General features: G+C 46.0%; 51 protein-coding genes. 32 read left to right on the top strand and 19 right to left on the bottom strand.

Annotated features, from left to right (window positions below; genetic code table 11):
• Window positions 1-409: 409 nt before the first annotated feature.
• The 6 genes from QT992_RS00255 to QT992_RS00230 all read left to right on the top strand — a co-directional run bounded on the left by QT992_RS00255 (window position 410) and on the right by QT992_RS00230 (window position 9165).
• Complete coding sequence (locus tag QT992_RS00255) at window positions 410-3607, top strand: endonuclease/exonuclease/phosphatase family protein (protein WP_333336339.1); 3198 nt, start codon at window positions 410-412, stop codon at window positions 3605-3607.
• 730 nt (window positions 3608-4337) lie between these two features.
• Complete coding sequence (locus tag QT992_RS00250; protein ID WP_333336336.1) at window positions 4338-4700, top strand: cupin domain-containing protein; 363 nt, start codon at window positions 4338-4340, stop codon at window positions 4698-4700.
• Window positions 4701-5261: 561 nt separating this feature from the next.
• On the top strand, window positions 5262-6137 hold the full coding sequence (locus QT992_RS00245; RefSeq protein WP_333376287.1) for a ChaN family lipoprotein: 876 nt from the start codon (window positions 5262-5264) through the stop codon (window positions 6135-6137).
• Window positions 6138-6189: 52 nt separating this feature from the next.
• Window positions 6190-7443: an AAA family ATPase gene (locus QT992_RS00240; RefSeq protein WP_333376286.1), complete on the top strand. Its 1254-nt coding sequence runs from the start codon at window positions 6190-6192 to the stop codon at window positions 7441-7443.
• The gene (locus QT992_RS00235; RefSeq protein WP_333314529.1) at window positions 7440-8090 is read left to right on the top strand and encodes a retron system putative HNH endonuclease; all 651 of its coding nucleotides are present in this window, start codon (window positions 7440-7442) and stop codon (window positions 8088-8090) included. The genes QT992_RS00240 and QT992_RS00235 overlap by 4 nt, the downstream gene beginning before the upstream one ends.
• A 493-nt stretch (window positions 8091-8583) precedes the next feature.
• Window positions 8584-9165 carry an NAD(P)H-dependent oxidoreductase gene (locus QT992_RS00230; RefSeq protein ID WP_333336330.1) on the top strand — a complete coding sequence of 194 codons (582 nt, stop codon included), beginning with the start codon at window positions 8584-8586 and terminating at the stop codon, window positions 9163-9165.
• A 77-nt stretch (window positions 9166-9242) separates the two neighbouring features.
• On the opposite strand, the gene QT992_RS00225 is transcribed toward QT992_RS00230, so the two are convergent.
• A complete protein-coding gene (locus QT992_RS00225; protein ID WP_333336327.1) occupies window positions 9243-9866 on the bottom strand; it encodes a hypothetical protein in 624 nt (207 codons plus the stop codon).
• Between the two features lie 90 nt (window positions 9867-9956).
• On the opposite strand from QT992_RS00225, the gene QT992_RS00220 reads away from it, so the two are divergent.
• Window positions 9957-10427 carry a helix-turn-helix domain-containing protein gene (locus QT992_RS00220; RefSeq protein WP_333314522.1) on the top strand — a complete coding sequence of 157 codons (471 nt, stop codon included), beginning with the start codon at window positions 9957-9959 and terminating at the stop codon, window positions 10425-10427.
• Between the two features lie 3 nt (window positions 10428-10430).
• A complete protein-coding gene (locus QT992_RS00215) occupies window positions 10431-11000 on the top strand; it encodes a PIN domain-containing protein (RefSeq protein WP_333314520.1) in 570 nt (189 codons plus the stop codon).
• Window positions 11001-11515: 515 nt separating this feature from the next.
• Here the strand turns inward: QT992_RS00215 and QT992_RS00210 are convergent.
• Together QT992_RS00210 and QT992_RS00205 are read right to left on the bottom strand one after the other, a co-directional pair.
• The gene (locus QT992_RS00210) at window positions 11516-12346 is read right to left on the bottom strand and encodes an inositol monophosphatase family protein (RefSeq protein ID WP_333336323.1); all 831 of its coding nucleotides are present in this window, start codon (window positions 12344-12346) and stop codon (window positions 11516-11518) included.
• A 75-nt stretch (window positions 12347-12421) separates the two neighbouring features.
• Window positions 12422-13855 (bottom strand): BCD family MFS transporter, encoded by a 1434-nt coding sequence (locus QT992_RS00205; RefSeq protein WP_333336320.1) that lies wholly within the window; start codon window positions 13853-13855, stop codon window positions 12422-12424.
• Window positions 13856-14005: 150 nt separating this feature from the next.
• Here QT992_RS00205 and QT992_RS00200 point away from each other — a divergent pair, with 150 nt between their 5' ends.
• The 3 genes from QT992_RS00200 (at window position 14006) to QT992_RS00190 (ending at window position 16268) form a co-directional block, all read left to right on the top strand.
• Window positions 14006-14950 (top strand): aldo/keto reductase, encoded by a 945-nt coding sequence (locus tag QT992_RS00200; RefSeq protein WP_333314601.1) that lies wholly within the window; start codon window positions 14006-14008, stop codon window positions 14948-14950.
• A gap of 158 nt (window positions 14951-15108) precedes the next feature.
• Complete coding sequence (locus QT992_RS00195) at window positions 15109-15624, top strand: isoprenylcysteine carboxylmethyltransferase family protein (RefSeq protein WP_333336317.1); 516 nt, start codon at window positions 15109-15111, stop codon at window positions 15622-15624.
• 101 nt (window positions 15625-15725) lie between these two features.
• A complete protein-coding gene (locus tag QT992_RS00190) occupies window positions 15726-16268 on the top strand; it encodes a hypothetical protein (protein WP_333336314.1) in 543 nt (180 codons plus the stop codon).
• 88 nt (window positions 16269-16356) lie between these two features.
• On the opposite strand, the gene QT992_RS00185 is transcribed toward QT992_RS00190, so the two are convergent.
• Window positions 16357-16971, bottom strand: a complete 615-nt coding sequence (locus tag QT992_RS00185; RefSeq protein WP_333336311.1) for a pentapeptide repeat-containing protein — start codon at window positions 16969-16971, stop codon at window positions 16357-16359.
• A 74-nt stretch (window positions 16972-17045) separates the two neighbouring features.
• On the opposite strand from QT992_RS00185, the gene QT992_RS00180 reads away from it, so the two are divergent.
• The 5 genes from QT992_RS00180 (at window position 17046) to QT992_RS00160 (ending at window position 22386) form a co-directional block, all read left to right on the top strand.
• Window positions 17046-18479: a hypothetical protein gene (locus tag QT992_RS00180; RefSeq protein WP_333336307.1), complete on the top strand. Its 1434-nt coding sequence runs from the start codon at window positions 17046-17048 to the stop codon at window positions 18477-18479.
• Between the two features lie 411 nt (window positions 18480-18890).
• A complete protein-coding gene (locus QT992_RS00175) occupies window positions 18891-20474 on the top strand; it encodes a chloride channel protein (RefSeq protein ID WP_333336304.1) in 1584 nt (527 codons plus the stop codon).
• A 62-nt stretch (window positions 20475-20536) separates the two neighbouring features.
• The gene (locus QT992_RS00170) at window positions 20537-21412 is read left to right on the top strand and encodes an Rpn family recombination-promoting nuclease/putative transposase (RefSeq protein ID WP_333314600.1); all 876 of its coding nucleotides are present in this window, start codon (window positions 20537-20539) and stop codon (window positions 21410-21412) included.
• Window positions 21413-21543: 131 nt separating this feature from the next.
• The gene (locus tag QT992_RS00165; RefSeq protein ID WP_333336300.1) at window positions 21544-22023 is read left to right on the top strand and encodes a J domain-containing protein; all 480 of its coding nucleotides are present in this window, start codon (window positions 21544-21546) and stop codon (window positions 22021-22023) included.
• Window positions 22024-22113: 90 nt separating this feature from the next.
• A complete protein-coding gene (locus tag QT992_RS00160) occupies window positions 22114-22386 on the top strand; it encodes a DUF3143 domain-containing protein (protein WP_333102291.1) in 273 nt (90 codons plus the stop codon).
• Window positions 22387-22524: 138 nt separating this feature from the next.
• On the opposite strand, the gene QT992_RS00155 is transcribed toward QT992_RS00160, so the two are convergent.
• From QT992_RS00155 to lysA, 3 genes are all read right to left on the bottom strand, one after another.
• Window positions 22525-23271: an isoprenyl transferase gene (locus QT992_RS00155; protein ID WP_333151307.1), complete on the bottom strand. Its 747-nt coding sequence runs from the start codon at window positions 23269-23271 to the stop codon at window positions 22525-22527.
• Window positions 23272-23291: 20 nt separating this feature from the next.
• Entirely contained in the window at window positions 23292-24185 is an 894-nt protein-coding gene (gene cdaA / locus QT992_RS00150) for a diadenylate cyclase CdaA (protein ID WP_333314492.1), read from the bottom strand.
• Window positions 24186-24415: 230 nt separating this feature from the next.
• Window positions 24416-25834 carry a diaminopimelate decarboxylase gene (gene lysA, locus QT992_RS00145; RefSeq protein WP_333336388.1) on the bottom strand — a complete coding sequence of 473 codons (1419 nt, stop codon included), beginning with the start codon at window positions 25832-25834 and terminating at the stop codon, window positions 24416-24418.
• Window positions 25835-26014: 180 nt separating this feature from the next.
• On the opposite strand from lysA, the gene rimI reads away from it, so the two are divergent.
• From rimI to QT992_RS00115, 6 genes are all read left to right on the top strand, one after another.
• A complete protein-coding gene (gene rimI / locus QT992_RS00140) occupies window positions 26015-26701 on the top strand; it encodes a ribosomal protein S18-alanine N-acetyltransferase (RefSeq protein ID WP_333336296.1) in 687 nt (228 codons plus the stop codon).
• Window positions 26702-27123: 422 nt separating this feature from the next.
• Complete coding sequence (locus QT992_RS00135) at window positions 27124-27684, top strand: hypothetical protein (protein WP_333314486.1); 561 nt, start codon at window positions 27124-27126, stop codon at window positions 27682-27684.
• Between the two features lie 221 nt (window positions 27685-27905).
• A complete protein-coding gene (locus QT992_RS00130) occupies window positions 27906-28514 on the top strand; it encodes a hypothetical protein (RefSeq protein ID WP_333314483.1) in 609 nt (202 codons plus the stop codon).
• Between the two features lie 290 nt (window positions 28515-28804).
• Complete coding sequence (locus QT992_RS00125) at window positions 28805-29341, top strand: hypothetical protein (protein ID WP_333336292.1); 537 nt, start codon at window positions 28805-28807, stop codon at window positions 29339-29341.
• Between the two features lie 402 nt (window positions 29342-29743).
• A complete protein-coding gene (locus tag QT992_RS00120; RefSeq protein WP_333314478.1) occupies window positions 29744-30259 on the top strand; it encodes a hypothetical protein in 516 nt (171 codons plus the stop codon).
• Between the two features lie 49 nt (window positions 30260-30308).
• On the top strand, window positions 30309-32030 hold the full coding sequence (locus QT992_RS00115; RefSeq protein ID WP_333314475.1) for a hypothetical protein: 1722 nt from the start codon (window positions 30309-30311) through the stop codon (window positions 32028-32030).
• 126 nt (window positions 32031-32156) lie between these two features.
• On the opposite strand, the gene QT992_RS00110 is transcribed toward QT992_RS00115, so the two are convergent.
• The 9 genes from QT992_RS00110 to QT992_RS00070 form a co-directional block, all read right to left on the bottom strand.
• Window positions 32157-33587 carry a mechanosensitive ion channel family protein gene (locus QT992_RS00110; RefSeq protein ID WP_333336288.1) on the bottom strand — a complete coding sequence of 477 codons (1431 nt, stop codon included), beginning with the start codon at window positions 33585-33587 and terminating at the stop codon, window positions 32157-32159.
• A gap of 168 nt (window positions 33588-33755) precedes the next feature.
• Window positions 33756-34007: a hypothetical protein gene (locus QT992_RS00105; protein WP_333314471.1), complete on the bottom strand. Its 252-nt coding sequence runs from the start codon at window positions 34005-34007 to the stop codon at window positions 33756-33758.
• A gap of 189 nt (window positions 34008-34196) precedes the next feature.
• The gene (locus QT992_RS00100) at window positions 34197-35000 is read right to left on the bottom strand and encodes a hypothetical protein (protein WP_333336284.1); all 804 of its coding nucleotides are present in this window, start codon (window positions 34998-35000) and stop codon (window positions 34197-34199) included.
• 341 nt (window positions 35001-35341) lie between these two features.
• Window positions 35342-37261, bottom strand: coding sequence for a globin domain-containing protein (locus QT992_RS00095; protein ID WP_333314468.1), 1920 nt, complete (start codon window positions 37259-37261; stop codon window positions 35342-35344).
• A gap of 133 nt (window positions 37262-37394) precedes the next feature.
• Window positions 37395-37712: a hypothetical protein gene (locus QT992_RS00090; RefSeq protein ID WP_333314467.1), complete on the bottom strand. Its 318-nt coding sequence runs from the start codon at window positions 37710-37712 to the stop codon at window positions 37395-37397.
• 211 nt (window positions 37713-37923) lie between these two features.
• Window positions 37924-39936, bottom strand: a complete 2013-nt coding sequence (locus QT992_RS00085) for an EF-hand domain-containing protein (RefSeq protein WP_333376283.1) — start codon at window positions 39934-39936, stop codon at window positions 37924-37926.
• 156 nt (window positions 39937-40092) lie between these two features.
• The gene (locus QT992_RS00080) at window positions 40093-40413 is read right to left on the bottom strand and encodes an EF-hand domain-containing protein (protein WP_333336276.1); all 321 of its coding nucleotides are present in this window, start codon (window positions 40411-40413) and stop codon (window positions 40093-40095) included.
• A gap of 60 nt (window positions 40414-40473) precedes the next feature.
• Entirely contained in the window at window positions 40474-42060 is a 1587-nt protein-coding gene (locus QT992_RS00075; protein WP_333376281.1) for a histidine phosphatase family protein, read from the bottom strand.
• A complete protein-coding gene (locus QT992_RS00070; protein WP_333314463.1) occupies window positions 42024-42164 on the bottom strand; it encodes a hypothetical protein in 141 nt (46 codons plus the stop codon). The genes QT992_RS00075 and QT992_RS00070 overlap by 37 nt, the downstream gene beginning before the upstream one ends.
• A gap of 713 nt (window positions 42165-42877) precedes the next feature.
• Here QT992_RS00070 and QT992_RS00065 point away from each other — a divergent pair.
• From QT992_RS00065 to QT992_RS00050, 4 genes are all read left to right on the top strand, one after another.
• The gene (locus QT992_RS00065; RefSeq protein ID WP_333055947.1) at window positions 42878-45355 is read left to right on the top strand and encodes an ATP-dependent Clp protease ATP-binding subunit; all 2478 of its coding nucleotides are present in this window, start codon (window positions 42878-42880) and stop codon (window positions 45353-45355) included.
• 398 nt (window positions 45356-45753) lie between these two features.
• The gene (lepB, locus tag QT992_RS00060) at window positions 45754-46347 is read left to right on the top strand and encodes a signal peptidase I (RefSeq protein WP_333314462.1); all 594 of its coding nucleotides are present in this window, start codon (window positions 45754-45756) and stop codon (window positions 46345-46347) included.
• Window positions 46348-46691: 344 nt separating this feature from the next.
• Window positions 46692-47015, top strand: a complete 324-nt coding sequence (locus QT992_RS00055; protein WP_190661255.1) for a DUF1825 family protein — start codon at window positions 46692-46694, stop codon at window positions 47013-47015.
• A 526-nt stretch (window positions 47016-47541) separates the two neighbouring features.
• A complete protein-coding gene (locus QT992_RS00050) occupies window positions 47542-47760 on the top strand; it encodes a hypothetical protein (protein ID WP_333336268.1) in 219 nt (72 codons plus the stop codon).
• 14 nt (window positions 47761-47774) lie between these two features.
• Here QT992_RS00050 and QT992_RS00045 read toward each other — a convergent pair whose 3' ends face one another.
• Window positions 47775-49694, bottom strand: coding sequence for a transglycosylase domain-containing protein (locus QT992_RS00045; RefSeq protein WP_333314461.1), 1920 nt, complete (start codon window positions 49692-49694; stop codon window positions 47775-47777).
• Window positions 49695-50001: 307 nt separating this feature from the next.
• Here QT992_RS00045 and tyrS point away from each other — a divergent pair, with 307 nt between their 5' ends.
• From tyrS to QT992_RS00030, 3 genes are all read left to right on the top strand, one after another.
• Window positions 50002-51234, top strand: coding sequence for a tyrosine--tRNA ligase (gene tyrS / locus QT992_RS00040; RefSeq protein WP_333376407.1), 1233 nt, complete (start codon window positions 50002-50004; stop codon window positions 51232-51234).
• Between the two features lie 105 nt (window positions 51235-51339).
• Entirely contained in the window at window positions 51340-52050 is a 711-nt protein-coding gene (gene pyrF / locus QT992_RS00035) for an orotidine-5'-phosphate decarboxylase (RefSeq protein ID WP_333336265.1), read from the top strand.
• Between the two features lie 8 nt (window positions 52051-52058).
• The gene (locus QT992_RS00030) at window positions 52059-52202 is read left to right on the top strand and encodes a hypothetical protein (RefSeq protein WP_333336263.1); all 144 of its coding nucleotides are present in this window, start codon (window positions 52059-52061) and stop codon (window positions 52200-52202) included.
• 298 nt (window positions 52203-52500) lie between these two features.
• Here QT992_RS00030 and QT992_RS00025 read toward each other — a convergent pair whose 3' ends face one another.
• Complete coding sequence (locus QT992_RS00025; protein WP_333319173.1) at window positions 52501-52770, bottom strand: hypothetical protein; 270 nt, start codon at window positions 52768-52770, stop codon at window positions 52501-52503.
• 390 nt (window positions 52771-53160) lie between these two features.
• Between QT992_RS00025 and QT992_RS00020 the strand changes: the two genes are divergently transcribed.
• Complete coding sequence (locus tag QT992_RS00020) at window positions 53161-53424, top strand: prevent-host-death protein (protein WP_333319171.1); 264 nt, start codon at window positions 53161-53163, stop codon at window positions 53422-53424.
• A 217-nt stretch (window positions 53425-53641) separates the two neighbouring features.
• Window positions 53642-53905 carry a type II toxin-antitoxin system RelE/ParE family toxin gene (locus QT992_RS00015; RefSeq protein ID WP_333319169.1) on the top strand — a complete coding sequence of 88 codons (264 nt, stop codon included), beginning with the start codon at window positions 53642-53644 and terminating at the stop codon, window positions 53903-53905.
• Between the two features lie 268 nt (window positions 53906-54173).
• On the opposite strand, the gene prfC is transcribed toward QT992_RS00015, so the two are convergent.
• Window positions 54174-55802: a peptide chain release factor 3 gene (gene prfC, locus QT992_RS00010; protein ID WP_333161842.1), complete on the bottom strand. Its 1629-nt coding sequence runs from the start codon at window positions 55800-55802 to the stop codon at window positions 54174-54176.
• A gap of 528 nt (window positions 55803-56330) precedes the next feature.
• On the opposite strand from prfC, the gene QT992_RS00005 reads away from it, so the two are divergent.
• Window positions 56331-56675, top strand: a complete 345-nt coding sequence (locus tag QT992_RS00005) for a DUF4870 domain-containing protein (RefSeq protein WP_333319165.1) — start codon at window positions 56331-56333, stop codon at window positions 56673-56675.
• Window positions 56676-57671 lie beyond the last annotated feature (996 nt).

Genomic DNA, 57671 nt, shown 5'->3' with positions numbered 1-57671 from the left:
TAACCTTTCCTTTACAGAAATTGTTTACAGTATCCAAGGGTTCACTGTTTTTGTCTACTTAGAAACAGTCTAGCTGGCTTCACGACTCAAATCTGTAGCGAGGGTAACAAGGTGTTTCTAAATCAGACGCTAAGGGTACTCTGCTAATGGCTATCACCTTAGCTAAAAGTCTTTATCTAAGCTAGTCCTTCGTGCTGCATTGCCTTTGGGCTGAGTTTTTATCAGGCTAAATTCGTTGTACTCGCACATTCTTAGTGCAAACCAGTTCCCAAATTTTAAACCTCAAAGCTTTTGAGGATAAGCGATCGCCGTCAAGGCATCCTTAAAGTAAAAATAGCGTTCTCCCGTGCGATCGCAACCAACCAACTCAACAATTTTCCCCAGTAATCAAAACAGGTTCTACCCAATAATGGCACCCAAATATCACGATCTTCTTACCGGTTCATTGACACAAGATTGGACAAACACAAGTCTGATTTCAACGAATGATGACTGGTCCGGAATTCCCAGTATCGATGGCTTTCGCGGGGATGAACTAACAGCCGCAACGGGAACAAATCCACAAACCATTGTTGCCGATGGTACATCAGTTCTAGATGTCAACGCGAATCAGACCAATCCCAACACCTTCACCACCGGTGGTGTTGCTGAATTTGAGATTGCAAACCCCGTTGTTGCCCTTACTGGTTCCGGTACAGCAGATGCCCCCTTTTTGCTGATGTACCTCAACACTGTCGGCGTTACGAACATCAACGTCTCCTTCAATCTCCGCGATGTAGATGGCTCTATCGATAACGCTGTTCAACCAGTCGCTTTGCAATACCGCGTCGGGACATCCGGCAATTTTATTGACATTCCTGCTGGCTACGTTGCAGATGCCAGCACTGGTCCAAGTTTAGCAACCCAAGTCACACCAGTTAATGTCACCTTACCAGCAGCAGCACAGAATCAATCTCAAGTTCAACTCCGGGTGATCACAACCAACGCTGTTGGGAATGATGAGTGGATTGGGGTTGATGACATCAGCATCACAGGCACTCCCGGTGGTGGCGAACCCACAACAACGGTCACACTCCAAGCAACAGACGCAAACGCAGCAGAGGCAGGGCAAGAGCCAGGGACGTTTAGAATTACGCGCACAGGTGACACGAGTGCGGCTCTGAATGTGAACTACACCGTCGCCACAGGTGGGGGTCAGGCGACTAATGGCACGGACTATACCCCCAACTTGACGGGAACTGCCACCATTGGCGCGGGGCAATCCTTTGTCGATTTGGCGATCGCACCAGTAGACGATAGTGCAGTCGAAGGCAATGAAACCGTCACGCTCAACCTAGTGGATACCAGCGACTATGACCTCGGTGGTTCGAGCGCGGCGACAGTGACCATTGCAGATAACGATGTGCCACTGACCCGCATCCGTGACATTCAAGGAACCGATCACATCTCCCCCCTTCTTACCTCTGCAACCGATCAAGCCGCCGTCTTCAATGTTGGCGGAATTGTTACTGCCAAAGCTTTTAACGGATTCTACCTCCAAGACCCCACACCCGATGCCAACGCAGCAACATCTGAGGGGATTTTTGTCTTCACAGGCTCCGCAGGCTCAGCCATTCTCAACAGTGTCAGCATCGGTGGTGCTGTTCTCGTCACGGGTACTGCGAGCGAGTTTCGTCCTGCCGGGAATGCGAATAACCTCACGACTACCCAGATTAGTAACACCTCGACTCAGGCTCTAAGCGTTACGCCCTGGACAACGGCACCCACAACTACGATTACCCCCACAATTGTCAATCCTCCGACAACAGCCATTAACAATGACTTCTCCGCTGGAAGTCCTGGCAACGTGGAAACAGGCGGTGATTTTGAGCCTGCGACTGAAGGCATTGATTACTATGAAAGCTTGGAAGGAATGCTGGTACAGGTCAACAATCCTGTAGCAGTTAGTCCGACAAACAATTTTGGGGAGATTTGGGTACTTGATGACAATGGCGCAGATGCCACAGGGCGGACGGCTCGTGGGGGTAGCCTCATCAGCCCTAATGACTTTAACCCAGAACGCATTCAGATTGAGGATGATCTAATTCGTCCTGGCTCTTCATCACCCTTGGTAGATGTCGGAGCGCAACTTAACACAGTGACAGGGGTGATCGGCTACAACTTCAACAACTACGAAGTGCTGGCAACTTCCCCCATCACTGTTAATACTCCTAGTCCGTTAGAGAAGGAAGTCACCACCCTAAACCCAGTTGATGACAAGCTGACAGTCGCTACCTTTAATGTGGAGAACTTAGACCCCGGTGATGGGGCTACCCAGTTTAATGCCTTGGCTCAACGCATCGTTACTAACCTTCAATCGCCGGACATCATTACCCTAGAGGAGATTCAAGACAATAACGGCCCGACTAACGATAGCGTTGTTGATGCTGCCACCACTTACAACACTTTAATCGCCGCGATTCAGGCGGCAGGCGGCCCGACTTATGAGTTCCGTCAGATTAATCCAACTGATGACCGGGATGGCGGTGAACCGGGGGGAAATATCCGCGTCGGTTTTCTATTTAAGCCAGAACGGGTCACGTATGTAGATCGTCCGGGTGGGACAGCCACAACGCAAACGACTGTAAATAATGTTGGTGGCGACCCGCAGCTTTCCTTTAGTCCGGGTCGGATCGTTGACACTGACCTCTCAGATGGTGACGCGTTTGCAAATAGCCGTAAGCCGTTGGTTGGGGAGTTTATATTTAACGGTCACAAGCTGTTTGTGATTGGAAATCACTTCAATTCCAAGGGTGGCGATCTGCCCCTCTTTGGGCCGACCCAGCCCCCAGCCCTCACGAGTGAAGTCCAACGCCGCCAGCAAGCGCAGATTGTTAACAACTTTGTAGATAGCATCCTCGCCGCAGACTCTACGGCAAATGTGATTGTTTTGGGTGACTTGAATGACTTTCCGTTCTCTGAACCCTTGAACATCCTCAAAGGGACACCGGGTGGTGTCGGTACACCGATCCTGAACAACCTGATCGAGACTCTACCCGCCAACGAGCAGTACACCTACAACTTCCAAGGCAACGCGCAGGTTTTGGATCACATCTTGGCGAGCAATACGCTGTTTAATAATTTAGATGAGTTTGATGTTGTTCATATCAACTCTGAGTTTGCGGATCAGGATAGTGACCACGACCCCAGTGTGGCTCGTTTCACCCTTCCTCAGTATGTCGGGACACCAAAAAATGATACCTTTATCGGCACCGAGTTGAATGAAGTCATTACTGGTGGTGAAGGTGCGGATAAGCTTACGGGTGGCGGTGGTAGCGATCGCTTTGTCTACACCAACATTGAAGATTCGGGAGATCGGATTGAGGACTTTATCACTGGCACTGATAAAATCGTTCTCACCCAGTTACTCGATAGCTTGGTTCCTGGCGGCTACAACGGCACAAACGCGATCGCGGATGGTTATGTGCAGTTGGTTCAAACAGGTAAAAAAGTTGTCCTCCAGCTCAATCAAGCTGGCTTTAGTGATGACAACAAATTCAAAAATTACATTACTCTCGAAAACGTTCTGGCTGCCGATATGAGCGCTCTGAACAACTTTGTGTTTTAGGGGTGTTTGGTTGAGCAATCTTAGAAAAGTAAGCGGAAGTGCTTTGTATTAGCATTTCTACAGTAGGAAATCATCCAAACGATTGCTCTACCAGCTCCAAGGCATAATACTCCTCTGATGAACTCCCTTTCTAGACATCTATAACGTTTAGGAAGGGAGTTTTCAGTAGCTCAAATCCACTGGGTCACGTCTACAGCAGCTCTAAGTGCTACTGCTCCTACTACAGCTAAGGGGACTTAAACAATGAAATAAGAATAGAGAGCTTATAATTTATAGAGGATAGTGCTTTTTACGTCAAGGTACACTCCTGAAAAAAACCACGTCCGAGGCCAACCCCCATGCTTTGAGAATAGCCCTATCTTATAAATTTGTCCGTTTCGTGCAAAATAATGGTCACGTATTTGCCACACACATACCAAGTTTGGGCTTGAAATTTGTTTAAGTCCCGGGCCGTTTAGGGATCTTAAAATTTATAACTCCCAATAGGTGCGATCGTTCTGCTTCGTTAAAGTGCAATTAAATAAAAAAAATGAATGAAAAGGGTTGATTAAATAGGCTTGTTTCTATTAATTAATCTTCTCTCGCCTGATAGCCTGTTCCGTTTGTGGCTGTTAGACACCTGCGGTTAAACAGCCACAAACGTTTCAATCCAACGATTGGGGGATTTTTTCAGATGTCTTTTCAATTAAACTGATGTTGTGGTAAAGAGATTTTCAGGAGATGGGAAAGAATGCTAATTCAAAAGCTAAATGCCTGCGACGAGTTTATTGCTGGCGACGGTACTCAACTGCGAGAATTGCTGCATCCCGACAAACAAGCTGTGGATTTGCGTTATAGTTTAGCCCATGCCGTTTTGCCACCGGGACAAACTTCTGCGCTGCACTCCCTGACAACTTCTGAAGTTTACTACATCCTCAGCGGCGTTGGAGAAATGCACATCGACGACGAAAATCAATTCGTGGAAGCTGGAGATGCAGTTTACATTCCGCCAAACGCCAAGCAGTTTATTTACAACTGTGGCACGGAGCCCCTAATATTTATTTGTATTGTCGATCCCGCGTGGCGGAAGGAAGACGAAACAATTTTCGACTAATTTTCTAGTGTTTCTCCTTGTATGCTTGTTACCAGGCTCTGCCCGGTAACGCATATCTAGAGGCTCTGCCTCTACTGAAAAAAACATCACAAACCGAAAATTTCTTTTAATAACAACTTTAACAACAACAGCACCCAGCCATATGTACCGAGTGATTTCCTCTTTTTTCAACTTCGATGTGGAGTTGCAATAATCCTCGGATTCAGTTGCATTGCTCCCCTCTAATTAGTTGAGGAAGTGTCAGCTTTGTTGGTGGGTGCTGCTATTGGTTTTTAATGAGACAGATGTGAGATTATACAGCGTTTTTACTCCTTAGATTCTATTGTGAACTTCGCTGTGGTATCTAGATGTGGTATCTGTCGGAGAAGCTTTTTGTTCGCTTCATATTATTAATTTAGCACCTTCTTTTAGAAGCGCAAGTACCTGCAACTAAACTTTACATTTTTAGAAGTAACTGCAGATAATTATGAAGTTAAATTAAGCATTGAGCTTTCTAGCTGCTCAGCTAAAATAGTAGAGTCCGGCTGTGCTTGCTGCTGCGAGAAACGGCATAATATCTGTATGAAAACAACCAAACTCATCAAACTGTGTGCCTTGTCGCTGAGTATCTTTCTGCTGTGCAGCAGTGCAGTGACAGCCCAAACGACGGCGAACCCTCAACCTGGGCAGATTTACACTAACCAAGAGATTCTGCAACAGTTGGTAAAGGCAAAAGTCGTGTATCTGGGAGAAACCCACGATAGCGCGGAAGACCACCAAGCTCAACTGGCGATTATCCGAGAAATGCAGCGGCAAAATCGGAAAATTGCGATCGCGATGGAAATGTTTCAGCGTCCCTTTCAAAGCGCGATCGACAACTACTTAGCAGGTAAACTGACTGAAGAGCAATTAGTCGAGCAAACAGAGTACGATCGCAGATGGCGTTTTCCCTGGGAATCTTACGCCCCCATTTTGCGGTTTGCCAAAGAAAATCAACTACCCGTCCTCGCCTTAAATACACCATCCGAAGTAACGAGAAAAGTTGCCCGTCAAGGTTTAGAAAGCCTCACTGCGGAGGAAAAAAAGCACATTCCGCCAATATCCGAAATTCGCACCGACAACGCCGAATACCGGCAACTGCTGCTAGAAGTTTACCAGCAACACCAAAAGGCAGCACAGGGAAATAGTACGGCTTTTGAAAGATTCTTCCAAGCCCAAGTTTTGTGGGACGAAACTATGGCGGAAAAAATCGCTGAATTTGTCAAAGCCAACCCCGACTATCAAGTTGTGGTGTTGGCGGGAAAAGGGCACATTATTTACGGTTACGGCATTCCCAGTCGCGTCGAGAGGCGTTTGGGAGTCGGGAAGGTAAAAATGCGATCGGTTTTATTCAATTCCACTGAAAATCTTCCTTTGTCGGCAGATAGACCCATTGCTGACTTTGTTTGGAAGCATTGATTTGATATGATCTCAAAAATATAACCCACTAAGCCAGAGCGAGAACCAAATCGTGAAAGTCAAGCGTCTAAAAATGAACTCATTCCGAGGCATCAGCGATTTGACCCTGGAGTTTGATACAGATGAGCCGACTGTGTTCATCGGTATCAACGGTGTGGGAAAATCCAGCATACTTGAGTGTTTGGCTATTCTTCTCTCCTGGCTGACAAAGCGAATTCAAACTCCCAATAGTAATGGACGTTCTTTCAACGAAGATGATATCAAAAAAGGATGCAAAGAAACTCACAACGAAATTACAATTTCAATCAATGACTGGTCGGAAGTGGTATGGTCTTTAACCAAGGTCAGTAAAGGGCGAAGCAAGGATACTAGCAGCAACCTTGGGGAATTAAAAAGAGTTGTCGATCGCATACACAGTCAGTTAGAGGCTAATTCTTACGCAGCATTGCCTCTGGCTGTTTACTACCCAACTAACCGTGCCGTACTTGATATTCCTTTGAAGATTAGGACGAAACATTCGTTTGAGCAGATAACTGTTTATGACGAGGTTCTCACGGGAGGGCAAATCGATTTTAGGCGCTTTTTTGAATGGTTTAGAGATCGGGAAGATTTAGAAAACGAAGTACGACTAAATGATTCCGATCAGTATCGCGATCGCGAACTAGAAGCAGTCAGATATGCGATCGCTAACTTACTAGACGGCTTTTCAAATTTACGAGTTAGGCGATCGCCTTTGCGAATGACTGCAGACAAACAAGGCGATGAACTGATCGTCAATCAACTATCCGATGGTGAAAAATGCTTGTTAGCACTAGCAGGAGATTTAGCAAGGCGTTTGGCGATCGCAAATCCGAATCCAGATTGCAATCCGCTTAAGGGTTCCGGCGTTGTTTTGATTGACGAGATTGAGCTCCACTTGCACCCAAAATGGCAACGGGCGATTATTCCGAACCTGAAAAAAACATTCCCAAAGTGCCAGTTTATAATTACGACTCATTCGCCACAGGTAATCAGCGATCTCAAATGGGTTCATCTTTTGAGGTCAACATCTGAAGGAATTGCGATCGATCGAGTACCATCCTTTGGGAAAGATAGCAATCGGATTCTAGAAACGCTTATGGGAACTCCCGAACGTCGGCAGGAAATTAAGGAAGATTTACGCGAATTGTTTCGCTTGATAGACAAGGGCGAACTCGGAAAGGCACGGCAATTTCGCCAAAATTTAGCAGACAAAATGGGAGAAGAAGATCCTGAATTTGTGAGAGCAGATTGGCTAATTCAACGCAAGGAAATTCTCAATAAATGAAATATATTCAAAAGCGGCAAGAACCTCAAATTTTTTCCGAATGGAAGGCTAAACAGAGGGCTCTAGGTGTCAACTATAATAATTACAAGGATTTTCGCAATCCTGAGAAAGACCCAGTACACAGTTCTTTGCTAAGTGAACAAGGCTACATTTGCTGCTACTGTTGTCAGAGAGTTGATAAAACCAATAGCCATATTGAACATCTAGCCCCTCAGAGCAAGACTGATGCAGAATTATCTGTTGAGTACACAAATATGCTAGCTTCTTGTGGCCGAGATACAAATCAGCCAGGGTATCGTTGGCCAGATCATTGTGGCAATAAGAGGGGGAATCTTGCGATCGGAGTTTCGCCACTACAAGCCAACTGTGAAGAATTTTTTAATTACTCTAGCACTGGTGAGATACTGCCTGCAAATAATTTAGATGATCCAAAAGATGCTCAAACAACCATTGAAGTTTTGGGACTCAATCATTATGACTTAATGCAGGGACGAATTGAAGCACTTAAAGTATTGCAAGGAATCATGACACAGGAAGAGGCAAAATTATGGGCTCAAGATTGTCAACAAATGAATGCACAAGGGCAATACCAGCCTTTTTGTAATGCAGTTTTGTATTTTCTCAAAGATTATTTTGGTGTTTCTTAAGTTGAATGTTACCCAAAGATGGCGCGATCGATCGGACTTAATATAAACTTTACCCCACCGCATCACCCGATCGCACAAAATTAAATCGCTCGATCGCAGATTGCAGAAACTCGATGCACCAAGGCACACTTTACATATCGGTCATCGGTCGGTTATATTTACTACAAACCGCGCGCCTGGTGTGGGAGACTCCTCAGTCAATCGATTTTAGATTTTAGATTTTAGATTTTAGATTGAAGCATTGGCCCCACGGATAAATACGTTCGGCAAGTTTCATCGGATACAGGTTTTTTATTTCACCGGTCCTGAGTCTGCGAAGGAATGAATCACGTGGCGGGTATCCTGGATGCTTTCAGTCACGTCGGCCCGGTTTTTTATTGGTGACTATTTATTTAACTAATATATGTTAAGGCAAGAGACAGCGATCGCCTTACTTTGCTAAAATCTAGCTTGGAAATGTCAAGATTATCTTGTCAAAATATCAGGAACTACCGTGAACAATACACCAAAAATTCTCGCATTTGCCGGAAGTACCCGCGAAGCATCCTACAACAAACTGCTGGTAAAAGTTGCGGCGGCTGGGGCTACGGCGGCGGGTGCAGAAGTTACTTATGTAGATTTGCGCGATTTGCCGATGCCGCTATTTGACGAAGATTTGGAAGCAAAAGAGGGAATGCCAGAAAATGCCCGTAAATTGAAGGAATTGATGGTAGCGCATGACGGGTTTTTGATAGCTTCCCCTGAGTATAACAGTTCAATTACGCCTGTGTTGAAAAATGCGATCGACTGGGTATCGCGCCCAGCACCGGGTGAACCGGGATTGGTGGCATTTACTGGCAAAGTAGCGGTAATTATGAGTGCTTCCCCAGGCGGAATGGGCGGTTTGCGGGGATTAGTGCATTTGCGATCGATCCTGGGGAATATTAACGTATTGGTACTCCCGGATCAGAAAGCAATTCCCCAAGCTTTTGAAGCATTTAATGCTGACGGTACGATGAAAGATGCCACACTGCAGGACTCTGTTGAAAATCTCGGTGCTAAGTTGTCTAATGTGCTGTCGAAATTAATCGCATGAGGCAATAAATTCATTTTGCAGTAGGGACACAGCAATGTTGTGTCCCTATCCCAGCATCTGTTATTTTGTTGGCTGCATCAAGTGCGATCCATAGAATAAAAGCCTTGAAACGGCATTGTTAAAATGCCCAATATTCGACTAATTTCATTAATAAAAAAGTCTCGCTTGTTAATGAAAATTGTGCTCTTACTCAATTTAAGAAACTTCCAATCAGTACCCGTAGTAACAGCCCCATAAATGTTTTCAATTTGTTCTCCGCTGCGCTGATTAAATAATTGGGCGGCTACCATTTCTGCAATACACTGGCCTAAACCGGATTTAATACTTTCATTCTTAGCCTCTGTGAGAGTAATTACCGGGGCGCGAATTTCATAGGAATCCTTCGATGCAGTGAGAATATAATCGCAATACCCGTTTAAGCCCGCTTCTACATCTACATTGAATTCTGAACCAGAGAAAAAACCAACTTGAAAATTAAATTGCCGCCTGACTTCCAATAATATTGGAGCAATAATTAATTCAGCACGAGCCTTTTCTGTATTAATTGCAGTAGCTAAAGACAGGTTTTCAGTTAAAGTCGTTTGCAAATAGGAACTTGGCTGTACCTCTGGGATATCACTAAACAAATCTAAAGGTTCTTCTACGGTTAAATTAAAAGATTCTCTAACTTTCGCTAAAGTTGTAAAGTCCCTGTATGCCACAGGTTAACCTCCTTGCTCGATTTGGGCGATCGCATTCTCAAATTGCTACAATTATAATTGATTGCCTGTTATTCTCACCCCCAAATTAACATGACATTCACCGGAGATCCCGACTCAGCACCTGTTTTACCGACAGCAGCAGAAGCAGCGGTTGCCAAAACCAGCAGCCGCGCTTTAGAATCGCACTTGCAAAATCATCCGTCTGGCGAATCCCTCAAATTGATATTAAACGAAAAAGAGGGAAAGACAATTGACATACCTGCCGCAGCATTGCCACTGCTATTAGCGATTTTGCAACAGACAAGCAGCGGCAATACTGTCAAGCTAACTCCAATTACTAAAGAACTTCATATTTATCAAGCAGCAGACATTCTGGGAGTTTCAGATAAATATATGCGGGAGTTGCTGGAGGCGGGCAAAATCCCTTACAAGACAGTCAGGAACAGTCGCCGGATACGTTACGAAGATTTAATGGAATATAAGAAACAAAGTTACGAAGAAAGCTGTAAAATTATGGATATGCTTGTAGATGAATCAGAAGCACTCGGTTTGTACCCTTAAAACATGGCAATTTTAACTGTTATTTACGATGCTAATGTTTTGTATTCGGCATCTCTTCGTGACTTATTTGTAGAGTTGGCAACTACCGACATAGTTGAGGCACGTTGGACTGAAGAAATTCACGACGAGTGGATGAGAAATGTACTGATAAACCGTCCCGATATAAGATTTGAACAGCTTGCCCGAACCAAAAGATTAATGAATGCAAGTGTTGAAAATTGCTTGGTGCAAGGCTATGAGACAATTATACAAGAGTTAGAACTTCCAGATCCGGGCGATCGTCATGTCCTCGCTGCTGCAATTCACTCTCGTTCTAAGTTTATTATTACTTTCAATCTCAGAGATTTTCCTGAAGAAGCCCTTGCAGCTTACGACATTTTAGCGCAGCATCCAGATGATTTTATTTTAGACTTGCTTGACCTCAACTGGCAAACAGTATGCAAAGCAGCCGAGAAACAAAGAATCAGGCTCAAGAATCCGCCAAAAACGCCTGACGAGTATTTACAAACGCTGGTAGAATTGGGACTGCCGCTGTCAGCAAATCGGATGCGAGAATTGTGCGATCGAGATTAGTTCGATCGCAAACCGCAGAGTTTTCCGAGTTTCTTCCCAGGTTTATTCTTGTATCTTCCCACAGGCTAACTCTTCGACCTAGCCAATATACCGCTCATCTACTTTTTCCAAGACCGCAGTAAATCTATTTACCCTTGTGCCTCTACTTGAAAACGGGTATAATTTTATTTCCGAGAGATAATAGGTCGTGAAAACATTACCACAAATTGTACCGAAACCGCATCACCCGATCGACGTAGAATAAAACCACCCGATCGCAGATTGCCAGAAATAGACGAGAGTAGGCATACTTGAACCATCGGTCATCGGTCGGTATATTTCTTCTAAACAGCACGGCAGACGTGGGAGACTCCTCCGTCACGCCTGCCCTGCAGTTTTATTTGATAATTGTGTGATTTGTGCGATCGCCAATGATACCAGTTCCCAAAAAGAATGAAACTGTAGATTATATTCAAACCCTTTGGGAATTAGTAATTCCTTAATCGAAAATCGAAAATCGAAAATCGAAAATAGTATCACCCCATTTTTTTCTTCTTCCAAGCCTCCACAAACGGCACAAACACCGACACCAACTCCTGCCGGTTCACCACCAAAGTCGGATAAGAAACTCTCCCGTAATTCTTCCCCACTTCCAGCGGAAAAATAGCCGGGGATTCCAGCGGCAACCAAACCGCACCAGCAGCCTTCACAATTACCCAACTCCCCGCAATATCCCAAATTTTCGGAGTCGCTTCCACCCCTCCCAACACCGCACCCGAAGCCACAGTCAAAAAATTGTAACTAGCCATACCCAACATCCGAACTTTACTCGGAAGATGAGGCCCCATTCCCACACTCCGCGAACACAAATTAAAAAAATGATTCCCGCTCATTTTATCAGCACTCGGCCGAATTTGCTGCCCGTTTAAAAACGCACCTTGAGGCATATTGTCAAACACGCCGCCCGCCAAATCAGGTGCATAAAAACCGTGAAAAGACTGATTAATTGGCGGCAAATGCACGCAGCCAAAAACCGGAGTTCCGCGATACAACAAACCCAAAGAAATACCCCAAATCGGAATTCCCCTAGCAAAATTAGTTGTAGCATCCAAAGGATCGACAACCCAACACCATTGAGTATCTGGGAAAACCTGTTCGCCTTCCTCGCTTAAAATGCCGTGAGTGGGAAAAGCAGATGCGATCGCACTTCTAATTTCCGCATCAGCCCAATTATCCGATTTCGTCACCAAACTCCCGTCATCCTTCTCATCCGCTTGCACGGAACCGAAATCTTGCAACAACTGCTGTCCGACTGTCTTGACAGTAGTCTGAGAAAAACTTAAAATAGAATCCCAAAAATCTTTCATTTGCAGTTTTTTTGTATTAAGGACTGAAGCCCTTGATTAACAAGAGAATGAGGACTAAAGTTCTCACTACAAACCTTAGTCTAATTCATTTTCAAGAATAGTGGCGATCGCACTTTTAGCATTATCCTGAAACTCCCGAACATCCACCCTACCCAACAGCCAAACAGCCAGAATCATACCCACCGCCGGCACAGCAAAAACCAACCCGTAAGCCAACATCGGCACCCCAAACAAACTTCTGCCCAAATCCAAAATAGCACCGCCGCTAATCGTCGCCACACCACGCGCCATCGCCTGCGACAAACCCCAAGCGCCAATAAAAGTCCCAGCAGTTTCCGCAGCCGTCAAATCCAACATCAAACTCAGCGCACCCGTCGTAGTAATACCCGAAGCAAAACCAAAAAACATTAAAGCCGACTTAAACACAATTGGATTTCCTGTGAATCCAGATAAAATAATTAAACCAAAACAAGCAGCCACCGACAAACAGCCCAACCTAATCGTATTTTCCTTGCCAATGCGCGGCACAATTAAAAAACCAGTAGCGCTCAAACCGATCAGAGTACCAGTACCGTAAATAGCATTCAACTGCGTAGTTTCCGAAATCGGCATCTTAAAAATTTCCCCGCCGTAAGGTTCCAAAACCGCATCCTGCATAAACAAGCAAATTGTCATAATCAGCAGGAAAGTAAAAAACAAACCGGTTTGGCGGCTAGCAGTCAAAATCCGCAGCGCACTTCCCAGAGTAATTTTATCTTCTCGATTCACTGCGATCGATCGCACCCCGTACCGCGAATACTTTTTCTCAACGCCAAAAGTTGCAATCCCCACCAACAGCAAAACCAGCGCCGGCACCTTCACAAACAAACCGTTAATCGAAGCCTGCAACACTTCCCGTGGCACATCCCCATCAATTTGCTTCAGCAAACCGCTGCTAACAATCGCCCCGATAATAATACCAACCATCAACATCGACCACACCACACCCACCAACTTCGATCGATCCTCCTCATCCGAAACATCCACCAACAAAGCAGCAAAAGGAGTCGAACTCGAACAAATAGCAATACCGTAAAGCGCAAAAATCAAACCCAACAAACCCACCCAACCGTAAGTAGGAGTCGTCCACCCCACAGCCTCCAAACTGCCGCCCAAGCGCCACATCACCTGTACCGCCAAAAAAGCAGAAATCACAAACAAAACGCTTCCTACCCACACATAACCCGTGCGGTGATGGCCAAACAAAGGCTTAGCATCAGACATCTGCCCAAACCACACCCTAGCCGGGGCGACAAACTGGTGCATCGCCAGCGTACCCGCCACCACAGTAGCCGGAATCGCCAACTCTTTAATCATGACGCGATTGAGTACCCCCAGGGTCAAAATCGACATCATGCCCAATCCCATCTGAAACAAACCCAACCGGAACATAGTCACGAGGGTAACTCTCTTGATAGCAGGAGTCGCGGAATCTGTTAATCTTGAATCTGGTAAACGGTCGATCGACATAACTATTGAAATAAACAGAGCATTTGAATTTATAGTAACTGAGATATCGCAACCCGCCGCCTTTCCTCCCCAGGCTAGAAGCTCGATCGGGATTATTCGTATAAATTCATATAAAAATAAAGAGAATCAATAACTGTGGATTTACCAACCGTGACAACCATTACCCTAGGACAAAATGGCCCAGCCGTCATTCCCCTGTGCGTCGGAACTTGGGCTTGGGGCGACAAACTATTTTGGAACTACGGCAGCAACTACGGCGCCGCCGAAGTCGAAGCAGCATTCAAAACATCCCTAGACAGCGGAGTCAACTTCTTCGACACAGCCGAAGTCTACGGTAACGGCTTGTCAGAAGAATTGCTGGGGCAGTTTATCAAAAAAACCAGCCAACCCGTTCAAATAGCCACCAAATTCGGCCCCGTACCTTGGCGGATTACAGGAAAATCAGTTTCCGAAGCCTTGAGTGCCAGCTTAAAACGCTTACAAGTAGAACAAATAGCCCTCTACCAAGTTCACTGGCCGTTCACTTTTTTGCTGAGTCAAGAAACCCTGATGAACGCCTTAGCCGATGAAGTAAAACAAGGCAGAATTCAAGCAGTAGGAGTCAGCAACTATTCAGCAGAACAGATGCGCCAAGCCCACAAAATACTAGCAGCAAGAGGCGTTCCCCTAGCAACAAATCAAGTCCGTTACTCCTTGCTGTCGCGGCAAGTAGAAAAACAAGGAATTGTGAGTGCAGCCCGCGAATTGGGCGTCACAATTTTAGCGTACAGCCCCTTAGCCCAAGGATTGCTCACCGACAAATACACAGCCCAAGAACAACCTACAGGAGCCCGCAAAATGGACTCCCGCTTCAGTAAAAGCGGCCTCGAAAAAATTGAATTAGTCATGTCCACTCTGCGGAAAATGGGCAGAAAGCGCGATCGCACACCCGCCCAAGTTGCCCTAAACTGGTTGATATGCCAAAACGGAGTCATCCCCATTCCCGGCGCCAAAAACGCCAAACAAGCCCAAGAAAACGCAGGCGCATTAGGCTGGAATTTGAGCCAAGATGAAGTTAATCAACTAGAACTAATGACTCGTCCCTGGCGAGAATAAATTTGTTAATTGTTGACTGTTGACTGTTGACTGTAGGTTGTTTTTACTTCGGTCTACCCAACCTACAGTTCACTTCCTTCTTCCGATTCTTCACCTTCGATAATTAATCCGTGTATCCGTGTCAAAATCAGTGTCGTGCCTTCCCTCTTCCTTCAATTATGAAAATCTTAACTGACTGGGGCTTCACGCGCGAAGGCTGGCGCAATAACAGCCGCGGCGAATATTTAGTTTTGCTTCAAGGAGGATTGCTCACAGGATTTGTAATCTTACCAGTTTATCAACTGCCAGGATTAAAAATTCAATCAACTCACTTACTTTATATTATCTGGTTTATGGCCAGTATTCTCGGCTTAACCGGATTAATTTTCATCATCAAAGGATTGATAGACTTAGGAAAAAACCTCACACCTTTACCATATCCCAGAGAAGACGGAGAATTAGTCCAAACAGGCATTTACGGAATAGTGCGGCATCCATTATACAGCGGCTTAATTTTAGCAGCCCTCGGCTGGACACTTTTTCAAATGAGCATATCCCACTTAATAGCCAGCGCACTATTAATAATACTTTTCGAGATCAAAGCCAACCGAGAAGAAACCTGGTTAACCAAAAAATATCCAGCCTATTCCGAATACCGCCAAAAAGTCAAAAAACTAATTCCCGGAATCTATTAAAAGCTCGATCGCCCATAAAAAAAACCGAGTGAAGTTAACGGATTGACATTAATTGTGATTTATGCTAGAAATGGCGTAATTAATTATGAAATTTAACAGCCATGCTACGTTTAAATATCAAACTGTTAAAAACAGCATTCCCCTTCGCAGCTTTATCATTATTGCTCAGCAGTTACGCTACCAACACAAACCCTTCTCAAACACCTAAAAATCTCTTTCACTTTACCGACTATCAGACCACTACCTCACCTAGAAAACAAAAACCCAATTTAGTCGTAGCTGATGTCAACAGTGAAAAAGCAGCAATTAAATCAGTTGTCATATTAAATCTGAAAGCTTTGAATGAAGAAAATATAGAAGCTTATATGGCGACAATAGACCCAAAGTCTCCAGGATTTGAACTAACAAAAAATGCGATTGCACAAAGTTTTTCCATCTACGATTTAAATTATGTAATGAACAAATTTGATGTGGCAACCATTTCCGGCAATACAGCGATAGTTACAGTAGATCAAACGACAACAAAAATTAGAGGCCCGCAGTTCCGAAATAATAGAATGGTGTTAAGGCATCAATTCAACAAATACAATGGAAAATGGAAAATGTTTAGCTCTGAGATTCAGAAAGTTGAGTATTTAAACTAGACAATTAAGACTAACGCACGAGAAGGGTAAATTGCAATTGTCTAGACCCGGCAGAGCAGAATTAAAGACGACTAATGACTAATGACTATCATTCATGCCTAGTACCGTCCGGCATAATGGCCCCCTTTAAATTCGCTCCTGCTAACTTGCTACTAAGCAGCAAAGCATTCCTCAAATTAGCACCCTTCAAATTAGCACTTTCCAGGTTAGCCATCCACAGATTAGCACCCTCCAAATTTGCCCCTTCCAAATCAGCGTTAACGAGAAAAATACCTTTCATAAAAGCACCTCTTAAGTTAGCAGTTCTCAAATTACTCCCTCCCAAATAAGCATCCTCTAAAAACGCATTTTCTAAATTGCTTCCCTCCAAATTTGCCCCAGCCAAATTGCTGCTTATCAGGTAAACCCCAGCCAAATTTGCCTGTTTCAAGTTAGCGTTTACCAAATGCGCGCTCCACAAATTGGCATCTTTCAGGTTGGCTTTTTCTAAATTGACGCCTTCCAGAAAAACTTCGCTCAAATTCGCCCCGGAAAGATTGCAACCTTGACATTCCCTCGCTGTCAGCAATTGCCGGACTTGATGCTTGACTGACGAACGGTTCGCTGCGAAAATTATTAAACCTGTAGTTGCTAAGGCAATAATACTAAAAGTTGCCAGCCCGATCGCACTTACAATCTTACTTTGCCCCGCACCTCTAAACATCTGCTTGCCGTCCCCTAAAAATATTTCGATAATTGTTCGTATTTATAACCTAGTTCCTTCCTTCCCCAGCCCCTATGAAAAAACAGTTTAAATTTAAATTCCTGACGATCGCACTTATTGTAAGCTTAGCAATAATCGGTGTCGGATGCGATCGCCTTTTCAAAAAACCCTTTCAACTTCCCGCCTCAGCCAAACAAGAACCCTGGCCAATTCAAACAGGCCTCCGATCGGCCATCGTCCGCGAAAATATACCAACAGTCAACCGCGTAGTTTTAGTACCCGACGAAGCCACATTCTTAGCAGCAATCCAAAAATGGAATCTCAAAGGAAACTGGCCTATTCTCATCGAAGACAAAAAATATGCGCCCATGTTTTTGCAGCGCTTTCAACCCGAAGAAATAGTCCGTTTGCCAAGCATCAAACAGCAACTGCCAAAAAATCAAAAACTCCAGCAATTAATGCTCAACAGCGCAGCAGCAGCCTGGAATGCCACGGATACTCCAACCTTAAAAGCAAAATGGACGCAACTCGGCTGGGAACCCCCAGGAGTAGTAATCACATCAGAAAACGACCCCGCACGCTCAGCAGCAGTTGCCTTAGCAGCCGCTCACGGCCAACCTTTAGTATTTCTAGAAGGCAACTTCGGGAAACCCAACGATACCCTCAATAACACACAGTGGAAAACTCTGCAACTAGCAGTTACAAAAGCTGTCGAATCAACCGGATATTTTTATTCTCAACTCGCAGACCCGATCGACACAATAACCATTGTACGCCAACTAGCAGTCAAATATCAATCTCCTGAAAAACCAGACGAACAACTAGCCGTTACCGACGGTTTGGGAAGACACCCCAACGGCGAACGCTGGGCGGCTGTTGGCTGGATTTACGGTTCCGAGGTGCGATCGATCTATCAAGCCATGTGTGCCATATTTTTAGACAGCCAAACAGCCATGCTTTATGACAGTTACCCCAAGGAAGGAAATTGGGCAAAATATGAAATGGAGGAAGCAGCTAGCGGACTAAAAAGCATAGGTTTAAATGTCCAAGTAGTGCAGCAACCAGAATCTACCCTGGAAAAGTGGAGGAGTTTAGCCTCAAAACCGTGGACATTTGACTTAATATTAATGAATTCCAAAGGCTATCCAAAATCATTCCAAGTCGGCAACGGCGACGCTTTAGTTGAAGATATACCAAAACTTCTATTTCCCGCAGCAATCCACATGATCCACAGTTGGTCAGCAGCAGCGCCAGATGACACAAACACCGTTGCCGGAAGGTGGCTAGAGAATGGTGCTTACGCATATATTGGCAGCGTGAACGAACCTTTTTTATCGGCATTTATTCCACCTAAATTAATGGTCGATCGCCTAAAGCGAGGATCACCCTTTTTAATCGCAGCACGCCAGCTAGAATCCCCTCCCTGGAAAGTCACCACCATCGGCGATCCGCTAATGTCGATCGCCAAACCCAGACCAAGAATCCCGCCCAATCAACAACCGATGTGATATTATGCGCGAACGAGGGATTTAAAATTGGAGATAGGAGATTTGTGGTTTGAGATTTGTGGTTGTCAGGTATAATATCCAATCGCCAATTCTTTAATTTGAAAGTTGTTTTGCACTGAGTTATATGATATGACCCGTTCACTGAGCAGATCGACCTAAGCGCCAAAACTATAAATATAGTTAATTAGGATGATTGCGAGAGTGTATCTAAGTTTGAATGTAAGTGAGTATACAATCACGCCAAATCCGCCGCTCCTCAGAATCAGTCATTCCACCCCAGCAGCCAGCCCCAAAAATTTACCCTAAAATACGCCTTCATTAAGTTGTCAATTCCCCTAAAATCACTCAAAATGAAAATAAGAAATAAATTGTAATAATTATATAACTTCTCACCGAAGAATTAACCGCTAAATGAGAGCCATCCCTCCTGTGGATCTGCCGCCACCCGGGCCAACCGCAGCAACTCCCCAAGCCTCCCGCCTAAGCCCGCTATTCAACCGCCTGCACCCCAGCCCAGAAACCCTCCTGCTCATCCTCTCCCTAGTCATCGGGGGAGTTACGGGCGCAGGCGTCGTCACGTTTCACTACCTCATCCACTTCATCCACAGCGTGATGCTGGAAGACTTCATGGGGGCGATCGCCTCGAAAGGCTCTTGGACGCTAGCCTGCATTCCCACCCTCGGCGGAGTCATCATCGGGCTGATGCGGTGGCGGTTTCGGGACTTTGGCCCGAATATGTCTTCCTTAATTGCAGCCACCCGCGGCCTGCAAGAACTCTCCCCCCTCAAACCCATCACCAAAATGGTGGCAGCCTCAGTTTCCCTCGGCACCGGCGCCTCCCTCGGCCCGGAAGCCCCCAGCGTGGAAATCGGCGCTAACTTCGGAATGCTGCTGGCTCAAGTCTTGCAACTCTCCCCAGAACGGCAGCGCTTGCTCCTGGGCGCGGGAGCAGCAGCAGGTTTATCGGCCGGGTTTAACTCTCCCATCGCCGGAGTCTTCTTTGCCTTAGAAGTCGTGCTCGGCAGCACCTTCGCCACTTCGTCAGTCAGCGTTGTCTTGCTCTCGGCGGTAGTTTCCGCGCTCATCGCTCAAATCTGCTTGGGAGCTCAGCCGGCCTTTTCTTTGCCAGTCTACGATGTCCGCAGCCCCCTAGAACTGCCTCTGTACATGGGATTGGGAATTTTAGCGAGCGGAGTGTCTCTAGCCTACACAGAAGCAATTCAATTGGCCGAGGGCTGTTTTCAAGGAAAAGTCCGAGGATTTGCTTGGCTCGGACGACTGCCCCGGCCGCTTCACCCGATCGTCGGCGGGGCCGCAGTCGGCTTAGTCGCCCTGCAATTGCCTCAAATTTTGGGTGTCGGCTACGAAACAGTCCAAGCAATGCTCCAAGATGTTAAATTTTCCTTGCCTTTGCTACTGCTGCTGCTGTTTGTCAAACTGGCGATGACAGCAATCAGCCTCGGCAGTGGTTTAGTTGGCGGCATCTTCGCTCCGGCGATGTTTTTAGGAGCTTCCCTGGGTTCGGCTTATGGCCTGTTTTTGGAAATGCTGCCGGCAATGAGCGATCGAGTCGCTGGCCCTGCCGCCTACGCAATGGTGGGAATGGCCGCCGTCCTCGCCGGCAGCGCCAGAGCACCGCTGACAGCCATCCTGTTGATGTTTGAATTAACCCGCGATTATCGGATTGTCTTGCCTTTGATGGCAGCCGTCGGATTGAGCGTTTGGCTGGTGGAGTGGGTCAACCGCCGATCGACAGCCCACAGCCTCAACCTTCAGCAAATGGGCGTAGACGTGGCTGTCAATACACCGATCAAAGCCAGAGAACAGTTGCAAGATTGGGAAGATGTTTTGGGCGATCGCATCGTCACAGAGTTGATTTCTTGCCAACTCCCCACCGACGGCGAACACAGGGACGATGAGCCTGTGCTGGCGATCGCCAATGCACATTTGCCGGAAAATGTCAAACCATTACCTGAAACAAAATCAGCCGTTTGACGGATCTCAAATCCCGTTGCTTCGCCACCAAACCGATCGCCTTAAAGCTAAATCTGACAACTATGATATTTATCAACCCGAAAACGGATTATGCCTTCAAAAAAATATTCGGTTCCTCAGAAAGCAAAGATATTCTAATTAGCTTTCTCAACGCTCTAATTTATGAAGGCAATCCCACCATCCAAGACTTAGAAATTATCAACCCAAATCTGCCGCCCAAACTAGAAGGCTTAAAAGATAGTTATCTGGATGTGAAAGCCCAACTTAGCGACGGCACTTTAGTAATTATTGAAATGCAAGTGCTCAACGTCCAGTCTTTTGGCAAGCGAGTTTTGTACAATGCAGCGAAGACTTACGCTTTTCAATTGGAAGCAGCCCAAGGCTATCGATTGCTGAAGCCAGTGATTGCTTTGACTATTACGGATTTTGAAATGTTTCCTAATAGCCCCGAATTTATTTCCCGATTTGTGTTCAAAGAAGTCAAGAAAAACTTTACGTATCCCGAAAACGATCTGGATTTAGTGTTTGTAGAGTTGCCGAAGTTTACCAAAGGACAGGAGGAACTTGAAACTTTAGCAGACAAATGGATTTATTTTATGAAAAATGCGAGAAGTCTGACATCGGTTCCAGAAACAATGGATAGCATACCAGAAATACATGAAGCTTTTAATATTGCGAATCAAGCCAGTTTGAGCAGAGACGAAGTGGAAGATTTGGATAGAAGAGAACAGTTTATTTATGACCAACAGGGAGCAATTATTAAGGCTGTTCAAGACGGCATAGAACAAGGCATAGAACAAGGCATAGAACAAGGAAAGCGAGAAAAGGCGATCGCGATCGCCCGACAATTACTTTCACAGCTAGATAATGCCACGATCGCCCAAGTTACGGGGCTTAGCGTTGAGGATGTCCAAAATTTGCGATCGACCAATTCATAGTTTAAAGTGGGCGATCGTACCTTGAGCCGATCGCCCACCCTCAACCCCTCGACATCGCAGATAGTGGCGCTACCCTCAAATCTGCTCTAAAATAATCAAAAATTATAAACAACAAGCCCAGAGGCGCTGAGGTGACTCTTAACGAGGGAACTGCACAAAACCAAAGTCAGAAAATACCCGGCAAAACCCCCTTGGGTTCTAGTTACTACGGCTTGTTAGGGCTGCATCCTTCCGCATCGGCGATCGAAATTCGGCGATCGTACCGGGAACTGAGCAAACTCTACCATCCCGATACCACCGAGCTGCCGCCCGCAGTCGCCACCGCCAAATTTCAGCAGCTAAACAACGCCTACGCCACCCTCAGCAACCCAGAACGCCGCCTCGCCTACGACCTCAAAATAGGCTATTCTCGCCTGAACGTGATTGGGCCACCCCCAGGCTTCAATACTCCACTTTCGGGATCGGGCAAAAAAACTTCCAACTCCGCTTACCTAGATCCCACGGATCGACCTCTTTCCCCCGGAGAAATTTTCGCTCTGTTTATCATGGGAGCTAGCTTAATCGGATGTTTGGTACTGGCGATCGCGATCGGCTTAATTCGCGGCAATTAAACCCTCAAATCCCAAATCACCAATCTAAAATCGGCAATCCTCAATCCTCAATCCCAAATCTAAAATCTAAAATCTAAAATCTAAAATCCCATGACTCTTCCTTCCGCTGACACTCCTTTGTACAACCACCCACTCCCGGAAATCGAGCAGTGGCTAAAAAGCCGCGGCTGCCAGCAAGATCGGCGAGAACTCCACTGCTGGCAGATCGATCGACCTACCTGGAAAGCAGAACTCTCCCTCGATATCGACCAACTCACCGTCCGCTACATCGATGCTGGAGCCGACGGCCAAGACATTCAGCGAGCATTCAAATACTCCCTCTCGCGTCAGGACATTGAAGCGGCCGTTTTCTCCGGCCCCTAATTGGATTTTAGATTTTAGATTTTAGATTTTAGATTTGTCCTCCAATTTAAAATCTAAAATCGTTATGTTGAGCAGGAGATGACCTACTTGGAAACTGAAAAATCAACCAAAAAATCTAAAATCCCAAATCCAAAATCGTTAGACTTTGCCAAATCGGCGGCTGCGCTTCTGATAATCAGACAAAGCGCGGTGAAACTCCGATCGATCAAAATCCGGCCACAGCGTCTCAGTAATGTAAATTTCCGAATAAGCCATTTGCCATAGTAAAAAATTGCTCAACCGCATTTCCCCGCTCGTCCGGATCAGCAAATCCGGGTCACAAACATCAGCAGTATACAAATAGCGTTTAAATAAAACCTCATCAATCTCCTCCGGCTGCAACTTGCCCTCTTTCACCTGAGTGGCGATCGCCCGACAAGCTTGTACAATCTCCTGACGCCCCCCGTAATTCGTCGCCACGGTAAACAAAATCCCCTGATTGTGCTGAGTTGCCGTTACAGAACGCTCGATTTCCGCCTGCAAAGACTTCGGCAAAGCCTGCAAATTCCCCATAAATTGAATTTGCACGTCCTCGTCCACCATCTCCCGCAATTCTTGCCGCAGCTTACCCTCAAACAAACTCATTAAAAAATCCACCTCTCCGGCCGGCCGCCCCCAATTCTCCGTCGAAAAAGCATAGGCCGTTAAAGCTGGAATCCCCCAATCTTTGCAGCAGCGCAGCAGTTCCTTCAGAGTGCTAGCTCCTCGGCGGTGTCCCGCAATCCGCGGCAACCCCCTCTTCTTAGCCCAGCGCCCGTTCCCGTCCATAATCACTGCTATGTGCTTAGGCAGTAGTTCTTGTTGCAGATCCTCCGGCAACTTTTCCAAGCAAATTCCTTGACTCATGGTTTCTCCCGATTACCCGACTAACGGCGCAGTATCCGTTTTAATAGCGTCACTCCCTTCAATCCTATCTGGCGTCCGAGATTGCCGATCGGAATTGGAGCCACAACTCTTTCTCCCTCGGACGGAAACAGCTTTGCTTCCAGCAATTCCTTAAGTTTGTTGCTAGTCAAAGGTCGATTTAAAAGTCCCATCTGGGCTAAAGAAATAGAACCCGTTTCCTCGGACACCACCACGCACACGCAAGCTTGCACCCGTTCCGTAATCCCCATCGCCGCCCGGTGGCGGGTTCCCAACTGCCGCGACGCCGTGCGATCGGACAAAGGCAAAATTACCCCCGCCGACACGATCCGCGAACCTCGAATCAAAACAGCTCCGTCGTGCAGCAAAGTTTGCGGCTGAAAGATAGTCTGCAACAATTCTTTAGAAACTTCAGCATTTAGCTTTAATCCCGGCACCGAAAAATCCCGATCGTCGATCGGAGAATCTGTTTCTATAATTAGTAAAGCGCCCGTGCGGTTTTGCGAAAGTTCTTTTACTGCGTCCACAATTTCATCTATTACGCTGTCCGGTTCGGGATTTGGTCGGCGATCGCGTCCAAACAATTGCCGAAATTCCCCCCGACCCAATTGTTCCAGAAATCGGCGAAACTCCGACTGCAATATTACCGCCATTGCGACAGCCGAACCAGTCACCAAGCTGTTGAGGGCAACGTGCAACAGCCTCAATCCAGCCCAGTTGCTCACCGCCGCCGCCAGCATCAAAATGATAAATCCCCGTACCATCCACAGCGTTCTGCGCTCGCCAACAATGACGAGCACCAAATACGCAAGGGCAAAAACCAGTCCAATATCGATCCCTTGAATCAATAAGGACTTAACGAGGGCCAAGTCAAAGCCAGATTGTTGATTGTTCATGGTTCATCGAACGCTACCGCCTGTGAACCGCGAACCGTGATGCACTCGAACCCGTGAACCATGAACAGTTTTTATAAGGAATACGCTGAAAATCCCCGTGTTTTTAGACCGGGGAGTGTCAATCCAATCGCGTGACTGAACAAGGCAAAAGTTAAAAGTGAAAAAGCAATCGTCACTAAGTAAACATGGATTGTCTTTCTTTTAACTTTTAACTTTTAACTTCTAAGTTTTTACTTTGGAGCTCCGAGTCGTTCAGGAAGGCGGTCAAGCCTCAGCATATCCTGGTAAGTTTCCCGCTGTATAATCGTGTTAACTTCCCCATTTCTCACTAAAACCGCTGCCGGTCTCGGTACTCGGTTGTAGTTAGAAGCCATGCTGTAATTGTATGCCCCTGTGGCAGTAACCGCGAGGACATCTCCGGCATGACACTCTGGCAATTTGGCATCTTTAATCAGAACATCGCCTGACTCGCAGTGTTTCCCAGCAATTGTCACTGTTTCCGTTAAGGGAGCGGACATTTTACCGGCTGCGAGGACTCGATAAACTGATTGGTAGGTAATAGGACGCGGATTGTCCGACATACCTCCATCCACAGCTAAATACGTCCGCATTTCCGGAATGACTTTTTGAGAGCCAACAGTATAAGCAGTGACGCAGGCTGTACCGACGAGCGATCGACCCGGTTCGCAAAGCAATTTTGGTAAGGGCAATTGCTGCCGCTCGCAAGCTGCTACCACTGCGGAGCAGATTGTACGAGCCCAATCTTCAATGCTGGGAGGATCGTCCGCTTCAGTATAGCGAATGCCCAACCCCCCGCCAATATTAATTTCTGTTGCTGGTAAACCATAACTCTGTGCTTTTGTCAAGGCCTGAATTATGACTTCAGCTAAATCGTCATGGGGTTGCAGTTCAAAAATCTGAGAGCCGATGTGAGCGTGCACTCCCACGCAAAATAACGACGGCTGTTGGCTGATAAATTTAAAAACTTCATCGAGCGAGTTGGGATCGAAGCCAAATTTACTGTCGATTTGACCCGTCTGAATGTACTCGTGGGTGTGACACTCAATTCCTGGAGTAAACCGCACCATAACTCGTGCCGGCCCACCTGTGAGGCTGCGGACACCGGATTCTCCCAACTCTGCTAGAGTCTCTAAATCCCGCCAATTGTCGGCTACGGTAATGCAGCCGCTTTCGACAGCTAGCCGCAGTTCCTCGCGAGACTTGTTGTTACCGTGGAAGTAGATTTTGTCGGGATTCACACCGGCTTGCAGTGCAGTGTAGATTTCTCCGGCTGATACCACATCTATGCCTAAACCTTCCGAAGCTGCGATCGCGCAAACTGCCAAACAGCTCCAAGCTTTAGAAGCATAGAGCACTTGAGATTCGCCCGGATAGTAACGCCCGAAAGCATCCCGGTACTGGGTACAGGCCGCCCGCAGCGTTTCTTCGTCTAAAATATACAACGGCGAGCCAAATTGCTCCACCAAAGCTGTCACCTCGCAGCCTCCGATTTCTAACCGATCGCTGCTGTTAACACTGGCTGTCAGCGGTAACAGTTCTTGATTGGGCGATCGAGTTTGCAGAGCTTGTTGAGACTCAGACAGATACTTAAGTCCCGATTCCACCCCGAAAGATTGAGTTGATACCATCGCGCAATAACTATCCTTACGGTCTTTCCCAGTGTACAATTGACGGCAAGCAATTGGGTCAGTTGCCCCCAGATTCATTCCGCAAGCAGGCTGACTGACTGAGACTCGATCGAACTGGAGCATCCTTGCAGTGAGTAATTATCAAATCTAAAATCTAAAATCTAAAATTTAAAATCGGCTGTGCGTTTTCTACAAATTAAACATCTCGCGGCAGAACACCTCAACAGTGCAGTCGAACTCGATCGACTTTGTTTTGGCGGACTTTGGGCGATCGAAGGCTACAGGCGCGAGTTAGACAGTCCTAACAGCGATTTATTAGGTCTTTGGACGTGGGAGGGGGCGGGCACGGGGACACCGCCCCTACAGATTCGGGCGGGCACGGGGGCACCGCCCCTACAAAACCGGGCGGGCACGGGGACACCGCCCCTACAGATTCGGGCGGGCACGGGGGCACCGCCCCTACAGATTCCCCCAACTCTCATTGGTATCGGTTGTTTGTGGGCAATTTTAGAAGAAGCTCACATTATAATGCTGGCAATTCATCCTCAGTTTCAAGGTCAGGGTTTGGGACAAGCTCTGCTTTTGGCTTTGCTAAAATCGGCTTGTGACAGGCAATTAGAGCGATCGACTTTAGAGGTGCGGGATTCTAATTTAGCGGCTGTTTCCCTGTACAAAAAGTTTGGTTTTAAAGAGGCTGGACGGCGCAAACGATACTACGAAGACACCGGAGAAGATGCTCTGGTAATGTGGCGCAGCGGCCTGGAAAAACCGGAATTTCAGCGATATTTGGCGGTTGAGAAAGTGCAGATGTGCGATCGACTTTACCAGAAAAAGTGGCATTGGGCGATCGACATTTTTGAGTTGTGAGCATGAGGCTCCAGAAACCGGGTTTTTTACAACAATACTTGATTGCCGCCCGTAAATTCGAGAAAAACCCGGTTTTTTTTGTCGGTAGTTATAGCATGAGGCGACAGAAACCGGGTTTTTTACAACAATACTTGATTGCCGCCCGTAAATTCGAGAAAACCCCGGTTTCTTTTGACTGATATTTTCACAATATATCCTAATTTCGCCTCAAAAACTATAGTAAATTTACGGTATCAAATACGGCAAAAAAGCTTTAATCTGTATCCCAAGATGTTGTTTTCGTTAATTGCTGCTACAGACGAAAACAAACTCGCTCTTGTGGGTGAAGCCTTTTAAATCAGGAATATTTAATGAACATAAAATATGGACTGACCGCTATCCTGGGAACATATTTAATATCCACATTAGGAGGAGCGACCTTTATGGCTAAAATCACAGGCACAATCAAAATCAACATCGTCAACGTCAACGTCAAATATCCCAAATTAGCGGGTGTCTACACTGGTGACTTTTCCTACGACGATACGCACCTGACCAAAATCGGCACGGAGGTCATGAATATTAGTGGTGCAAATGGAAATCGACCGGGACTGCTATCTTTTAAATTGAGATTTCTGGACTTTGCGGAGGGCTCAACTCTTGTCACCTATACAGAAAATGAGGTTTTAGACTTCCCGAACTGTGCTGTTTTAGCTTTCGAGAACGGACTTCCCAGTCAATTTTGCTTGCATAGTATTCTTGCTGGAAATAACGATCTCGGAGTTTGGGGTGGAAAGAACGGATTTATGTTTGTCGATCCTGCGGCATTTGTTTTCGTGTTGCGAAATGGAACTGTTTCAGGTTGGGGGATCGTGACCTTAGAAATTAACGAATCTCCTCCTGCTCCCGTACCGGAGAACGCCTCCCCCTTCGCCTCATTGTTGGCTTTTTTGGGCTTGGGTGGAGTTCACTTGGGGAGAAAGTCGAGAAAGGGAAACAAATAATCATCTTTACCAACCTAAATTGAAGCGGGGCGTAGATATAATTACTGAGATTTTCACAATATATCCTAATTTTGGCTCAAAAACTATAGTAAATTTACGGGCTTACAATACCGCTATAAAGCTTTAGTCTGTATCTCAAGATGTTGTTTTCGTTAATTGCTGCTACAGACGAAAACAAACTCACGGTTGTGGGTGAAGCTTTTTAAAACAGGAATATCTTAATGAACATAAAATATGGACTGACCGCTATCCTGGGAACATATTTAATATCCACATTTGGAGGAGCGACCGCTATGGCAGCCACAATAGGAGGCACAATCAGGGTTGATATAACTAGGGGCGACTTCGCGGGTGTCTACACAGGTGACTTTGCCTACGACGATACACATCTGACCAAAGTCGGCACAGAATTAATGACCATAAATGGTGGTGGTGGAAATGGAATTATACCGGGACTGTTATCTATGAACTTTAGATTTTTGGACTTTGCTACTGGCTTAAATCCTGTCACCTACACAGCCGATGATGTTGATGAATTTCCAGAGTATCCACTTTTGGCTTTCGAGAACGGAATTCCAACTGATTTTGGCTTACAAATTTTTTCTGCATCTGGAAATGACGGACTTATGTTCGGAGATCCCAGGTCATTTAATTTCGCCTTGCGAAATGGAACTATTGGAGGTGATGGGAGTGTGACCTTAGAAATTACTGAACCTACTACTGAACCTACTCCTGTACCGGAGAACGCCTCCCCCTTCGCCTCATTGTTGGCCTTTTTGGGCTTGGGTGGGGTTCACCTGTGGAGAAAGTCGAGAAAGGCAAACAATTAATCATCTTTAGCAACATAACTTGAAGCTGGGCTTAGATAGAATTACTTAGACTTTTAAAGTATTTAGTTATTTTGGCAAAAAATCTAGTAAATTTACCGATTTACAATACCGCGAGTCAGCTTTAATCTGTATCTCAAGATGTTGTTTTCGTTAATTGCTGCTACACACGAAAACAAACTCACTGCCGTGGGTCAAGCCTTTCAAAACAGGAATATCTAATGAACATAAAATAGGGACTGACCGCTATCCTGGGAACATATTTAATATCCACATTTGGAGGAGCGACCGCTATGGCAGCCACAATAGGAGGCACAATCAGGGTTGATATAACTAGGGGCGACTTCGCGGGTGTCTACACAGGTGACTTTGCCTACGACGATACACATCTGACCAAAGTCGGCACAGAATTAATGACCATAAATGGTGGTGGTGGAAATGGAATTATACCGGGACTGTTATCTATGAACTTTAGATTTCTGGACTTTGCTACTGGCTTAAATCCTGTCACCTACACAGCCGATGATGTTGATGAATTTCCAGACTATCCACTTTTGTATTTAGAGAACGGAATTCCCACTCAATTTGCCTTCCAACTTTTTTCTACATCTGGAAATGATGGACTTATGTTTGGAGATCCCAGGTCATTTAATTTCGCCTTGCGAAATGGAACTATTGGAGGTGATGGGAGTGTGATCTTAGAAATTACTGAACCTACTACTGAACCTACTCCTGTACCAGAGAACGCCTCCCCCTTCGCCTCATTGTTAGCCTTTTTGGGCTTGGGTGGAGTTCACTTGTGGAGAAAGTCGAGAAAGAGAAACAACTAATCATCTTTACTAACTTAACTTGAAGCAGGGCGTAGATATAATTACTGAGATTTTCACAATATATCCTAATTTCGTATCCGCTCAATAATCCGGGGTAAATCGCTCAACGATGCACCTCAAAGGACGCAAAATCGTTCCTGAGTGGGTAGTCCGCCCCGAATTATTGAGCGGATACCTAATTTCGCCTCGGAAACTCTAGTAATTTTACGGTTTTACAATACCGATAAGAAGCTTTAATTTGTATCTCAAGATGTTGTTTTCGTTAATTGCTGCTACAGACGAAAACAAACTCACGGTTGTGGGTGAAGCCTTTCAAATCAGGAATATCCAATGAACATAAAATATGGACTGACCGCTATCCTTGGAACATATTTAATATCCACATTTGGAGGAGCGACCGCTATGGCAGCCACAATAGGAGGCACAATCAGGGTTGATATAACTAGGGGCGACTTCGCGGGTGTCTACACAGGTGACTTTACCTACGACGATACACATCTGACCAAAGTAGGCTCCGAGTTCATGACCATAAATGGTGGAAATGGCGATCTAGCGGGACTGCTGTCTCTCAACTTTAGATTTGTGGACTTTGCCACAGGATTAACTCCTGTTACCTATAGGGCAAGTGACGATCTCGAATTTCCTAATTTTCCAAGTTTGCTCTTTGAAAACGGAATTCCCACTCAATTTGCTTTCCAAGTTTTTTCTGAATCTGGAAATGACGCATTTGGGTTCTTAGATCCCAAGCTATTTCGTTACGCCTTGCGAAATGGAACTTATGGAGGTGACGGAACTGTGACCTTAGAAACAACCAACGAACCTACTCCTGTACCGGAGAATTCCTCCCCCTTAGCCTCATTATTGGCTTTCTTAGGATTGGGTGCAGTTCACCTGTGGAGAAAGTCTAGAAAGGGTTAGTCAACAGAAACAAATAATCTTTAACAACCTAACTTGAGAGGAATGGACAATGGCAGTAATCGATACTAAGTTTCGGGTAACAGGTGGCGAAACTAAGAACCCACCTAGCAATGCTTATAGTGCAAGTGAGCGTGAAATAAATATTCTCGCGCCCTTTGGCGTTCCCTCTGCCGAGCAATGGAGCGGACAAAAAGTATGGCTGCTACTTCCGGGTTTCACAAATCCTGCCGATTATTACGATCCAAATCTGGCGGCAGCCATCAGGGATGCCAACCCAAACGATACGGTTTTAGCCCTTGACTGGACTCAAGTGAGCGGAACCAAGTTCTTCAATATTGGACCATTAGGGATCGCTGCTGGAGACCTTTACAGGTCTGGTTCGTGGATTACTCCAGTGGCAAGAGCCATCCGAGACAAACTTGCTCTTGAGTGGGGAATGCCCGCTGCAGCGCTCAATATTGTTGGTAATAGTCTCGGTGCTCACCTTGCTAGCGATCTTGCTGCCAGTTTCACTACCTACGGAAGTCAAGTGGGCTCAGTGACAGCTCTTGACCCAGCATCAAATCAAGCAAGGCAAAGAAGTCCATACGATACAACTAATGGCTTCGATACTGACTTATCAAATGGATACGTAAGGAATGGAGGAACTCCCGATCCAATCAAACGCTTAGATTTTGGTGGTGCTGCGGTTTCAAGAAGTTTTAATGGCATCAGTAGTTTAGCAGGAAATGAAGCTCAAGCTGGAACTGCCCAGGAATCATTCCTGTTTGACTTCGGCACCGATCCGAATGATATCGGGAAACAAATTGCTCAACACAACGGTGTCGTCACCGCCTTCACAAATTTGGTTACAACTGATGCAGGTGGCAATTCTCGTTTAGCCACAAATATTCTGGGTCTAAATGACACGCGGGCCGATCATCAATTTCGACCAAACTTTTATAAAGGGGATTTTAATGTCTCTCCTCAAGTGCATGAAGCAGTGATTCCTGTTGATACTGAATATAATCCTTTGTTTCTAGTTGGTGCTAAGCTTGATGGCGGGATAAATGACCGAATCATCTACGCGACTAACAGAAACGACGTATTAACGGGAACGGGAATTTTTGGGAAATATTACAACAACAACGGCAACCATACTTATTATTTTGGGGATGGGGACGATATTGTCTCTGCTGGCACTGGTAATGACATCATCTCTGGGGGGAATGGAGTTGACGCCCTTGGTGGCGGAGATGGAAATAATCTGATCTTTGGTGAGGCGGGTGGTGATTTTATCACTGCTGGCACTGGGAATGACACCATCTCTGGCGGGGCTGGAAATGACAACATCAATGGCGGAAATGGCAGGAATACCATTCGCGGTGATGAGGGTAATGATTATCTCACTGGTGGAAACGGCACTAATCTCTTGTTTGGTGGTTCTGGAAACGACACTCTCGGAGGTGGTGCCGGTCTGAATATATTAAGAGGTTCAGAAAACAACAGTTTGTCTAGTGCTGAGGTAGATACTTTAATCGGCAACAGCGGTCAATCTCTTAACACATTTTATATTGGTGATAATACAAGAAATTGGTACTCAGTTGCTGGCGGAAATGATTATGCCAAGATTGTTAACTTTAATGCAGACACTGACGTAATTTTGGGTGGCGTGAATATTGAGGCGCAAAACCTCATCACTCAAACTTTTCTCTGGGCGGGAAGTGAATTGATTGCAAAGATTGACGGTCTCTGGGCTTCGCAAATGCAGTTCCCTGTAAGGATATTTTAGGCTTGACCTTTCTCCGGTATTGCAGAGGCGGCTGTGATTCGTTATACTTTGCACCGTCATAGACCGTGCTTTTTCACCAGCCCCAAGAATTGTAAAATTGCCACAATATGAACACTTTCATCATCCTCATAGGGAATCAACCTTAGCATTTGACGAAACATCTGCCTGCGCGGCCATACTTACCGCTTTGCTTCGCGCTTCGATAATTTGACCGATCTCGCGCCCCAAGCTTGGTTGACGTTCAATCATCGTATTTACAGCATCTGAGTAGACGACAAGAACTTGCAAATCGTCAACGGCGACAACCGATACCGGACTCGGTTCCCCGCTAAACAGCGCCATCTCGCCAAAAAACTCACCACTCAAGATAGTCATTACCTCCAACTCCATGCCCAACTTGTTCGTGACTGTTACCTTAGCCTGACCCGCAATGATAATGTACAAAGCATTACCAGGCTCGCCCTGCCGGATGACTTTCTCTCCCGCACCAAACTTCTGTAAAATAGTTCCCTTAGTTAAGTCATCCAAATTTTTTGGCTCACGAGCATAAGGCATAAATCCGGGAATTGAGTGCAGGCTTTGGGCTAACTTACTGGAAGCGCTATCTGCCTTATCAGCAGCTTCCACAGCATAGGAGTATCGGTAGCGATATAGCGTCAGGTTGTTTCGCTGCGCTGCGTACCAGACGCGCGTCATAAATCGATCGAGTATCTGCTCCACATCTTCAAAGTTTTCGATAAAAAACTCCACCTCATAGATAATTGCAGTCTCATCATAGGATGTAGTTTTGCTCTCAGGTTCGGGTTCGGCTAATATCCCCTGTGTAGCCAAAGCTGTACTTAGCAGTACCTGCTTCACCAGGTTAGGGGGGCTATCGTAGGAAAAGCCAATATTGATACGTTGGTTGTAAATGCGTTCTGGTTGGCTGTAATTATGAATTATTTCTTTTCCAATGAACTGATGAGGAACGATAATCACCTGCCGCTGGAGAGTTAGCAGGCGAACAGAGCGCCAATTGATATCAATTACCTGCCCTTCGATATCTCCAATTCGCAACCAATCACCCACACTGAACGGGCGTTCTAGAAGCAGCGCAATGCCCGACATGATGCTGCCTAGTGTGTCCTGAAGCGCCAAACCGATCGCGATCGAGCTAACGCCCAATCCCGTAGCAAGACCCGCCAAATCTGCACCCCACACTGCCGCCAGCACGATCGCGCTTCCCACAAGCACCAAAAACAACCTAGAAAGGTCGATCGGCAGTTTGGGCATCCGCGCCCGCCATGTATTCGCCTCAGCTTCTTCAAACAAAATCACATTAAACAGCGAGAGACAGGCGTAGATAACAGATATCCAAAATAGGGTTTCGACGAGCTTGGGAAAATTCCCATTATCGATCAAAAACATATCGTAGTAACCGTATTTTTCAACTATATTGCGAAAAATAGGGTGGTAGCGGGCGTGAGCGCGGCTGTAAGCGCTGGCGTCACCAGGATTGTCCAGGGGAAGTTTCTTGCCAGCGGGGTTGGGGTTAGCAGCGATGTAGTGGTACTGCAACTAACGAGCCGCGGCTGTTTTTGGCGTGTAGGATTCGAGAACGGGCGAACCATCGTTCGTTGGCGTTAGTTTGGTTAGAAATTGTGTCCGGTAGTATGTATCAATTTTTGCCTCAAAATCCGCTGGTATTGTTGATTATTCAAGTTGGCGGTAGGCTGTCTTAAACTCCTACATGGCTCCCACGACTGTCAAATCTTCGCTTAAGGTTTGGCTGTGGTGGTAAAGGCTTTCAAAATAATCTTGGATTTGATAAGTTTTGGCAGCCCGAAGGCTGGTTAATTGGTTGAAGACTTTTTCGGTCAGAGTAGCTTTCCCGCTGCTAGAGCATATATAGGTGCTCGCGAGCATAGCGCAAAGGCTGACTGCTAGCAACATGACTGTGAGTTTTGTCTTTATACTTAACTGCTTAAGTAATTGCATAGGAATTTTTCCGTTCCTGTTTGCTTTCTTTTTGTGATTATACCTCTCGGTAAATTCTACCTTAGTCACTTTGCTACAATGAGTATTGTCGATCGTCTTGTACAGGTTGTCAATTAATGCTTGAAGATTAAAGCCTCTTTCCAGCATCTCTATAAACTGCCTTAGCTGGACTTTAGCTCTCTTAACTGGTTACACAGGTATTTTAGGCTCATCGTCATTCAATAGCCCCTCACGCAGTTGATTGTACGACTGCTCTAGAGATGACAAATCAATATCCGCACTAGATGTTCCGTTGTACTCAAAAGGATTCTCAAGGTCGTAGATGAGCAACAACAAATACATGAATGACGTAAATAGAAAACCTGAAATAATCAAATTGGTATAATACTCGTCGGTATGCGTTATTAACAAAGCAATACTTGAGCCAATTATCAGGATATGCAGCAATCCATAGGCGGATGCCAGAAAGTCGGTATCGCGAATCCTTTGAATTCGGGCAATCAGAAGACGAATCTTTGCCTGTTCACCTTGAAGGCGAGCCATCAAAGGAGCTTCGCAAAACTTTGATAATGGAACCAGTGATGAATTGAGGATTGTAACAGCATTCTCAACTCTGATGAATGGCTTACTCTGTTTCAAACAGAGTAGGACTGATTGGAGGATCTCAACTAACCCTTCTGTAAGTAGGGTTGGGTTATAGTCGGGCTGACGGGCTGCAATGAACAAATTCGTATCTTGAATCGTTTCAACTGCATTCGCAATCTGCGCGGGCATATCTTCACTGGTACGGTAATCAGTCAGCGTCCCGTTCAGCATAAACGCCAAGATGAACGTTACCGCCGCCAACAGAGAACCTATCTGACTATCGAACTTACCAATTTCCCACTGCATCTGATGAGCGATCCATTTTGCCAGGCAAAATAGCGCTGTTAGGGGAATAATTTTGAGTAAGATTCCCCATTTTGAGATATCGGTAAAAGTTCTGAGGTTCATTACGTTTATCCTTTATGAAAGAGGTGTTTTTGGTGATGAACGAGTGCGCGAGCTTACCTCACTTTAGTATTGAATAGAAGGCGATCGCGCTACCATTTAGTACGAACTTGAAAGCCAGTTTCCTGGAGCTTCTGAGTCGGAACTGCAATAGTATAGAGGATATTAAGACAGATGTTGCTATTTTCCTTCTTATCACGAGCAGCACTTCAATGAAACGATTCCAGGTCAACCGCTGTCCTCCCGTGCGATCGCATTTCAGTAAGCCAAAGCTTTTCTACTCACGGTGTCGTCAGCTTGAGTAGAAAAGCAGACATGAAGGTCAAAAACAAGCTGGGATCAATTTATTTGTTTGTGGCCTCATCTTCCAGAGACTTATACTTCGACCCATCAGGCATAACAGCACCTGCGAGCAAAGCACCACTCAGGTCAGAAATGCTAACTTTAGCACCTTTTAGATTTGCACCAGTTAGGTAGGCACTCTTCAGGTTGGCACCACTCAAACTAGCATCTCTCAAATCTGCACCACTCAGGTTCGCATTACTCAAATCTGCACAAATTAAATTAGCCTTACTAAGATTCGCACTACTAAGATTAGCCTGAGTCAAGCGAGCAAAACTCAGTTTTGCATGACTTAAATTTGAACCACTAAGTTTAACATGACTGATATTAGCATTATCTAAATTGGCATAAGTCAAATTAGCATTACTCAAGTCGCTTTCCCTCAAATTGGCTTTACTGAGATTGGCATGAGGAAGATTAATATCTACTAACTCCGCACCAATCGCATCCAAACCTCTAAGAGAAACACCATCCTCATTCAAATCTTGGAGTGCCAGAATTCTGGCATAGCTAACTTTTACGCCGTGTGCTGCATCAACTATACTCCAAGCTTGGTAATGAAATTGCTTTCTGCGATCGGGTGCTTCCTTAATGAATAAAATTAAAGCAACGACAAGACTGAGAGCATCAACACTCTCCAAAATCTCTCCAATCAGGGAATTATCATCCGCCCCCACATAAATTATGATGAACAGAACGGCTGAAACACTAGCCACTAACCAGGCTGGTTGCGTCCAAAAATTATCAATGAATTTTTCTAAAATTCCTTTGAGAACTTCACCCAATCGCTGAACGAATGATTGACCTTGAAATTGCTGATAACTATCAGTTATTTTGGAGAGCATTTTTTGGATAATTTCACCATCCAACTGAATAGATACTAAAGGCTTTTTCTGTTCCTCGGTTGGTGGCGCGAGCGGCTTAGATTCGTTCAGTAATTGTGTTTTTGATTCTTGTGGCTGATGGTGGATGACATCTTTTTTATCTGCGACAACATTTGGTGAAGAATCTGCACCTGCGCCTTTTAACATCAAACCTGTAATTGCTTTGTAGGCATCTGTCCATGCCACCTTTACTTCGGGAGTCCAATCTTCTTGGAGATACTGCTCAAAAGCCATCAGCAGTGCGGCTCCAACTGGCTCATAATATTTGGGAATTACCCCATAGCCGATGTGTCTGCCTCCCAAGGCGTTGAGAACTGGCCCTAAAGCTTCTGGAGAGCGGAGATTTTCTACTACCACTACCAAAGAATTTATGAGCTTTTTCTGTTGCTTTTCTATATCGATATTGGCAAACAGCGGTTTAAATTCTGGGTGAGCGAGGAAGAGGTTTTCGTAGAAGCGAGCGGCAAATTCATCTGCACGAGGTTTGATTTTCTCGAAACTGCTTTCCAGTACCTCTACGGCCAATTTGGGCTCTTTTTCTGGGACGGATTCTAGTTGGTGATTAGCTGCTATAATTACCTGTTTTTCGGGGATTATCTCTGTTTCTAATTGAACTTCTTCAGGTGTAGTTTCTACACCGCCCCCTTTTAACATCAAAGCAGTAATCGCGCCGTAGGCATCGATCCATGCTTGTTTGACTTCCATAGTCCAATCTTGCTGGAGATACTGCTCAAAAGCACTTAGTAGTGCTTCTCCAACTGGACGGTAATATTTGGGAATTACTCCATAACCGATGTGTCTGCCTCCCAGTGCGTTGAGAACTGGCCCTAAAGCCTCTGGAGAACGGAGATTTTCTACTACTAAAACCAGAGCACTTATGAGCTTTTTCTGTTGCTTTTCCATATCAGTTTTGGCAAACAGCGGTTTCAACTCTGGGTGAGCTGTAAACAATTTTTCGTAGAAGCTAGCGGCAAATTCATCAGCACTAGGTTTGATTTTCTCGAAACTTTGCTCTAAAAGTTCAACATTTAAAGACATATTTTTGTTTCTCTCTTGAAAGTTGACGCTCCCTTGTCTTTAGACAGGGTTTTTTAACTAGCCCGCTCTAATGAATGCTTGTGATAGAGTGTTTGAAACCTGAGAGTTTCTTTGCTGACGCCAGGGCCAGATATTACAAACTCAATTTTTCCAACTCTTGCCCCAGGGTAGCCATAAACTCCTCTGCATCGTTGATGCCCATTTCTCCTAAAGCTTTCCACTCTTCACTGCTGTAATCTAAATCGAGTCCCATCACGTCTTGAGTCCAATAGGGCAAATTAGATGGGTTTTCCATTAGGTCACAGGTTATTTTTAAGATTTCTGTTCCGCTCGTCTTTTGTCTAGCTTTTGTCGCTAAGCAAAAGGAGAGCAATTTGGCTAAATTACTTTGTGGGGGAATAGCTATTAAAAATGCCATATTTTGTGCTAGTACAAACTTGTCAAATTTCATTGGATATTTTCCTCGTTTTTCGATATTCAAGTAAGGTTTTTTGGGAGATGACGGAGAGCAAGTTCAGGAATTACGCAAAAGTTCAAATAAACCGGGTTTCTCGACGGGGAGAAATAGCCATAAAGGCTATTTTACGTCAAAGAACCCCCGTTTCTGTGTAAGTCCTAAACTTATGACTTTAGCTGAAAAGCATCAATTGCCAGAAGTTTGGCTAGAAATTTTCTTTCCTATAGCCAAAGCCGTATTTATGGCAGAGATTTCTCAATTGTACCGAGAGTCCAGGAGGGCCGCAGAAATATACGTCAACTTTATTGGGCGCGTGTTGCTGCGCTACATCTTGAAAAATCTCCTCCCAGTCTGGACGACCCGTTTGTGTACGGCTCTTTAAACCTGTAATCAAATCAACCTGTGTTTGGGAATGCATCAAATCCATTGCCACAAATAGGGTGCTGGATTTCATATCTGACTTTTGCTGGGCACCTGTCAAATACAAATTAATGTCAAATAAGTTGTTAGTGTCTTGGGCTTCGATTCTGGATAAGAGTTCAACAAACCATTCAAATGCTTTTTGCTCTCGGTTGAGCCAGTAAAAATGTACCTTTTGCAAACGCATTCCTGAAGAACCGTGTTGGCTTCGGTACAGCATACTTTTCAGAATAGAGGCAAAGGGAGTTACGCCAATACCCGCACCGATGAGAATAGCGTACTTAGATTCAAAGATATGGGTACTTGGTGTGCCATAGGGCCCATCTAAATGGACAAGAACTCCAGGCTCGTATTTAGAATTACCTGACCGTATCCATTGCTCGTGCTGTTCTCGGAAAAGTTGATATAATTTTCCAGTCCAACTGCCCGCAGAGCGTATGTGTACAGATAAGACATCCTGCATTTCGGGGGCGCTACTAATTGTGAATGGATGCCATTCATATTTGGAGAGACTGGGACATTTAACAAACACGTAGTCCCCTGGTTGATAGTGGAAAGATTTCGGACGTGCAATTTCCAAACCTAGAACTTTGGAGGGGAGTAAAGAGGCATTAACTACATAGGCAGGCTCTTTTGTATTCTGCCGGCGAATAACCAGTTCGATCGCAAATCCCACAACAGGTAACAACACCCACTGCCAAAAAACTGGCCCGTGAACTAACGCCAGGGCAAACCACACGACGTACAACATATGAGCTGTATAGAAAAGCGCAAATTTGCCGCCTTTGCGGATTGGAGCTTGCGCTGTCACCCACATAATTGCGAAAACTAGCAGTAATAAAAATCCTGACAAGCCAGCCTTCGTTGCAAAAAGACTTTGTGCAAAGGGCACTGGCAATGTGGTGTAATTGAGAAAATGCGCGATCGTATGGACGATCGCAAAGGCAAACATGAATTGACCCACGAGCTTGTGAAACTCGATGCCCTCATCTATCGGCAGATAGTTGTTGATCCTCGTTTTGCGAAGCCAAGTCATAAAATGCCGCAACATGGGAATTAGGATCAATGCCCCGTTGAAGTTGAGCGCTGCGCCACATCCCCGCGCAATTTGAACGTACACATTTGCGCCTTGACTTGCATATCGATCGACAGCCCCAAAGAAAAGAACCAGATTGGCAATAAGATAGAGGGACAAAAAAGCGATCTTGACCCAGTTGTTTTGAATATAATGCTTGATGTACGCCTTTGGCGACCTTTTCTCTTTGGGCGCAACTGCTATGGCGTCGTCGTCTGGCTGGCGAGGTTTTAACCAGCTAACGGGGCTAACTGCCATCGCCTCAAGCAGATCTGGATGCTTTCCGATTAAACCTTTGAACTCTTCAAAAGAAATTTCGCCACTTTTATCGGTATCAGCTTCTAAAAACAAAATGTCAACCAGATCGGTAACTTGTTCCGGCGGAAAGGTTAAATTATTTTCCTTCAAGCTAGCAGCAATTAAGTGAGAAACTTCGTCTTTTTCGATGGAGCCATCCCCGTTTATGTCGTGCAATTGATAAGCAAATTTCAGTTTCTGATCTTCAGTTGCAAAGACAAGTTCCTCTACTGTTTTCAAAAATTCATCAAGGTCTATAACGCCACTTTTATCGTTATCAAACATCGCAAACATTCGCTCGGCAAAATATTCATCTTTCAGCCCCATAGCTTTCTTAAACTCTGAGCGATCGATTTGTTGGTCTTTTCCACCAATCTTGGTAAAGACTTGTCGCAATTCCTCTAAAATTTTTCTCGGAGTATCCATCGTGAGATTAACCTCGGTTTTTTTTTTCCAATTTTTCGCCAGTTATGGAGCCAGCTAAAACTATCATTCTTGCCTTCCTGCATACAGCAGTCGGACAAATAAGCATGACATCATTTTTCAAATTTGAATATGATGTCATGCTTATTGAGCCAAAGTTTAGATTTGAGCAACGTTCAGGTTAGCAACCAACCCATAGGTTGATATGTACTCTTCTAACTCCGCTAAATCAACACTGCCATTTTTATCGGAGTCAAGAGTATTAAAAAGATAATCAGTGATGTAGCTTCTGACTTCTTCAGAGCTACGTTCGCCTGTTGTCATATCTTCGATTAGCCCTAACAACTCCATAATCTCAGTTCGTTCAAGCGCCTTACTTCCATCCGTATCCAATTGCAGGAAAAGCTTTTTGATATCTGCTGTTGCCACTCTCGAAGAACGCAGTGTTTCTCTCAGTATGTCATTGCCAAATGAATTCATGAACAATATCTGTTCGATGAGTGGTATGCAGAAAAAGCCTAGGGCTGCCCAAAAAATTGCCTATTTTACGGCTTCTGGATTTGCAGTTGCACTAACTCCGATGAAAAGAGCCGCCCAAAGGAAAAAGTTTGGATTCACAAGCAGGATGTAAGCATCGCGAGCTTCTGCCTTGCTAAGCTTGCCCTTTGTAAATGCTGAGGTTAATACAGCCAAAACGCGCATTGAGACAAACACTAAAGTTGCCAATGCTAGTTGTTGCAGACAAGCGAGCGAGCGATTCGGAGCGGTTGAAGAAAATAGATCGGAAATGAAGGTTGATGGAGTAAACTGAAACCCTGTTGCCAAGGCCATGAATGCGACAGCAAGCACTCCGATGAATTTCCAGTTTTTACTGTGGTGGTTTGATTCAACCGGGGATTTGTCGCGCCAAAACTGGGCGATCGCACCCGGTATTGCCAGACCTACAATTAGAATGACACCGAAAAAGATCAGGCTGTCAACGTTAATGGGTAAATTGGCAACCTTCAATGTAGCCAAAAGCGCCAGTGGAGCAACGATTGATAGCGTTCTTGACAAAAGAGCCGACGGATAAAGATTACCGCCCCAAAGCACTGATAAAACTGGTGAAGTAAGGGCTGGCGGAACCATCCAAAACAGCACCCACAAAACTTTGTACAGATCCGCTTCAGTCTGATACAAAAATCCAGAAAATATTAAAAATAGCCCAACTGCCCATCGCACTGCCATCCACCCGTAAACTAGATACTTCACAGTAGAGGTTACTTTGCGTTTACTCGCGGCAAAGTCAATGTCTAAGTAGGTATAAAACGTTGAGGCGGCAAGACACGCAACGATTATTGCTCGAAATAGGACTGACGGAATCCCTGCTTCTGAGGTGATGATTGCCCTTGCTAAGCTTCCCAGCAAGAAGGCGGTGGCATAGATCAAAATCGCCCACATAATTGAAAGATCGTTGATCTCTTTCCGCAGGGAAGCAGCACCGCCGGATTCCTTATCGCGAAACTTGACGAGATCCACACCGCTGAGAGCTTTACCGTTGGGTAGTTTCAGGTGTTTATAAGCAGTAGGCGGTAGACCGCTTAAATAAAGTGCTAGTGGCTCCAATACATATTGGTGGCACACTACTAGAACTGTTTCTCCCCGTTCCAAGTGCGGTACAATTTTGTCTTCGTAGAAACGGGCAGCGCGAGAATAAACTTGGGCAATCTTTTCGCCAGCCGGGGGTGCTTCGTTGTGCGAGTGCAACATTTCCTCGAAGCCTTCGTAGCCCAGTGCTAGACGCAGCAAATTTAGGTTGCGACCCGCAAAAATGCCAAAGGATTTCTCGCTAATTCGATGATCTATCTGAACGGGGGTATCGGACGACTTTAGTGCCTGACTTTCAGCAAGGGCGATTTCACAGGTTTGTCGTGCCCGTCTCATGTGGGAGACATATACTGCGTCAAACTTTGTACCTTTTTTCTTCAGGTCAACACCTGCGCGGCGTGCCTGCAATCGGCCAAAGGATGTGAGGTCAACATCCAGAACTCCTGCAAAAATGTTGCGTTCGTTACTGGTACTTTCACCGTGCCGAATAAAGTAGACACGTCCTAGCTGTTCTGCATTGAATTCTTTGTGTGAAGCCACAGAAGTTGTTGTGGCTGCATCCTGGAATTTACCTGTAACTTCGATCGATCGATCGATCGATTGTCGGTACTTTCTACCTGGTCATCTAAGTTTCTAGTGTTCATTATTTACTTTCACTACGCCTTAAACAGGATTTAGATTCTTTTCCAAAATTGAAGTTTCAGACTTTTAAGTTCAGACGAGTTAACGACCAAAGAACTCTGCTACGAAAGCAATGTCTTTGACCGTGCTGAGTATAGTCTGAGGCAAACTCCTCGGAGTGTAGCAACGCTCACTAATTGATCGGGAGCGATCGCACAACTGACAACAGGAAGAATACTTAAATCTTCAAGGGAGCGGGGGCAAAATTTTAAATGAAGAAAGTCCAGCTCGCTCTCGCCATCCCAAACCAACAGGTTCTTTAGATGGGCAGCAGCTTAACCTGTATCTAGCTTAGGACATAGATAGTGCATTAAACTAATAAGTTTTGTACAAAACCCGCCCTCTGACTTGGAGAAATATCCATTTTGGGCCTGCATGACAGCCAAAAAGATTGTGCTAGAATCCATCAATACGCAGTCGTAGGTTGGGCACGGGCCGAGAAGAGCAATCTTCTTGCAGTCTAGGGGAGGTTGTAGGTCAGCCACCATTTGGGTCTTCCCAGTTGAAAGCCATCCTGCAACATGAGCCTGGAATCTGCAACCGCAGCCGAGTGCGGCAGATAGGTTGGGAGTGTCGCGCTAGAATAAGCAGTACGAGTTAACACTCGAACACAAACGCTCGTTGTGCGAGCGTGACCTCGAAACGGGCACATAGCAGCAGGTGATGGGAATAAATCATGTTTGAACGCTTCACAGAAAAAGCAATAAAAGTAATCATGTTGGCCCAGGAAGAAGCTCGCCGCCTGGGTCACAACTTCGTAGGGACAGAACAGATCCTCCTGGGTCTGATCGGAGAAGGAACCGGGGTTGCAGCGAAAGTCCTCAAATCAATGGGCGTCAACCTGAAAGACGCGCGCATTGAAGTGGAAAAAATCATCGGGCGCGGTTCCGGCTTCGTAGCAGTCGAAATTCCGTTCACCCCCCGCGCCAAGCGGGTTCTAGAACTATCCCTAGAAGAAGCTCGCCAACTCGGACACAACTATATAGGTACTGAACACCTGCTGCTGGGCCTGATCCGCGAAGGTGAAGGAGTAGCGGCCAGAGTCTTAGAAAACCTGGGAGTAGACTTGTCGAAAGTCCGCACCCAAGTGATTCGGATGCTGGGAGAAACCGCAGAAGTCGCAGCCACCGGCGGCGGCGCCCGCACCAAAACCCCAACCCTGGATGAATTCGGCGCCAACCTGACTCAAATGGCGGTTGATGGCAAACTAGACCCAGTAGTCGGACGGCAAAAAGAAATCGAACGGGTAATTCAAATCCTCGGTCGCCGCACCAAAAATAACCCGGTGCTCATCGGCGAACCCGGAGTCGGTAAAACCGCGATCGCCGAAGGCCTGGCCCAGCGCATCGCTAACAACGACATCCCAGACATCCTCGAAGAAAAGCGCGTCGTCACCCTCGACATCGGCTTGCTGGTTGCCGGTACTAAATACCGGGGCGAATTTGAAGAACGCCTCAAAAAAATCATGGACGAAATCCGCACAGCGGGTAACGTGATTTTGGTGATTGACGAAGTGCACACTTTGATCGGTGCAGGTGCGGCTGAAGGGGCGATCGACGCGGCGAACATTCTCAAGCCGGCTCTGGCTAGAGGCGAACTCCAGTGTATCGGCGCTACAACTTTAGACGAGTACCGCAAGCACATCGAGCGCGATGCAGCCTTAGAACGGCGCTTCCAGCCCGTTATGGTCGGCGAACCGACTGTAGACGAGACGATCGAGATTCTCTTCGGTCTGCGGGAACGCTACGAACAGCACCACAAGCTGAAAATCTTGGACACGGCCCTGGAAGCCGCAGCCAAACTCTCTCACCGATACATCTCCGACCGCTTCCTCCCAGACAAAGCAATTGACTTGGTAGACGAAGCAGGTTCGAGAGTTCGCTTGATCAACTCCCAACTGCCCCCCGCAGCCAAAGAACTTGACAAAGAACTGCGCCAAGTCCTCAAAGATAAAGACGAAGCGGTGCGTTCTCAAGACTTTGACAAAGCCGGCGAATTGCGCGATCGAGAAATGACCATCAAAGCCGAAATTCGCGCTATTTCCCAAGCCAAAAAAACCGACTCGGCCCGCACCGGCGAAACAGACCCATCGCCAGTAGTCACCGAAGAAGATATCGCTCAAATCGTGGCAAGCTGGACGGGCGTACCGGTAAACAAACTGACCGAATCCGAATCCGAAAAGCTGCTGCACATGGAAGATACCTTGCACCAGCGCTTGATCGGACAGGAAGAAGCAGTGAAAGCCGTTTCCCGCGCCATCCGCCGCGCTCGCGTCGGCTTGAAAAATCCCAATCGCCCGATCGCCAGTTTCATCTTCTCCGGGCCTACCGGCGTCGGCAAAACCGAACTCACCAAAGCCCTAGCAGGCTACTTCTTCGGTTCCGAAGATGCGATGATTCGGCTGGATATGTCGGAGTACATGGAACGTCACACCGTCTCCAAACTCATCGGTTCCCCTCCCGGCTACGTCGGCTACAACGAAGGCGGCCAACTCACAGAAGCAGTCCGCCGCCGTCCTTACACCGTCGTGCTGTTCGACGAAATCGAAAAAGCCCACCCCGATGTCTTCAATATGCTGTTGCAAATATTGGAAGACGGCCGCTTAACAGATGCCAAAGGTCGCACCGTGGACTTCAAAAACACGCTGCTGATTATGACCTCAAACATCGGTTCTAAGGTGATTGAAAAAGGTGGCGGCGGCCTCGGCTTCGAGTTCAGCGACAACCAAGCCGATGCTAATTACAACCGCATTCGTTCTTTGGTTAACGAAGAACTAAAAAACTACTTCCGCCCCGAATTCCTCAACCGACTCGACGAAATTATCGTCTTCCGCCAGTTGAACAGGGAAGAAGTCAAGGAAATCGCCGTCATCATGCTCAAAGAAGTGTTCAGCCGTTTGACAGAACAGGGAATCACCCTGGAAGTGACCGAAAAATTCAAAGAACGGCTGGTAGAAGAAGGCTACAACCCCAGCTACGGAGCCCGACCCCTGCGCCGCGCCATTATGCGCTTGTTGGAAGACAGTTTGGCTGAGGAAATCCTATCTGGCCGCATCAAAGACGGCGACACCGCTGTTGTTGATGTGGGTGAGGACGGAATTGTTAAGGTGCTGCAAGGTCAAAAGCGGGAATTGCTGCCCCAAGGCGTTGAGTAAGTTTGAGTAAGTGCGATCGCGAGTAAAGTTTTGAAATAACCAATCTCGCGATCGCAAACAACTCAAAATCCTCAAATAAAAAAGGTAGAGAATTTAAATTCTCTGCCTTTTTTATGAGTTAATATCAAGAGGAGAGTTATGACATAAATCTTTGATTGATAGGGAAACCACAGATGCAACGCAGATGCCTTTCAAGATACTTTACAAAGGCTTGCACTTCACGTCTAGTAATTAACAGCGACATACTTCAATGGTAAGCTGTACTGCATTTAAATTGTATATTTTGGGCGGGTTCGCGTCTCCAGCCAGCTCAGGCTTTGATTATTTCTAGAGATGCAATTTAAATGCTTAGCAAGCTTAATCAGATAATTAGTGGCAACTATATAGCGAGGACTTTCATGACATCTGAAAAAAAGAATTTGGGTACAGAAGTAGCAGAAAATCCGCCTGAAAGCTGGTGGCAGAAAGCGTGGAAGTCGCAGCGAGAAAATCTTCAAATAGTGATTATTGCTTTGAGTTTAGCAATAGTGATTCGAGCGTTGGTCGCCGAACCGCGCTACATACCCTCAGATTCTATGGTACCCACTCTGCACGTGGGCGATCGCGTCGTAGTCGAAAAAATCTCCTACTACCTCGAACCTCCAAAAACTGGCGACATCGTAGTATTTGCCCCGCCCGAACAGTTGCAAGAACAAGGCTTTACCCAAGACCAAGCATTCATCAAGCGGGTAATTGGCTTACCGGGTCAAACCGTCGCCGTTAAAAAAGGTTTAGTGTATCTCAACGACAAACCCCTGGTCGAAAAATATATTGCCGAACCTCCTAAATACCAGTGGGGGCCTTATCGCGTCCCAGAAAATGAATACTTTGTGATGGGAGACAACCGCAACAACAGCAACGACTCCAGCAGGTGGGGATTTTTACCTAAGCAGAATATCATCGGCCGCGCTGTAGTGCGGTTTTGGCCTCTAGAACGCATCGGGGAAGTTTGAATAAGTCATTAGTCATTAGTCATCAGTGATTAGTCATCAGTCATTAGTCATTAGTTATTGGTTATTGGTTGGTTGTTAGTTTGAATAACCAATAACCAATGCCCGATGCCCTGTTTGGCCGATGCCCTGTTTGGCCGATGCCCTGTTTGGCCGATGCCCTGTTTGGCCGATGCCCTGTTTGGCCCATGCCCCATTCCCATGCCTTATGCTGTACGGAAATTTCTACTTATTCTTGCGCCTTAAGGGGTAGGGACTTCCTCCGGCAACTGATAAAATAGTAGAAAAAGCAGCGGGATTTCTCGCCTAGATCAAAATTAGTAGAATATTAAAAAATTAGGAAAGCTATGGGATTTTTTGATTCAGAAATTGTTCAGCAAGAAGCCAAGCTGTTGTTTGAAGACTATCAATCTCTCATCAAACTAGGTGGCAATTACGGCAAATTCGATCGCGAAGGCAAGAAAATGTTCATCGCTCAGATGGAATCGATGATGGAACGCTACCGTATTTTTATGAAGCGCTTTGAGCTGTCTGAGGACTTCATGGCTCAGATGACTGTAGAGCAGTTAAAAACACAGCTCAATCAATTTGGGATCACGCCCCAGCAGATGTTCGATCAAATGAACTCAACGCTGGAGCGGATGAAATCTGAGCTGGAAAAACAATCCTAGTGAGCAGAAGGAAGAAGGAAGGCACAACACGGATTTTGACACGGATACACGGATTAATTATCGAGTGTGAGCCAGAAGCCAGAAGTCAATCGATTTTAGATTTTAGATTTTAGATTAAAGAATTGAAGCATTGACCCCACGCATAAATTCGGGGGGCAAGTTTCATCTGATACAGGTTTTTTATTTCACCGGTCCTGAGTCTGCTTTCGGAATGAATCACGTGGCGGGTATCCTGGATTCTTTCGGTCAGAGGAGAAATAATGGGTAATTTTGACACTCCCCACGGCCCAAGCCTGGGGATTCTCCAAGCTAAACTTGGAAGGGACAGGCAAAAGTCCCCCTAGACGCTCAAAACAATACCCGTATCAAAGATATTGCAATTGCGCTTACTTTTAGAATTTTTTTTACTTTCAGAGTCCATCGCACGAGCCAGATAGGTACGCTCCTCACCCTGCCATTATTCGCCCTTTAAGTATTCCGCATCAAAGGCGGATGTCTCCGTTGCCGGGATTTCTCCGCACGCTTGATGATTCTTCGCGTAGATGGTTATTCTTACTTGCTGTTTGAATTATATCAAAAACTGAAGGCGGTTGAAACCGCTACCGACTTATCCCCGTGTCTAAAGCCAGGGGCCCGGCGGGCTCGTTCTTCGGTCAACTGCCAACTGTCAACTGCCAACTGTCAATTGTCAACTGTCAAACACCAACTGCTAACTGCCAACCGTCAACTGACAACTGACAACTGACAACTGACTGATAATTAAGGCCGCTCAAAAGATGAAGCAGGTTTGAAACTTTCTGCGGGAACGCCTTCCAAAGCTTGGCTCATAAAATCGCGCCAAACAGGGGCGACAATCCCACCGCCAGTAGCACCGTAGCTCATCGGTCTATAATTGTCGTTGCCCATCCAAACAGCCACCGACAACTGCGGCACGTAACCCACAAACCAGATATCCCGTTCTGAGGAAGTTGTACCAGTTTTCCCAGCAGCCGGCCGGCCAATTTGAGCAGCCCTTGCCGTTCCGCTGGTAATTACCCCTTGCAGGGCGCTGTTGACAGATGCCGCCGCCCAGGAATTGAGAACTAATTTGGGTTTGGGCGTATTGTCGAGCAAGACGTTGCCGCTGCTGTCAGTGACTTGCACGATAAACGTGGTGTCAGAATGCCAGCCGTTGTTGGCGAAGGTAGCAAAAGATCCGGCCATTTCTAAAGGAGTGAGGTCAACGGCACCCAAGGGCAAAGAAATCACCGGTTCCATCGGACTTCTGATGCCGAGTACGCGGCAAATCTCAATCACTTTATTCAATCCGACTTCTTGGCCAAGCTTGACGGCGGGAATGTTGAGAGATACTTCCAAAGCTCTGCGGATGCTGACTGCACCGGAGAAGCCGCCACCATAGTTTTGAGGGTAGTAGTAGCCGTCGCCGTCGCGGTAGCCGACAGGGGAGTCGTAGACAACTGAATCCGGGCCGTATTTGCCGCTAGCAAAGGCAGCGTAGTAGATAAAAGGTTTAAAAGCAGATCCGGGCTGGCGACGTGCTTGAATGGCGCGGTTGAACTGACTCTTTTCGTAATCGACGCCGCCCACCATTGCTTTGACGAAGTGGGTGCGGGGATCTACGGCTGCTAGGGCAATTTGACCTTCCTCGCGATCGTAAAACAGCCCTTGGTAGTAAAGCCGATCGTGCCACGCTTTGACGGTTTCTTCGGCTATGCGCTGCATTTTGAGGTCGATCGTGGTTTGAACGCGCATTCCTCCCTTAACCACGGCATCTCGCCCGAAACGCCTCGTCAGTTCCTGGACTACGGCTTGTGTTACGTAAGGAACTTGAGATCCCCCAAAAGAGGTAATTTTGCCTAGCTTAATTTTTTCCTGGCGGGCAGCAGTCTCTTGGGCCGGCGTAATCCATTTAAGATCCTTCATGCGGCCTAAAACGAGGGCTTGCCGCTCTTTTGCCAACTTGTAATTGACGAAAGGACTGTATTCTTCGGGGGCAGAAATTAAGCCGGCCAGCATCGCTGCTTCTGCAAGAGTCAAATTACTTGCTGATTTGTTGAAATAGCTTCGAGAGGCTGTCTCTACGCCGTACAAGTTGTGACCTAAGTAGATTTGATTCAGGTATAGTTGCAGAATTTGGTCTTTGTTGAGAATTTGCTCTAAGCGGATAGACATTACCGCTTCAGCTACCTTGCGACTAAATTTTGACTGGGGAGAAAGAAACAGGTTCTTGACTAGCTGCATAGTCATAGTCGAGCCGCCTTCAACGGTTCTACCTTTCTCTAGGTTGACTATGAGAGCTCGGGCTATCCCGCCAGGGTTGATGCCTTTGTGGGTGAAAAAGTTGCTATCTTCGATCGCCAGAACAGCTCGTTTCAGGTTCGGGGAGATTTGGTTAAGGGGTACGACATCCCGGTTGGCTTCGTCGTGGATGCTGGCTAGCGGCTTGCCGTTGATGTCGTAAATGTGGGTAGTTTCTGTGGGAGAGTAGGTTTGCAAGATCCGAACATCTGGCAAATTGCGGAAGCTGATCGCTAAGCCAACCAGTCCACCAGCGACTACGGAACTGGCAAGCATTGTCATGCTGAGTATGGTTCCGGCGGTCACTTTACTGACTGACTGAACAAACTCGAATACGGGGGCTGAGTTTTCCGTGTTATTGCGGACTGCGTTGGTTGACACGTGGATTTCACTTCCTCACTCGATTTGGGGTTTAAGACTTTTAATTTTAGATGCGAACCCTAGAGACTGTCAGTCGATTTTAGATTTTAGATTTTAGATTTGAGATTTATTCCACAGATGAATCTGGGAGTTTGAACAAGAGTCTAAAATTTGGGGATCTCCACGACTGTTGTCGGGGGCTGGTATCCGTTTTTGGGCGGGGTCAGCTAATGAAAGCCGGTCAGCTTTGGGATTATAGTAGCTTGATAGTTATGTTTTTATGCGTCAACCAGTGAGTGTAACTAATTCTGCTGCACTTTGGCAAAATATGATGGACGATCGCTCCCCGATGATAACTCCTAACCTTTCAGCGCTTTACCGCGGCGTCAGCGAGATTTTTCCAGATCGACCTGATTCTAGCAACCCTGACGAAAATATAGCCCAACTGCTGGCAACAGTCGATCGACCCTTGCGCGTCAAACTGGGAATTGACCCGACAGGGAGTGACATTCACTTGGGACACAGCATTTGCGTCCGCAAGCTGCGGGCTTTTCAGGATGCCGGTCACACAGCCGTACTGCTGATCGGAGATTTTACCGCAAGAATTGGCGATCCGACAGGGAAGTCCGAGATGCGTAGCCAGTTGACTGCCGAACAAGTGGCGGAAAATGCCAAGACTTATTTAGACCAAGTGCGTCCGATTCTAGATTTTGACACGCCCGGACGTTTGGAAATTCGCTATAACTCCGAGTGGTTGTCGAAATTGGACTTGGCGAAGATTTTGGAACTGCTGAAGACGATGACGGTGCAGCAGATGCTGGCTAAAGAGGGATTTGATAACAGGATGCAGCAGGAAAATGCGATTTTCCTGCACGAGTTTCTGTACCCACTAATGCAGGGTTACGATTCGGTGGCTTTGGAGGCTGATGTGGAGTTGGGGGGAACCGACCAAAAGTTTAATATTGCGGTGGGGAGAGATTTGCAGCGACATTTTGGGATGAAACCGCAGTTTGGTTTGCTGATGCCGATTTTGATCGGGACTGACGGCGTGCAGAAGATGTCGAAGTCTTTGAACAATTATGTGGGTTTGTCGGAAGACCCGCTGACGATGTATTCTAAGTTGGAGAAAATTGCTGATAGTTCGATCGCCCAATATTTTGAACTATTGACAGATTTGCCACTTGATGAATTGCCAGAAAATCCGCGAGAAAAACAGAAACTTTTGGCTTTGGATGTGGTGCGCCAGTATCGGGGGAAGGAAGCGGCGGAACGCGCACAACAAGATGCAATTGCGCTGGTTAAAGGTGCTGCGGGACAAGCTGATGCTGTGGCGGAGTTTTCTTTGGCAAGTGTGCAGTTTCCGGCTAAGTTGTTTTATATTCTGAGTGCTAGCGGGCTTTGTAAAAGCAGCGGTGATGCGCGGAAGTTGATGCAGGGCGGCGGGGTGAAGTTGGAGGGCGATAAAGTTTCTGATGTTAATCTTACTTTTGAATCACCGGCTGAATTGGAAGGTAAGGTTTTGCAAGTCGGGAAAAATAAGTTTGTTCGATTGGTGTCTTGAATAGACATCTCCAATAATTATTGTGGAACAGGCATCTTGCCTGTTCAAAGCAGGCTTTTCTGGAGATGACTAATCTATTTTTTTAGTCGTAGATAAATACTGAAGATGAACGCTGATAATCGAATTATTGTTGCTTTGGATGTTTCGAGTCAAGAAGAGGCGATCGCACTCCTCGACAAATTGCCTGATGTATCTTTCTGGAAAGTCGGTTTAGAGCTATTCGTTAGCTGTGGCCCGGCAATTATTGCGATTCTGAAACAGCGGGAAAAGCGGATTTTTCTAGATTTGAAGTTTCACGATATCCCGAATACTGTGGCTGGCGCTTGTCGTGCTGCTGCTAAGTACAATGTGGATTTATTGACTATCCATTCTACTTGTGGTAAAGATGCTTTGAAAGCGGCACAGTTGGCTTTGACTGAAGGGGCCGCGGCTGTGGATAAACCGAGTCCTAAGTTGATTGCAATTACTCTATTGACGAGTTTGAATTCCCGACAGTTGGCTTTTGAGTTGAAAATACCTTTGGAGTTGCCGGAATTTGCTTTGCACATGGCATTGTTGGCTAAGGAAACTGGTTTAGCTGGTGCTGTTTGTTCTCCGCAAGAAGTGGAACAGTTAAGAATGAGTTGCGGGGATGATTTTGTGTTAGTGTGTCCCGGTGTGCGTCCGAAATGGGCCGATGGAGGCGATCAAAAACGATCGATGACTCCGAAGGCGGCTTTGAAAGCTGGTGCGGATTATCTGGTGATTGGGCGGCCGATTACTGCGGCGGATGATCCGGCGGCGGCTTTTGCGCGTATTTGTGAAGAGTTGGAGTAACAATATGAATGTTGTTTTTAACTCACATCTTGCACCATTCTCAAGAACAGGCTTTTCGGCCTGTTCCACAAGAAAATTCACTCTTTGTGGAACAGGCCGAAAAGCCTGTTCCTAAACAAGTAATTGAGAAGGGTGCAACATCTCAGTTTTAATAAAAACGTTTAAAGAAACCGGGTTTTTTGCCGAATCTACGCATCACAACCAACTATTCTGGAAAAAACCCGGTTTCTGGCCACCCGCGCGTCAGCCTTTAAAGAAACCGGGTTTTTTGCCGAATCTACGCATCACAACCAACTATTCTGGAAAAAACCCGGTTTCTAGCCACCCATGCGTCATTCCTCCAAGAAACCGGGTTTTTTACCGAATCTGCGCCTCACAACCCAGTATTCTCGTAAAAACCCGGTTTCTGGGCCCCATGCGTAAGCCCTAAAAAGAACTTAACCTTGCAGCTTACCGCCCAGATTTTCTCGGCGATGTACTGTCAGCCCGCGAACGACGGATCAGCACGCTCATCACCTGCTTCGGATTAGCCGCACGCTGTAGGGGACTCCAATCGCCCACTTCTGCAAATCCCAGTCGGTACAAAGTGAGTATGGTTTCCCTGACACCTTTGGGCGAACCGACAACCGTTAACAGCACCACTTCCTGTTCGCATACTGCTGCTGAGTCGTCATTTGGGCGAGCCGATGAGTTGTCGTCAGGCACGAATTCCTGTGACATAATATGTTCTCCTGGTTTTGGGTTTTCTAGAAAAACCCAAAAACCCAGCCGCCCCGCATTTCAAGACATAGCAGGGCGGCTACAGAGAATGTTAAGATTCTCGGAGCCTCCAGACTGCTGATTCCAGTTTGGCGGTTATGCTGTCCATTGCTGTTACCAGCAGCTTTGGGCAGTGCAACTAGATTTTTGGGCGACGCGGGCTGCCTCCTCTACAAGCAAGCAACCTCTCACTTCAAAGCGTAGCCGCAGATGGGGGCCGCCGTCAATCCATTTTGGATTTTAGATTTTGGATCTTAGATTTTGGATTTACTCGTTACCAGCGTCAGCGGCTGAAAACCAGTTAGTTGGGCCGAAATGCTAAAGTGAAAGTAATGTTGCTTTAGTACAACCATGTCCAAACGACTCACCATTGCCCAAGCACAGCAGCAGCTTCCCAACCTACCCCAAGAACTTATCAATGAGCCTATCATCATCACTCAAGATGGTGTTCCCGTTATGGCTGCAATGAGCTACACGCATTTGACTGAACTGTTAGAAACCTTAGATATTCTCACCGATACAGAATTCGTTACCAAATTGCGCCAAAGCATCACCCAAGCACGCCAAGGCAAAACTATTTCCTGGGAAAATGCCAAAGCAAAATTGGGACTATGAATCACGAAGAAAATGCGATCGAATATGAGATCCAGCTTACGCCACTGGCACTGGAAATGTTGGAGGCAGTCAATCGATTTTAGATTTTAGATTTTAGATTTTAGATTTTAGATTAAAGAATTGAAGCATTGACCCCACGGATAAATTCGGGGGGCAAGTTTCATCGGATACAGGTTTTTTATTTCTCCACAAATGAATCCGGGGGCTTGTATCCTGGATGCTTTCGGTCAAAGATCGACGAGAACAGGAAAAATTGCGCGATCGCATTGATCAACTAAAATTTGAACCACAAAAGCAAGGCAAAGCCCTTGTAGATAACCTATCAGGATTTCGCAGCATCCGAGCTGTTGGACAGCGCTATCGTATAGTTTATCAAGTGGAACAAGATCGAGTTCTAGTTGTTGTTGTGGGACTAGGGAGACGTAAAGATGGTGACAAAAAAGACATTTACACCATCTTAGAAAAACTGTTAGATCCGTGATTGTAACTTCTTATATCCGGCGTATTTAAGCCGAATATAGCAATCCTAAATCATTCATGTAAATTTGTAGGGGTAGTGCCCCCGTGCCTACCCCCTATTTGTAGGGGTAGTGCTACCCCTACTCCCCGTGCCTACCCCCTATCTATCGGGGCAACCACGGGGAGTAGGGGTCGGATTGCCCCTACAATAATTACGCGAATGATTTAGGGTTGCTATAAATATCATTTGTATGGACACAACAGTGTTGTGTCCTTTGCCTACGGTAATCTCACTCCTCGCTAACAGCCAAACCAGAAACCACAGGGGCGATCGCATTTAACTTCAACACAGGATGCTCCCCTTCCACCTGGCGGCAATTCCACTCATTCCTAAACAGCAAAACCGGCCTTCCCCAAGTATCTTTCACCGTCACCGTATTAAACAGCCGCCCAACTTTTTCCAGCGCCTCCCAACCGCCGTCAACCCAACGAGCTACACTGTAAGGCAACATATCGATCGTCGTTTCCACATTATATTCCGACTGCATTCTGAACTGCACCACCTCAAATTGCAACTGTCCGACAGCAGCCAAAATTGGCTCGCGTTTCGACTCATCAACCGAGTACATAATTTGCACTGCGCCTTCTTCCTGCAACTCAGAAACGCCTTTGCGGAACTGCTTAAACTTAGAAGGATTGGGATTTCTCAAAAAAGCAAAAAGTTCGGGAGAAAAACAGGGAATCCCTTCATATTCCAGTTTTTGGCCGGTGTAAATAGTATCGCCGATCGCAAATACCCCCGGATTGTTCAAACCGATCACATCGCCCGGATACGCAACCTCGATCGACTCCCGATCCTGAGCAAATAACTTTTGAGGCCTTGACAAACGCACCGTTTTACCACTGCGAGCGTGAGTCACGTTCATGTCCTTTTCAAACTTGCCTGTACAAACCCGAATAAACGCCACCCGATCGCGGTGTCTTGGGTCCATATTCGCTTGCAATTTAAACACAAACCCGGTAAAATCTTCATAAGTTGGCGGCAAATCTCCGGCGCTGCTCTTGCGGGCGATCGGCTTCATAGCGTAATCTAAAAACGCATCTAAAAACAGTTCGACCCCAAAATTGCTCATCGCGCTGCCAAAGAAAACTGGCGTCATTTTTCCAGCCCGAACCAAGTCTAAATCCAGTTCAGTGCCTAACTCATCAAGCAGTTCTAACTCTTCTTTGAGCTGATAGTAAAGGTCTTGTTCCAACAAATCTTCAATGCGCGGATCGCCCAATTCAATGACGGTATCAACAGCAGCGCGAGAACCGTGTTTAGTCCGCTCGAATAAGTGAATTTTGCGCGCCCTACGATCGAAAACACCTTTAAAGCGATCGCCCGTACCTATGGGCCAATTTACCGGATAAGTCTGCAACCCCAATTCCTTCTCAATTTCGTCCAACAAATCCAAAGGTTCTCTGCTAGGGCGATCGAGCTTATTAAAGAAAGTAAAAATAGGCAAACTTCGCAGCTTACAAACTTCAAATAACTTCCGAGTTTGCGGTTCCAAACCCTTAGCAGCATCCTCAAGCATCACCGCATTGTCCGCCGCCGCCAGAGTTCGATAAGTATCTTCGCTAAAATCTTGGTGTCCCGGAGTATCGAGCAGATTAATGTGATATTTTTTATACTCAAACTGCAAAACAGTAGAAGTAATAGAAATTCCCCGCTGCTGTTCCATCGCCATCCAGTCAGAGGTAGCGTGTCGCTGAGCCCGCCGCGCTTTCACAGAACCTGCTTCGTGAATTGCACCTCCGTACAGCAGCAGCTTTTCTGTCAAAGTAGTTTTTCCCGCGTCAGGGTGCGAGATAATAGCAAAGTTGCGCCGGCGCTCAACAGCAGTTAGCAGTTCAGTTTCGAGTTCTGTTGTCATCAAAAAAAATCCGTAAGTGGGAACTCAGTCCCTTTAGGGCTGAGAGGGAAACGGCTCGGCGGTTTCAACCGCCGTGAATCTTTCCATTACACGGGGATTGCTTAATTCGGTGTACTTTTGTAATGTACTTTCAGTGGGACAATTACCACCTCAAACCTCGCAACCCGCTCACGCATAATGTTTGCTCTTTCGAGCCTCCCTTTCGGGGTAATGTTCGCCTCGCCAAGGTTATAAGAGCTTGTTAGGCTTGCAACACTGTTTCAGTGACCTTAAAACTGTTTAATTGCAAGCGACAGAGCAGGGAACTGGCGGATCATTCGCCTGGTGTCGTGACTCAAATAACGTAGTCAATTAAGACTTAGGCTGGTCAGTACAGCTTGCTTGATTACTCTTACAAGCTCAGTCCCTTTAGGGCTGGGTTACTGACCACAATTAGGTAGGGGAATCATCACCCGATCGCCATTATAGCCTGTGCTACAGTTGCTATTAAAGGTAAAATTATCAATAAAGTCAAGGAAGAAATTTAGTATGTACGACTCAGACAAGCGGAAGCTTCTATCACTGGTGTGCCACGGGGCGATTTTTTTCAGCACGTTACTGTTCTCGATCGGAGCGCCGATCGCTGTATTGTTAGTATCAGATGACCCCGTTGTCAAAGAAAACGCCACAGAAGCAATCAATTTTCACCTTAATGTATGGGTGTACAGCACCGTGATTATGGTGTTAACTGTCGTCACTTTCGGTCTTGCTGGCTTTATCCTAGTGCCCCTAGGTTATCTGCTGCACTGGGGACTGACAATAATGGCTATCCTCCAGGTTTTGCAAAATCCTAACCTACCTTACCGCTACCCTTTTATTTTCCGAATAGTTTAGACAGCAAATCGCGCTTCACCATCGATTTCAAAAACCCGATTTCTTCAAGAAGAAACCGGGTTTTTAATTGTTTTATAACTCACATTTGTTACCCCCAACTGGCAAATACACCGCTTAAGTGACAAAGAGGGTTGATTCTCGGAGACAAGATTCAGTAAAAAAACTTAAAACTTTGTGAAACTAAGCATCATCCAGTTGGGGCTTCCTGAAAATTTACCTAACATCATGAGTGAAATATTCTTAATCCATAAAAATTCAAAAATTAGAGCACAATCAACTATTAATTATGCTGTTTTCGCCCTGTTGCAGCGCTGTTGTGAACGCTAAGTCGATCTTCCATTGATGCCGTTTCCCAAACTATGCTACCGCCTTTGGGTTATTTCGCAGAGTTAAGGCGGATGTTCGATCGCTCCGAACCATCGTTTTTGCTTCTTCTGTGCTATTTTTGCATCGGGCGATCGATCTATTGAAATTTTCCACAAATTCTATCTCTAGCAGGTGTCTTAAAACTTAATACAATATTTTTCCAATAAAAATCCCGCTCTTGTGGAACGGGAAAGCCATCAGGGTGCATCTATATATATGTAACTATAACTCATGGGGGGTATAACCCCTCGTAGCTTTATCAAATCTTTACAATCAACAAATTTTTGTAAAGATTGAGGTTTTTATTTGACGGATCGGCCGTTTTATGAAATTAAAATGGAAAATGCTGACATTTATAACATCCAGTGAGTTTCCCAGGACAATTGCGATTAAACTAGGATGGCGCTGTTTCTTCACCTTAATTCTCGAAATATCAATAATGTGCGATCGCCTGGTTAGCCTGTTTGGGATTGAAAACTAAAAATTCAGTAGAGTGCGTCAGCAATTAGCTAATCAAGCAGAGAAAAAATAACGCGCTGCTGACGCACCTTACTAAGGAATGAGAATTAAATAACTTCCACAAGTTTGTGGGATGGGGAGCATCTCAGTTTTGCATTTACAGTGCGAGCG

The sequence above is a fragment of the Microcoleus sp. T3_D1 genome (genome assembly GCF_036700405.1).
Classification (GTDB): Bacteria; Cyanobacteriota; Cyanobacteriia; order Cyanobacteriales; family Microcoleaceae; genus Microcoleus.
The sequence above is the reverse complement of the archived record's forward strand: the minus strand, read 5'-3'. Positions and strand labels throughout refer to the sequence as shown.

What these genes read in the sequence shown, in the direction of transcription:
- QT992_RS00180 (WP_333336307.1), top strand. Translation starts at nt 17,046, where the DNA reads ATGAAAAAACAGTTTAAATTTAAATTCCTGACGATCGCACTTATTGTA.
- tyrS (WP_333376407.1), top strand. Translation starts at nt 50,002, where the DNA reads ATGATGGACGATCGCTCCCCGATGATAACTCCTAACCTTTCAGCGCTT.
- QT992_RS00090 (WP_333314467.1), bottom strand. Translation starts at nt 37,712, where the DNA reads ATGAAATTTGACAAGTTTGTACTAGCACAAAATATGGCATTTTTAATA.
- QT992_RS00185 (WP_333336311.1), bottom strand. Translation starts at nt 16,971, where the DNA reads ATGTTTAGAGGTGCGGGGCAAAGTAAGATTGTAAGTGCGATCGGGCTG.
- QT992_RS00105 (WP_333314471.1), bottom strand. Translation starts at nt 34,007, where the DNA reads ATGCAATTACTTAAGCAGTTAAGTATAAAGACAAAACTCACAGTCATG.
- QT992_RS00235 (WP_333314529.1), top strand. Translation starts at nt 7,440, where the DNA reads ATGAAATATATTCAAAAGCGGCAAGAACCTCAAATTTTTTCCGAATGG.
- QT992_RS00195 (WP_333336317.1), top strand. Translation starts at nt 15,109, where the DNA reads ATGAAAATCTTAACTGACTGGGGCTTCACGCGCGAAGGCTGGCGCAAT.
- QT992_RS00135 (WP_333314486.1), top strand. Translation starts at nt 27,124, where the DNA reads ATGGCTAAAATCACAGGCACAATCAAAATCAACATCGTCAACGTCAAC.
- QT992_RS00100 (WP_333336284.1), bottom strand. Translation starts at nt 35,000, where the DNA reads ATGAACCTCAGAACTTTTACCGATATCTCAAAATGGGGAATCTTACTC.
- QT992_RS00205 (WP_333336320.1), bottom strand. Translation starts at nt 13,855, where the DNA reads ATGTCGATCGACCGTTTACCAGATTCAAGATTAACAGATTCCGCGACT.
- QT992_RS00160 (WP_333102291.1), top strand. Translation starts at nt 22,114, where the DNA reads ATGACTCTTCCTTCCGCTGACACTCCTTTGTACAACCACCCACTCCCG.
- QT992_RS00130 (WP_333314483.1), top strand. Translation starts at nt 27,906, where the DNA reads ATGAACATAAAATATGGACTGACCGCTATCCTGGGAACATATTTAATA.
- QT992_RS00065 (WP_333055947.1), top strand. Translation starts at nt 42,878, where the DNA reads ATGTTTGAACGCTTCACAGAAAAAGCAATAAAAGTAATCATGTTGGCC.
- QT992_RS00095 (WP_333314468.1), bottom strand. Translation starts at nt 37,261, where the DNA reads ATGTCTTTAAATGTTGAACTTTTAGAGCAAAGTTTCGAGAAAATCAAA.
- pyrF (WP_333336265.1), top strand. Translation starts at nt 51,340, where the DNA reads ATGAACGCTGATAATCGAATTATTGTTGCTTTGGATGTTTCGAGTCAA.
- QT992_RS00115 (WP_333314475.1), top strand. Translation starts at nt 30,309, where the DNA reads ATGGCAGTAATCGATACTAAGTTTCGGGTAACAGGTGGCGAAACTAAG.
- QT992_RS00020 (WP_333319171.1), top strand. Translation starts at nt 53,161, where the DNA reads ATGTCCAAACGACTCACCATTGCCCAAGCACAGCAGCAGCTTCCCAAC.
- QT992_RS00175 (WP_333336304.1), top strand. Translation starts at nt 18,891, where the DNA reads ATGAGAGCCATCCCTCCTGTGGATCTGCCGCCACCCGGGCCAACCGCA.
- QT992_RS00025 (WP_333319173.1), bottom strand. Translation starts at nt 52,770, where the DNA reads ATGTCACAGGAATTCGTGCCTGACGACAACTCATCGGCTCGCCCAAAT.
- prfC (WP_333161842.1), bottom strand. Translation starts at nt 55,802, where the DNA reads ATGACAACAGAACTCGAAACTGAACTGCTAACTGCTGTTGAGCGCCGG.
- cdaA (WP_333314492.1), bottom strand. Translation starts at nt 24,185, where the DNA reads ATGAACAATCAACAATCTGGCTTTGACTTGGCCCTCGTTAAGTCCTTA.
- QT992_RS00220 (WP_333314522.1), top strand. Translation starts at nt 9,957, where the DNA reads ATGACATTCACCGGAGATCCCGACTCAGCACCTGTTTTACCGACAGCA.
- lysA (WP_333336388.1), bottom strand. Translation starts at nt 25,834, where the DNA reads ATGGTATCAACTCAATCTTTCGGGGTGGAATCGGGACTTAAGTATCTG.
- QT992_RS00085 (WP_333376283.1), bottom strand. Translation starts at nt 39,936, where the DNA reads ATGGATACTCCGAGAAAAATTTTAGAGGAATTGCGACAAGTCTTTACC.
- QT992_RS00125 (WP_333336292.1), top strand. Translation starts at nt 28,805, where the DNA reads ATGGCAGCCACAATAGGAGGCACAATCAGGGTTGATATAACTAGGGGC.
- QT992_RS00055 (WP_190661255.1), top strand. Translation starts at nt 46,692, where the DNA reads ATGGGATTTTTTGATTCAGAAATTGTTCAGCAAGAAGCCAAGCTGTTG.
- QT992_RS00190 (WP_333336314.1), top strand. Translation starts at nt 15,726, where the DNA reads ATGCTACGTTTAAATATCAAACTGTTAAAAACAGCATTCCCCTTCGCA.
- QT992_RS00080 (WP_333336276.1), bottom strand. Translation starts at nt 40,413, where the DNA reads ATGAATTCATTTGGCAATGACATACTGAGAGAAACACTGCGTTCTTCG.
- QT992_RS00070 (WP_333314463.1), bottom strand. Translation starts at nt 42,164, where the DNA reads ATGAACACTAGAAACTTAGATGACCAGGTAGAAAGTACCGACAATCGA.
- QT992_RS00250 (WP_333336336.1), top strand. Translation starts at nt 4,338, where the DNA reads ATGCTAATTCAAAAGCTAAATGCCTGCGACGAGTTTATTGCTGGCGAC.
- QT992_RS00015 (WP_333319169.1), top strand. Translation starts at nt 53,642, where the DNA reads ATGCTTTCGGTCAAAGATCGACGAGAACAGGAAAAATTGCGCGATCGC.
- QT992_RS00210 (WP_333336323.1), bottom strand. Translation starts at nt 12,346, where the DNA reads ATGAAAGATTTTTGGGATTCTATTTTAAGTTTTTCTCAGACTACTGTC.
- QT992_RS00170 (WP_333314600.1), top strand. Translation starts at nt 20,537, where the DNA reads ATGATATTTATCAACCCGAAAACGGATTATGCCTTCAAAAAAATATTC.
- QT992_RS00005 (WP_333319165.1), top strand. Translation starts at nt 56,331, where the DNA reads ATGTACGACTCAGACAAGCGGAAGCTTCTATCACTGGTGTGCCACGGG.
- QT992_RS00120 (WP_333314478.1), top strand. Translation starts at nt 29,744, where the DNA reads ATGGCAGCCACAATAGGAGGCACAATCAGGGTTGATATAACTAGGGGC.
- QT992_RS00245 (WP_333376287.1), top strand. Translation starts at nt 5,262, where the DNA reads ATGAAAACAACCAAACTCATCAAACTGTGTGCCTTGTCGCTGAGTATC.
- QT992_RS00050 (WP_333336268.1), top strand. Translation starts at nt 47,542, where the DNA reads ATGATTCTTCGCGTAGATGGTTATTCTTACTTGCTGTTTGAATTATAT.
- lepB (WP_333314462.1), top strand. Translation starts at nt 45,754, where the DNA reads ATGACATCTGAAAAAAAGAATTTGGGTACAGAAGTAGCAGAAAATCCG.
- QT992_RS00030 (WP_333336263.1), top strand. Translation starts at nt 52,059, where the DNA reads ATGTTGTTTTTAACTCACATCTTGCACCATTCTCAAGAACAGGCTTTT.
- QT992_RS00215 (WP_333314520.1), top strand. Translation starts at nt 10,431, where the DNA reads ATGGCAATTTTAACTGTTATTTACGATGCTAATGTTTTGTATTCGGCA.
- QT992_RS00255 (WP_333336339.1), top strand. Translation starts at nt 410, where the DNA reads ATGGCACCCAAATATCACGATCTTCTTACCGGTTCATTGACACAAGAT.
- QT992_RS00155 (WP_333151307.1), bottom strand. Translation starts at nt 23,271, where the DNA reads ATGAGTCAAGGAATTTGCTTGGAAAAGTTGCCGGAGGATCTGCAACAA.